Origin of the sequence: Gilliamella sp. Nev6-6 (assembly GCF_001690605.1) — a bacterium.
Taxonomy (GTDB): Bacteria; Pseudomonadota; Gammaproteobacteria; order Enterobacterales; family Orbaceae; genus Gilliamella; species Gilliamella apicola_C.
In genome coordinates this window covers 1-44,068 of record NZ_LZHP01000078.1, presented here as the reverse complement: position 1 = coordinate 44,068, position 44,068 = coordinate 1, and the positions used below count along the sequence as shown (strand labels likewise).

At 35.0% G+C, this 44,068-nt stretch carries 48 protein-coding genes and 1 other annotated feature; of the genes, 32 read left to right on the top strand and 16 right to left on the bottom strand.

Annotated elements, in window-relative coordinates; translation table 11 throughout:
* Positions 1–128: 128 nt before the first annotated feature.
* Positions 129–749, top strand: a complete 621-nt coding sequence (lipB, locus tag A9G42_RS09370; RefSeq protein ID WP_065653277.1) for a lipoyl(octanoyl) transferase LipB — start codon at positions 129–131, stop codon at positions 747–749.
* Positions 750–759: 10 nt separating this feature from the next.
* Complete coding sequence (lipA, locus tag A9G42_RS09365) at positions 760–1,719, top strand: lipoyl synthase (RefSeq protein ID WP_065653276.1); 960 nt, start codon at positions 760–762, stop codon at positions 1,717–1,719.
* A gap of 38 nt (positions 1,720–1,757) precedes the next feature.
* Here the strand turns inward: lipA and A9G42_RS09360 are convergent, their stop codons facing one another.
* The gene (locus tag A9G42_RS09360) at positions 1,758–3,530 is read right to left on the bottom strand and encodes a DUF3413 domain-containing protein (RefSeq protein WP_065653275.1); all 1,773 of its coding nucleotides are present in this window, start codon (positions 3,528–3,530) and stop codon (positions 1,758–1,760) included.
* 189 nt (positions 3,531–3,719) lie between these two features.
* Between A9G42_RS09360 and A9G42_RS09355 the strand changes: the two genes are divergently transcribed.
* From A9G42_RS09355 to A9G42_RS09345, 3 genes are all read left to right on the top strand, one after another.
* The gene (locus A9G42_RS09355; protein ID WP_143426143.1) at positions 3,720–5,492 is read left to right on the top strand and encodes an AAA family ATPase; all 1,773 of its coding nucleotides are present in this window, start codon (positions 3,720–3,722) and stop codon (positions 5,490–5,492) included.
* A gap of 116 nt (positions 5,493–5,608) precedes the next feature.
* Positions 5,609–6,130 carry a bifunctional 3-hydroxydecanoyl-ACP dehydratase/trans-2-decenoyl-ACP isomerase gene (gene fabA / locus A9G42_RS09350; protein WP_065653274.1) on the top strand — a complete coding sequence of 174 codons (522 nt, stop codon included), beginning with the start codon at positions 5,609–5,611 and terminating at the stop codon, positions 6,128–6,130.
* A 201-nt stretch (positions 6,131–6,331) separates the two neighbouring features.
* Entirely contained in the window at positions 6,332–6,856 is a 525-nt protein-coding gene (locus A9G42_RS09345; protein ID WP_257006406.1) for a thermonuclease family protein, read from the top strand.
* A 6-nt stretch (positions 6,857–6,862) separates the two neighbouring features.
* Here the strand turns inward: A9G42_RS09345 and A9G42_RS09340 are convergent, their stop codons facing one another.
* The 6 genes from A9G42_RS09340 to A9G42_RS09315 form a co-directional block, all read right to left on the bottom strand.
* Positions 6,863–7,123: a DUF5339 family protein gene (locus tag A9G42_RS09340; RefSeq protein ID WP_065641853.1), complete on the bottom strand. Its 261-nt coding sequence runs from the start codon at positions 7,121–7,123 to the stop codon at positions 6,863–6,865.
* 169 nt (positions 7,124–7,292) lie between these two features.
* Positions 7,293–7,502, bottom strand: a complete 210-nt coding sequence (gene cspE / locus A9G42_RS09335; RefSeq protein ID WP_034909833.1) for a transcription antiterminator/RNA stability regulator CspE — start codon at positions 7,500–7,502, stop codon at positions 7,293–7,295.
* A gap of 302 nt (positions 7,503–7,804) precedes the next feature.
* Positions 7,805–8,614: a pyrroline-5-carboxylate reductase gene (gene proC / locus A9G42_RS09330; RefSeq protein WP_065641852.1), complete on the bottom strand. Its 810-nt coding sequence runs from the start codon at positions 8,612–8,614 to the stop codon at positions 7,805–7,807.
* 580 nt (positions 8,615–9,194) lie between these two features.
* Entirely contained in the window at positions 9,195–9,554 is a 360-nt protein-coding gene (locus A9G42_RS09325) for a hypothetical protein (RefSeq protein ID WP_143426142.1), read from the bottom strand.
* A 31-nt stretch (positions 9,555–9,585) separates the two neighbouring features.
* Positions 9,586–10,704: a hypothetical protein gene (locus A9G42_RS09320; RefSeq protein ID WP_143426141.1), complete on the bottom strand. Its 1,119-nt coding sequence runs from the start codon at positions 10,702–10,704 to the stop codon at positions 9,586–9,588.
* A 249-nt stretch (positions 10,705–10,953) separates the two neighbouring features.
* Entirely contained in the window at positions 10,954–11,898 is a 945-nt protein-coding gene (locus tag A9G42_RS09315) for a type IV pilus twitching motility protein PilT (protein WP_065653271.1), read from the bottom strand.
* Positions 11,899–11,934: 36 nt separating this feature from the next.
* Between A9G42_RS09315 and A9G42_RS09310 the strand changes: the two genes are divergently transcribed.
* Together A9G42_RS09310 and A9G42_RS09305 are read left to right on the top strand one after the other, a co-directional pair.
* Positions 11,935–12,636 carry a YggS family pyridoxal phosphate-dependent enzyme gene (locus A9G42_RS09310; protein WP_065567475.1) on the top strand — a complete coding sequence of 234 codons (702 nt, stop codon included), beginning with the start codon at positions 11,935–11,937 and terminating at the stop codon, positions 12,634–12,636.
* Positions 12,637–12,672: 36 nt separating this feature from the next.
* Positions 12,673–13,230 (top strand): YggT family protein, encoded by a 558-nt coding sequence (locus tag A9G42_RS09305; RefSeq protein WP_065567476.1) that lies wholly within the window; start codon positions 12,673–12,675, stop codon positions 13,228–13,230.
* A gap of 82 nt (positions 13,231–13,312) precedes the next feature.
* Here the strand turns inward: A9G42_RS09305 and A9G42_RS09300 are convergent, their stop codons facing one another.
* Positions 13,313–13,567, bottom strand: coding sequence for a helix-turn-helix domain-containing protein (locus tag A9G42_RS09300; protein ID WP_065567477.1), 255 nt, complete (start codon positions 13,565–13,567; stop codon positions 13,313–13,315).
* Between the two features lie 151 nt (positions 13,568–13,718).
* Here A9G42_RS09300 and A9G42_RS09295 point away from each other — a divergent pair, with 151 nt between their 5' ends.
* The 8 genes from A9G42_RS09295 (at position 13,719) to A9G42_RS09260 (ending at position 22,280) form a co-directional block, all read left to right on the top strand.
* The gene (locus A9G42_RS09295) at positions 13,719–14,408 is read left to right on the top strand and encodes a LexA family transcriptional regulator (protein WP_065653270.1); all 690 of its coding nucleotides are present in this window, start codon (positions 13,719–13,721) and stop codon (positions 14,406–14,408) included.
* A 257-nt stretch (positions 14,409–14,665) separates the two neighbouring features.
* Complete coding sequence (gene mnmA / locus A9G42_RS09290; RefSeq protein WP_065653269.1) at positions 14,666–15,778, top strand: tRNA 2-thiouridine(34) synthase MnmA; 1,113 nt, start codon at positions 14,666–14,668, stop codon at positions 15,776–15,778.
* A gap of 13 nt (positions 15,779–15,791) precedes the next feature.
* Complete coding sequence (gene hflD / locus A9G42_RS09285) at positions 15,792–16,430, top strand: high frequency lysogenization protein HflD (RefSeq protein WP_065653268.1); 639 nt, start codon at positions 15,792–15,794, stop codon at positions 16,428–16,430.
* A gap of 56 nt (positions 16,431–16,486) precedes the next feature.
* Positions 16,487–17,854: an adenylosuccinate lyase gene (gene purB, locus A9G42_RS09280; RefSeq protein WP_065641845.1), complete on the top strand. Its 1,368-nt coding sequence runs from the start codon at positions 16,487–16,489 to the stop codon at positions 17,852–17,854.
* 123 nt (positions 17,855–17,977) lie between these two features.
* Positions 17,978–18,898 carry a hydroxymethylbilane synthase gene (hemC, locus tag A9G42_RS09275; RefSeq protein WP_065567482.1) on the top strand — a complete coding sequence of 307 codons (921 nt, stop codon included), beginning with the start codon at positions 17,978–17,980 and terminating at the stop codon, positions 18,896–18,898.
* On the top strand, positions 18,895–19,623 hold the full coding sequence (locus A9G42_RS09270; protein WP_065567483.1) for a uroporphyrinogen-III synthase: 729 nt from the start codon (positions 18,895–18,897) through the stop codon (positions 19,621–19,623). The genes hemC and A9G42_RS09270 overlap by 4 nt, the downstream gene beginning before the upstream one ends.
* A gap of 274 nt (positions 19,624–19,897) precedes the next feature.
* Complete coding sequence (locus tag A9G42_RS09265; protein WP_065653267.1) at positions 19,898–21,370, top strand: uroporphyrinogen-III C-methyltransferase; 1,473 nt, start codon at positions 19,898–19,900, stop codon at positions 21,368–21,370.
* A 10-nt stretch (positions 21,371–21,380) separates the two neighbouring features.
* Positions 21,381–22,280, top strand: coding sequence for a heme biosynthesis HemY N-terminal domain-containing protein (locus A9G42_RS09260; RefSeq protein ID WP_065653266.1), 900 nt, complete (start codon positions 21,381–21,383; stop codon positions 22,278–22,280).
* A gap of 102 nt (positions 22,281–22,382) precedes the next feature.
* Here the strand turns inward: A9G42_RS09260 and A9G42_RS09255 are convergent, their stop codons facing one another.
* Together A9G42_RS09255 and A9G42_RS09250 are read right to left on the bottom strand one after the other, a co-directional pair.
* Positions 22,383–22,706: an AzlD domain-containing protein gene (locus A9G42_RS09255; protein ID WP_065588828.1), complete on the bottom strand. Its 324-nt coding sequence runs from the start codon at positions 22,704–22,706 to the stop codon at positions 22,383–22,385.
* Positions 22,703–23,398: an AzlC family ABC transporter permease gene (locus tag A9G42_RS09250; RefSeq protein ID WP_065653265.1), complete on the bottom strand. Its 696-nt coding sequence runs from the start codon at positions 23,396–23,398 to the stop codon at positions 22,703–22,705. The genes A9G42_RS09255 and A9G42_RS09250 overlap by 4 nt, the downstream gene beginning before the upstream one ends.
* Positions 23,399–23,980: 582 nt before the next feature.
* Between A9G42_RS09250 and gmk the strand changes: the two genes are divergently transcribed.
* The gene (gene gmk / locus A9G42_RS09240; RefSeq protein WP_065582569.1) at positions 23,981–24,613 is read left to right on the top strand and encodes a guanylate kinase; all 633 of its coding nucleotides are present in this window, start codon (positions 23,981–23,983) and stop codon (positions 24,611–24,613) included.
* 51 nt (positions 24,614–24,664) lie between these two features.
* Here the strand turns inward: gmk and gloA are convergent, their stop codons facing one another.
* Both gloA and A9G42_RS09230 read right to left on the bottom strand, forming a co-directional pair.
* Positions 24,665–25,072, bottom strand: coding sequence for a lactoylglutathione lyase (gloA, locus tag A9G42_RS09235; protein ID WP_065588830.1), 408 nt, complete (start codon positions 25,070–25,072; stop codon positions 24,665–24,667).
* A gap of 199 nt (positions 25,073–25,271) precedes the next feature.
* The gene (locus tag A9G42_RS09230; protein WP_065566277.1) at positions 25,272–25,772 is read right to left on the bottom strand and encodes a glycine zipper 2TM domain-containing protein; all 501 of its coding nucleotides are present in this window, start codon (positions 25,770–25,772) and stop codon (positions 25,272–25,274) included.
* Between the two features lie 166 nt (positions 25,773–25,938).
* Between A9G42_RS09230 and A9G42_RS09225 the strand changes: the two genes are divergently transcribed.
* The 3 genes from A9G42_RS09225 to pgm all read left to right on the top strand — a co-directional run bounded on the left by A9G42_RS09225 (position 25,939) and on the right by pgm (position 28,391).
* On the top strand, positions 25,939–26,124 hold the full coding sequence (locus A9G42_RS09225) for a hypothetical protein (protein WP_065582571.1): 186 nt from the start codon (positions 25,939–25,941) through the stop codon (positions 26,122–26,124).
* Positions 26,125–26,146: 22 nt separating this feature from the next.
* Positions 26,147–26,692, top strand: a complete 546-nt coding sequence (locus tag A9G42_RS09220; protein ID WP_065588831.1) for a hypothetical protein — start codon at positions 26,147–26,149, stop codon at positions 26,690–26,692.
* A 61-nt stretch (positions 26,693–26,753) separates the two neighbouring features.
* A complete protein-coding gene (pgm, locus tag A9G42_RS09215; RefSeq protein WP_065566269.1) occupies positions 26,754–28,391 on the top strand; it encodes a phosphoglucomutase (alpha-D-glucose-1,6-bisphosphate-dependent) in 1,638 nt (545 codons plus the stop codon).
* Between the two features lie 217 nt (positions 28,392–28,608).
* Here pgm and A9G42_RS09210 read toward each other — a convergent pair whose 3' ends face one another.
* Complete coding sequence (locus tag A9G42_RS09210; RefSeq protein ID WP_065653263.1) at positions 28,609–29,160, bottom strand: cysteine hydrolase family protein; 552 nt, start codon at positions 29,158–29,160, stop codon at positions 28,609–28,611.
* Positions 29,161–29,266: 106 nt separating this feature from the next.
* Here A9G42_RS09210 and A9G42_RS09205 point away from each other — a divergent pair, with 106 nt between their 5' ends.
* The 9 genes from A9G42_RS09205 to hisIE all read left to right on the top strand — a co-directional run bounded on the left by A9G42_RS09205 (position 29,267) and on the right by hisIE (position 37,147).
* A complete protein-coding gene (locus A9G42_RS09205) occupies positions 29,267–29,659 on the top strand; it encodes an Lrp/AsnC family transcriptional regulator (protein WP_065653262.1) in 393 nt (130 codons plus the stop codon).
* Between the two features lie 256 nt (positions 29,660–29,915).
* Positions 29,916–30,040 (top strand) — a sequence feature (His leader region).
* Between the two features lie 38 nt (positions 30,041–30,078).
* Positions 30,079–30,978 (top strand): ATP phosphoribosyltransferase, encoded by a 900-nt coding sequence (hisG, locus tag A9G42_RS09200; RefSeq protein ID WP_065566266.1) that lies wholly within the window; start codon positions 30,079–30,081, stop codon positions 30,976–30,978.
* A 4-nt stretch (positions 30,979–30,982) separates the two neighbouring features.
* Positions 30,983–32,281 carry a histidinol dehydrogenase gene (gene hisD / locus A9G42_RS09195; RefSeq protein WP_065653261.1) on the top strand — a complete coding sequence of 433 codons (1,299 nt, stop codon included), beginning with the start codon at positions 30,983–30,985 and terminating at the stop codon, positions 32,279–32,281.
* Positions 32,282–32,291: 10 nt separating this feature from the next.
* Positions 32,292–33,350 carry a histidinol-phosphate transaminase gene (gene hisC, locus A9G42_RS09190; RefSeq protein ID WP_065653260.1) on the top strand — a complete coding sequence of 353 codons (1,059 nt, stop codon included), beginning with the start codon at positions 32,292–32,294 and terminating at the stop codon, positions 33,348–33,350.
* An 8-nt stretch (positions 33,351–33,358) separates the two neighbouring features.
* Entirely contained in the window at positions 33,359–34,426 is a 1,068-nt protein-coding gene (gene hisB, locus A9G42_RS09185; protein WP_065580801.1) for a bifunctional histidinol-phosphatase/imidazoleglycerol-phosphate dehydratase HisB, read from the top strand.
* Complete coding sequence (gene hisH / locus A9G42_RS09180; RefSeq protein ID WP_065653259.1) at positions 34,427–35,014, top strand: imidazole glycerol phosphate synthase subunit HisH; 588 nt, start codon at positions 34,427–34,429, stop codon at positions 35,012–35,014. It abuts the gene before it with no gap.
* A gap of 2 nt (positions 35,015–35,016) precedes the next feature.
* Entirely contained in the window at positions 35,017–35,769 is a 753-nt protein-coding gene (gene hisA, locus A9G42_RS09175) for a 1-(5-phosphoribosyl)-5-[(5-phosphoribosylamino)methylideneamino]imidazole-4-carboxamide isomerase (protein WP_065653258.1), read from the top strand.
* Entirely contained in the window at positions 35,751–36,527 is a 777-nt protein-coding gene (hisF, locus tag A9G42_RS09170) for an imidazole glycerol phosphate synthase subunit HisF (RefSeq protein WP_065653257.1), read from the top strand. The genes hisA and hisF overlap by 19 nt, the downstream gene beginning before the upstream one ends.
* Entirely contained in the window at positions 36,521–37,147 is a 627-nt protein-coding gene (hisIE, locus tag A9G42_RS09165; protein ID WP_065653256.1) for a bifunctional phosphoribosyl-AMP cyclohydrolase/phosphoribosyl-ATP diphosphatase HisIE, read from the top strand. The genes hisF and hisIE overlap by 7 nt, the downstream gene beginning before the upstream one ends.
* A 72-nt stretch (positions 37,148–37,219) precedes the next feature.
* On the opposite strand, the gene cysB is transcribed toward hisIE, so the two are convergent.
* The 3 genes from cysB to matP form a co-directional block, all read right to left on the bottom strand.
* Positions 37,220–38,191, bottom strand: coding sequence for an HTH-type transcriptional regulator CysB (cysB, locus tag A9G42_RS09160; RefSeq protein WP_065653255.1), 972 nt, complete (start codon positions 38,189–38,191; stop codon positions 37,220–37,222).
* Between the two features lie 165 nt (positions 38,192–38,356).
* Complete coding sequence (topA, locus tag A9G42_RS09155) at positions 38,357–40,966, bottom strand: type I DNA topoisomerase (protein WP_065653254.1); 2,610 nt, start codon at positions 40,964–40,966, stop codon at positions 38,357–38,359.
* A gap of 29 nt (positions 40,967–40,995) precedes the next feature.
* Complete coding sequence (gene matP / locus A9G42_RS09150) at positions 40,996–41,460, bottom strand: macrodomain Ter protein MatP (protein WP_065653253.1); 465 nt, start codon at positions 41,458–41,460, stop codon at positions 40,996–40,998.
* Between the two features lie 148 nt (positions 41,461–41,608).
* On the opposite strand from matP, the gene A9G42_RS09145 reads away from it, so the two are divergent.
* The 4 genes from A9G42_RS09145 to A9G42_RS09135 all read left to right on the top strand — a co-directional run.
* Positions 41,609–43,291, top strand: a complete 1,683-nt coding sequence (locus A9G42_RS09145) for an amidohydrolase (protein ID WP_065653252.1) — start codon at positions 41,609–41,611, stop codon at positions 43,289–43,291.
* Between the two features lie 142 nt (positions 43,292–43,433).
* Positions 43,434–43,550, top strand: coding sequence for a transposase (locus tag A9G42_RS14540; protein ID WP_141674760.1), 117 nt, complete (start codon positions 43,434–43,436; stop codon positions 43,548–43,550).
* A gap of 18 nt (positions 43,551–43,568) precedes the next feature.
* Entirely contained in the window at positions 43,569–43,691 is a 123-nt protein-coding gene (locus A9G42_RS14340; protein WP_255309190.1) for a hypothetical protein, read from the top strand.
* Positions 43,691–44,068, top strand: a 378-nt coding sequence (locus A9G42_RS09135) for an IS3 family transposase (RefSeq protein WP_143426068.1), incomplete at its 3' end; no start/stop codon positions are given. The genes A9G42_RS14340 and A9G42_RS09135, both read left to right, overlap by 1 nt.

Genomic DNA, 44,068 nt, shown 5'->3' with positions numbered 1-44,068 from the left:
AATAATAAATTTAAATATTATTCCTAGCAGCTATACTGAGAATAACTACAAGTTGTCAATTTATTATGAAATCTGTTATATACTTGTAAAAATTTCGATAATATTACTTGAAGACAATAGAAAAAACTATGATCATTAATAATGTCATAATCAAAGACTTAAAAATTAAACCATATGTGTATACCTATCAAGCTATGCATGACTTTACAAAACAACGTAATGAGCATTCTCTTGATGAAATCTGGTTAGTCGAGCATGAACCCGTATTTACCCAAGGTAAAGTTGGTAAAGCAGAACATTTATTAAATCAGACAAATATCCCAGTTATTCAGACCGATCGCGGTGGTCAAATTACTTACCATGCTCCAGGTCAACAAATCATGTATATTTTATTTGATTTAAAAAGACTTAAGATAGGTATCCGAGATATAGTTAGTTATTTAGAAAATAGTGTCATTCAAACATTACTCCATTATGGTATTATAGCTCATGCAAAGTCTAATGCACCGGGAGTATATATTAACGAAAAAAAAATTTGTTCACTTGGTTTGCATATCAGTCGTGGCTGCACTTTACATGGACTTGCATTCAATGTTGATATGGATCTTTCCCCTTTTAATAACATTAACCCTTGTGGCTACGCCGGATTACAAATGACGCAACTAAAAGAATATGTGTCTCAAATTAATCATAAAGAGATAAAACAACTATTAACTAATAATTTTATTAAGCAGTTACCTCAAAAATAAGATACCAATTATGCAAAATAATGAAACAACACTCAGAAGCTCAAAATATCGTGATGCTGACAAAACACGCTTAATCCCAACAATCACATTAGAAGATGCAACGCCACTTAAAAAACCTGAATGGATGCGAATTAAGCTATCTGCTCACTCTGATAATATTGCACATATCAAAAACACCATGCGCAAACATGGATTGCATTCAGTCTGTGAAGAAGCCTCTTGCCCTAACTTAGCTGAATGCTTTAACCATGGTACAGCTACTTTTATGATTTTGGGCGATATTTGTACCCGCCGTTGCCCATTTTGTGATGTAGCTCATGGTAGACCATTACCACCAGACAGTAAAGAACCAATTAAGCTAGCGCAAACCATTCAAGAAATGAAATTACGCTATGTTGTTATTACCTCGGTTGATAGGGATGATTTAAAAGATGGTGGAGCTAGCCATTTTGCTAATTGTACTCGAGAAATTAGAACATTAAACCCAAATATAAAAGTTGAAACACTCACACCTGACTTTCGTGGCTGTATTAATGAAGCAATTGAAGTGTTAAGCAATAACCCACCTGATGTGTTTAATCATAACTTAGAGAATATCCCACGTTTATATAAAAAGATCCGTCCTGGTGCTAACTATGAAGGATCCCTCAAATTACTGGCTAGGTTTAAAGAGCGGCATCCAGAAATTCCAACAAAATCGGGGTTGATGGTTGGACTAGGTGAAACAAACGAAGAGTTAATTCAAGTATTAAAGGATTTACGTAGTCATGGTGTGACTATGTTAACGCTGGGTCAATATTTACAACCGAGTAAATATCATTTACCAGTTGAACGTTATGTGTCACCACAAGAATTTGAAGAATTGAAGCAAACAGCATTAAATATGGGATTTACCCATGCCGCTTGTGGGCCTTTTGTCCGCTCATCTTATCATGCAGATCTACAAGCTATGGGTAAAGAGGTGAAGTAATCTTCACCCTCTTTTTTATTTTTAAATCAGTAAATAAATCAATTATCCACCACCATAAAACGGCGATTTTCGGTAACTATCTGTAAGAATATTGGCAAGCTAATTTTTTCACCTTTTTTTAACTTGCCATTTAAATCGTAAATCTTAGAACGTCCAGATGCGTCTAAAACTACTGTTTTATCATCATAAATCGCAGCAATAGTATTCTCATCACCCACAACTAACCATTGCCTTGTTTTAGGGCTAAATAGGCTTTTTCCTTGGCTATACTGCCGTGGTGGTGTAGTGACATAAAACACATCTTGCATTAATGTACACATAATATCGGTTTGCGAGGTCGCTTGTGTTACTTGTGATTTTTCTTTACCTGGCCATGATATAATCAGAGGGACTTTTAATAAGTCACGATTAAAGCCACTACCTGTATTGCGTAAAGCTATTTTTTTTGCTTCATCAATTTTAATATCATTCGAGCCTGTAACAATAACAACTGTATCATCACTGGCATTAGATAATTTTAAATAAGTCATTAATGATGCAATATTCTGATCTAATTTTTTAGCTTCTAATTGAAGGCCAGATATAGCAATTTTTTTGTTTTTATCACCTAACGAATATTGAATTATAGAAAATGAAGGCGCATGATTATCAATATTATTCTGTTCTTTATGCCACGCTATCCAGCTTTCGGTTATTTGTTTATTGGTTTGTTTTTTAGGCTCTGATATTGAAAAATTAGATAACAATGCAGAACGATATAAAGGCTCTGCAAATCCATCAACCGAAAATAAGCCTAAATTATATTGTCGTTTAGTAACAGCCTCAAATAATACCGACGGTTTATGCCCAACAAGGATACTATTATAGTAATTAGGATCTAATCCATAAAACAATGAAAAATTATTCAAATAAGGTTGATTACTTGCAACATAATGATTAGTAAAGGCGATGTTATCTTGAGCAAACTCATTAAGCTTTGGCATATATTTACTTAATAAATCAACATTCCATCCATCAATAGTAATGATTAGAACATTGTTTTTTATTGGTTGTTCATCATAAACAATACGCCCTAAAGGATACTCAATTGCTATTGCAAAAGGGTTCCCCTCTTGAGTCACGCGATCACGATAACCATTTTCTTTCATAAATCCATAGCGTTCAAGAAAATGACGAGCGGTTAAAGGATAAGAAAGCGGCAGGCTTGAGCGCTGCATAGTAATTGGACGATAAAAATTAGCATCAGCCCAAATATGAGTCAAGTGCGAAGTAACAAAGCAAATAATAAAGGCAACCACAACAGGCTTTGCATAGCATTTACGCTTACTTAAACTACGTAATTTTTTCCAGCTCCAAACTGAAAATAGAATCTCAATTAATAAAATAAACGGAATGATAATAAATATTGAACTTAAATAAGTAACTTTTTGTGATGAAAATAATTGCCAAATAGACAAATTTAAATGCATTCTAAAATGCGAAAAAACCTCAATATCAATAAGTAATAATGAAATACCAACAGTTGCAAAAACTGTTGCAATAATCCTTTGCCATCGAGATGAATGAATAAAAAAACTTAAAGGAAAAAGTAGAACTAGGTAAGCAATAAAAGTCAAATAACTAAAATGGCCAATCGCACTAATTATTGCATAAAATCGCCCCATAAAAGTGCGAGGCCAATCTGCAATAATTAGATATTGACTACCAAGTATTATTACGATAAAAATATTAAACAACGTAAACCAATGTCCCCAACTAACAATTTGAGAGGAACGTTCATCTTTGAAATAGGTATTTTTGATTCTGAGCATGTTTAGTCGTTGATAATGATGATAGTGATGCAAAATAAACAATAAATTGTGACTTAGTCTACCTGATTTTGAAAAATCTTTCCGTAATTTTTTTATTTGTTACCATAAAGATTTTGGTAATCTGTTGGCGATACAACGGATACTTGTTATAATTTGCAGATGAAATAAGCTAACAAAAAGACAATAATTTTGGCAATTACACAACTCAACACACAACAGATCCAACCTAATTTATCATATATTTCTGATCTTAAAAACAAAACTAATTTTTCAGCAGCATTAACGCCAGAAAAATCGAAGCATTTACTCAAGTGGCAACCTCGTGTTGCCTCCGCTTTGTCACGATTATGCAACAATAAAAAAGAATGTTATAACCCACGTTTCATGTTGCTTAAAGCGCCTGAAAGTGAGCTTTTTTTTGGTTTACTTCGACAAGCAATTAAATCAGACTTATCTTTCTCATCATTAGGCTACAGCTATTTTTTTAGTGAAAATAAAATTACACTAACTGAGGCAAAAAGCAAACAAGATAATTTTGCAGCTCAAGATAATTGCCTATTTGCATCTTCTATTGATACTGAAAAACTTTTTGGCTGCGTTAGACAGCCTGAAAATAGCCCAATAAAATTACAACCTGGGATTGTTCATCGTGTTAATGGTGGTGTTTTAATTTTAGGACTTCGTTCATTACTTAGCCAACCTTTGTTGTGGACAAAGTTAAAACAAATGGTAATGAAACAAGAATTTGAGTGGGTTTCTACAGATGATTCCCATCCTTTACCTTTATCAATTCCATCTATGCCACTTGATTTGCGGGTTATTTTAGTTGGAGATAGATTGAGTTTAGCAGAATTACAAGATTTCGAGCCAGAATTTTTTTCAACTTCAATTTATGCTGAGTTTGAGAATGAATTGAAAATCACTTCATTTGAGCAATTTGAGTTATGGATTGATTACCTAAACTTTATTGCAAATAAACAAGGCTTGCCGAATATTGATACTTCGGCAATTTCTACAATATACAAAGAAGCCACTCGCTACACTGGTGACCAATATTATCTCCCTCTTTCGGTTGATTGGATTAATTCACTATTAGCTAATGCTTCACACTTTATGCAAAATTGCTCAATTGATGAATCTGCAATCACTACTGCAATCAGGCAAAAATCATGGCATGAAGATTATTTGCAAGAAAGATTATATGATGATATTTTCAACAATCAAATAATGATTAATACTAAAAATCAAATTGTTGGACAAATAAATGGCTTATCAGTCATTGAATATCCTGGGCACCCAAAAGTTATCGGTGAACCTACGCGTTTGAGTTGCCTTCTCCAATTTGGCGATGGCGAGCTAATTGACATTGAACGCAAAACAGAATTAGCAGGCAATATTCACTCAAAAGGGATGATGATAATGCAGGCTTTTATTATGTCTGAATTTGCGATCAATCACCAATTACCTTTTTCAACTTCTTTGGTATTCGAACAGTCCTATAATGAAATTGATGGTGATAGTGCTTCGCTTGCTGGGCTGTGTGCAATAATTAGCGCTTTATCGCAGCAACCTATCGATCAGCAGTTGGCAGTAACCGGGTCAGTAGATCAGTTTGGGCATGTTCAATCAATTGGTGGTGTGAATGAAAAAATTGAAGGTTTTTTTGCTGTTTGTAAGCATCAAGGTTTAACTGGTCAACAAGGCGTGATCATTCCTGCTACCAACCAACGCCATTTAAGTTTAAATGATGAAGTTATTGAAGCAATCAAACAAGAAAAATTTTCAATATGGACTGTTGATCATATTGCTGATGCACTTTATCTACTTACTGGTATCCCCTATAAAGATAAAAATAGCATTAATCTTTACCAATTGATTCATGCTCGTATGCAAACAGCACTATTACAAGACAAAAAACAAGATAGTTGGCTTAGTAAATGGCAAAAATATTGCAAAAAGTAACAATACCCAATAAACTTTAGCCCAAAATTTTATTGATTATGAAGTAGAAATAGAAAGCTCGATAACTTTCAATTTTCAAAACATATTTTAATTTACATTAAATAAAAGGTTTTTTTATGACATTTGAACGTAAATCATCGTACGATAAAACAGATTTAATAAAATCAGGAAATAATGAATTATTTGGTCATGATGGACCTCCATTACCATCTGATTTAATGTTAATGATGGATCGTATTATCGAGATGAATGAAAACGGTGGTAATTTTGGCAAAGGTTTCGTCGAGGCAGAACTGGATATTAATCCTAATTTATGGTTTTTTAAATGTCATTTCAAAAATGATCCTGTTATGCCAGGCTGTTTAGGTCTTGATGCTATGTGGCAACTAGTTGGCTTTTATTTGGGCTGGATAGGCGGCAAAGGCAAAGGACGAGCTTTAGGCGTTGGTGAAGTAAAATTCACGGGACAAGTATTACCAACTAATAAAAAAGTGACCTACAAAATCCATTTCAAACGGGTAATTAACCGCAAATTAATCATGGGAATCGGTGATGGTGAAGTTTTTGTTGATGGTAAGCTTATTTACCAAGCATCTGATTTAAAAGTAGGCCTATTCCAAGATACCAATACTTTTTAATTTAGACACTTGCTTTCGTCAGCCTTATCTAATATGGATAAGGCTGCATAACTAACTTTTCTAATTTAATCAAAAATAACAACACTTAATCTCTGAGCCATATTTTTATTAATACGGCCTAGAGGCTGGGCAATCATTAAATAAGTGCTTAACCATTAATTAAACAAAACACCACCGCAACTTCGTGATTTTTAACAATCAATGTATAATATTAAAAACTTTTATACTATTCTTACTATTCCAATGAACCACTTAGCTCGTTTATTTTTTTGTATTATTTTATTTTGTTTATCAAACACGCTAGCATATGCTGATTTTAGCGGTAAAGTTGTCAAGGTGATTGATGGCGATACTGTGGATATTTTAACTGTCAAAAATCAAAAAGTCCGTGTTCGTTTACTTGATATTGATGCCCCAGAAAGCAAACAAGCCTATGGTAATGCGTCACGAAAATATTTAGCCTCTCTCATTGCTGGTAAAAATGTTTTTGTGAAAGAAAACAAAAAAGACATCTATAGAAGATGCTTAGGGATTATTTTCTTAAACAAAACGAATATTAATGTCAAAATGGTCGAAAGTGGTTATGCTTGGGCATACCGTTATAAAGGCGTTGCAAACAATAAAATCATGGTAAAATTAGAAAGAAGTGCAAAACAAAATAAAAAAGGATTATGGAAAGATAAACATCCAATAGCTCCTTGGGATTTTCGGCATAATATGCGATAAATTATATTATTTTTTAAATAAATTTTCTTCAGCTTGTTGAAGAAAATCCATACCTTGTTTACAAGCTGGAACTTGATTATCTGCAGACAGTGACGAAATTTGTTGTTTAGCCAGTTCTACGCTTTGTTTAATCATATTAGATTGTTGTTTAGGAATTGCTTTCATAAAACTGTCAAGTTTATCAAAATAGGTTTTACATGATTCAGTTAAATCCGCCATAGAAATTGAAGAAAAGCCTAATAACACAATAAATAGTAATCTTTTCATTTTCTTTCCTTATATTATAAGTTTGTTGCTAATATCATGAAAAATGATAATTAATACTAGAAATAGCTAGAATATGGTAAAGAATTTAAGGTGGGAAGTCTATAAGAAAATACCCTATCAGTAACAATTTACCGATAGGGTAGCAAAACTAAAAAATAAAATATGAATCTTAGATGATGGTAACATCCGCTGCTGCAGGTCCACGAGGGCTGTCTTGAATTGAAAATTCTACTTGTTGACCTTCACCTAATGTCTTAAACCCATCGCCAGAAATTGCAGAAAAGTGTACAAATACATCTTTACTGCCATCAGCAGGGGAAATAAAACCAAAACCTTTACTTTCGTTAAACCATTTAACTTGACCAGTTTTCTTAGACATAATAATCTTCCTATATAAATAAATTAATCTTAGCCACTGTAGGCTATATACAAAAACATAAAACTTCGATTACTTACTAACACTAAGAAGATACTGAAGAAAACTAATCTTTAAGACATAGTAAACTACAAACTACATATATCGAAATGTTACAAAATAAATCCGCATGTCATATGCTTGGTACTATTTACTCATAATTAGTTTATTAATGCAAGGAATCTTTTTAAATTTGTCGATTTTATTATTAGTTATAACAATTTATCATGTTATATTAGGTGTATAACATGATAAATTTTATGATATTAATCTTTTCCCATTGCTTGAGATTTTTTTATCGTTGCTTCTACTGCATCAATAATAGCCGATCTAAACCCTTTAGCTTCAAGCATCTGTACACCTTCAATTGTTGTACCTGCAGGAGAACAAACCATATCTTTTAATTCGCCAGGATGTTTGCCTGTTTCTAATAGCATTTTTGCTGAACCAAAAACAGCCTGTGCTGCAAATTTATAGGCTTGCTTTCTTGATAATCCGCCTTTTACGGCTCCATCAGCCAATGCTTCAATAAACATAAAGACAAATGCAGGAGAAGAGCCGCTAGCGCCAACAACAGCATCAATTAAATATTCTGGCACAACTTCAGTTTTGCCGATACAGTTTAGTAACGTTTCTACAATAGTTAGCTCTCCATCAGTTACTTCGGTATTTGGTGTAATGGAACACATTGCTGCATTAACTAAAGCGGGTGTATTTGGCATAACTCTAACTATTTTTTGTTCATAGCCGATACATTTTGCAATTGCTCTAATAGTAACTCCAGCAGCAATTGAAATCACAATTGTATTCTTTTTTAATTCTTTCTGAATATCTGTAAGAACATCTATAATCACATTAGGTTTAACCGCAATAAAAACTATATCGGCCTCACGAGCAACATCTCTTGCTGAATCGAGATCATTTACTGAATAAGTTTGATTAAGAACTTGACCTTTTTCCGGATGATGATCATAAACATAAATTTGTGTTCCTGGCACAATATTACTACCCAAAATACCTTGTAATATGGCATTTCCCATGTTACCTAAACCAATAAAACCAATTTTTTGTTCCATTTATTTATCACCTTTTAATATCAATGCTTTTTCACAATTATAGAATATTTTTTTGATACAAAACTCACTTTTTAACAATATAGTTTATTGTTAACTATATTCATAAGTATTTTTAAATCTAAAACTAATTTCTATTAAAGTGTGTGATCAATAGTTGTTAAACATTTTACTTTTTAAATAAGAAAAGTAGCATTTGCTGGCTTATTGTCTAAAAACTAATTAGCAATCGGGTTAGTTCTTAGTTTACATCTGTATGAACTTTATTGATTATCTAGGCAAAAAATTGAGTTCTTTACTTGCCTAAATAATCATGATTAGATCTGTTTTAGATGATAACTACAAACTAAGGAGTAACGCAGGCTACTCTATCATCTTGATCTGAAAGCCCGCTATTACCAATACTACCAATACTACCAATATTGGCCTCTACAACATAATTATACTTTCAATGATTTTGATCATCTGAAGTCCAATAAGCGGATCTAAAATCTCCCCAAGCAGGATCACTAACACAAAAATATTCCCAATCACTGCCTTTATAATAAAGCTGTGTCATACGCCCCCATTAACTAAGTACTGCCTATCCAATAACCATTCGCTTTATAACTAATTTTCTCAGATAAATCGGTTCAACTATACCTAGTTGCCAGTTGACATTACTAGCTTTCCCATTAGTAAAATCAAGTACTTTTGTTATCCGATACCCACCACCATTAAAGTTATTACAAAATGCTACTGCATTTTGATAACTGTCTGCGCCACCTTTTTTAACCACATACCAACGCTCAAGTTTAAAATTATATAGTGATTCATTGTGGATACCATGTAATGAAAATACCGAGGGCGGGAAAGCACTAGGGTTATTTTCTTTAGGATCAATTAAAGTCATTTTAACTAAACCAGTAGGAGAGGTATTTTCAGCATTTAATTTTAATATCACACCTCCTTTGCTAATTGTATTACCATTTACATTAACAAATTCTTGTGCTTTTATTCCTGCAACACTCAAATAAAAAACAAATTATGAGAGCCTGTAGTTGGAAAATTTGCGTCAGTATTCTTGAATTATAAGCATAAAATCCCCTATGCTTATTCCACTCGTCATTTCCTGCGTTAATAGAAGAAATCGCTCCATCATAAGGGACTTTGCCTGGATGAAAATTAAATTCTAAATTTGGTTTAGCATAACAAAATTTAGGTTTATCAATTTTAGGGTAAATATAATAGGTATGTTTCCCACCTGTAAATTTATCACTTTTTGATGGTATACCATATTGAGCCACTATTTCAATATCATCTAATTCTAAGGTCAGTTTATAAGGCGCATCACACCCATTCAATACGCTATTTGAGTTGTTTTTTACATAACTAGTTATATCTTGACCTTCCAAATTTTGCCAGTTAATAGTTAATTTACTTGTGCTTGTGTGATTAAGCTTATCGCCATCATCATCTTGCCAATAACCATTATTATCAATAACTTCATCGGTTAATATATTTGGATAGTTTTTAAATGGCACCAACGTTTTTATATCAGCAAAAGTAACAGATTTTTTATCTAACATTATCGGACTTTCCATACTTGATTCATCTTCTAATGCATTAATAACTTTATTATCAGGTAGCATAATTGACAATAATGGAGAAACAGAATCAGCATGCGAACGTCCACCATCAAAAGTTAAGTATGGCGCACTACCATAAATCTCTTTTGTTGTTACAGCAGATAAAATTGATGCCACGTTATTAGATATTAGTAAACCGAATAGCGCCATCATAATTTTGAAAACATTATGTCTAATATTTAAAAGAATATGTATTAACTCAAGAATATTACCATATGCTTTAGTTATTTTTATTAAAAATACAGGTTTTATTTGTTGTACAAAATTTAAAAATATTATTAGGTGTGTATTATGATAAGGAAAGCACTGGAAAACCTTAAAAAAGGATGAAATCCATAATGGTAGTGTTAACTTTCGGCATTGTTCAAATGTGTGTACCTGTGTACCTGTGTACCTGTGTACCTGTGTACCTGTGTACCTGTGTACCTGTACTAACAGTATATCATTTTCCTTCCATTTTTTCAAGTTACAGCTTCCTAACAAATTAAATTTATTAAATAAATTTAATTTGTTAGCTAATTTTATAATACCTAGACTAGGTGAATCGCTTTCATAAATAGAATATATAAGAATCGCTCAATTATAACTAAAAAGCACACAGTTAAAAAATAAAAAAAAACTATTTTTTGTAAAGATTTGTAAAGATCTACTTTTATTTATTCGTTGTTATCATTCAAAAATTAGATTGGCATAGAACTGTATAATAGCTAATCCCTAATTATCAGCCATAATTTGCATGCCATACTGTTGCCCGGTCTGCATAATCGAAAAAATTTGTTTAATTTTTCCTTCACTAATCAAATTACTAATAGCTGGTGTATTGATTAGAATTTCAAACAATGCTTTACGTCCTTGTTCGGTAGGCACTAGTTTTTGGCTTATAACAGCTTTTAAACTGTTAGCTAATTGTGTACGGATAAAATCATGTGAGTTGCTTTCAAATACATCAATCATACGATTTATGCTTTGAATAGCAGAATTTGTATGCAAAGTAGCAAAAACTAAATGGCCAGTTTCAGCGACAGTTAATGCTGCTTGAATTGCGTGTTTATTACGTAATTCACCTAATAATATAATATCAGGATCTTGTCTTAAAATACTATCAATAATGGCATGATCAAAATAGGTAAGTTCTCTTTGCTGGACTAATGAATTTTGACTTTGATAGATAAATTCAATAGGATCTTCCAGAGTAATAATGTGCTTAGACTGAGTCAAATTGATGTGCTCAATTAATGATGCAAGTGTAGTTGATTTACCACTTCCAGTCGAACCAGTAACTAATATTATACCTGTTTCGTACTTGATTAGTTTCTTAAAAACCTCTGGTGCGCCTATCTCAGATAGATCGGGAATATAGTTTTTAATTATTCGAAATGTAGCTGAAATGCCCCGTTGTTGATAAAAAATATTGACCCTAAATCGACCTATTCCAACAGCTTGATAGGCAAAATCGATTTGTCTATTTTGTTGTAATTGTTTTTTTTGCACTTCATTTAGTAACTTTAATAATTCAATTTCCAAGTTTAATGGTAACAATTTTTCTTTTGATAAAATCTGTAGTTGCCCATTAATGCGAATCCGTACAGCTTCGCCACTTGAAAGATGCAAATCTGAAGCATTTTGCGTTACACTAAGCGCTAATATGGAGTTTAACATTACAATTAACCTAGTAATTATTAATTGGGAATTAAAATGAATACAATACATGACAATTTATTAGCTATTAGAAATGAAATTGAAACAATCGCATCAAAATGCAAACGAGATCCCAATACAATAGAACTTATTGCAGTTAGTAAAACTAAACCAGTACAACAGATCACAGAAGCAATAAGTGCTGGACAATTTTCTTTTGGTGAAAATTATGTTCAAGAAGGCATAGAAAAGATCCAATATTTCAAAAAAACTATGCCATCCCAACTTTTAACTTGGCATTTTATTGGGCCTTTACAGTCGAATAAAAGTAAATTAGTGGCAGAAAATTTTGACTGGATGCATACCATTGATCGCTTTAAAATTGCTCAACGTTTAAATGATCAGCGTCCTACATCCATGGCTAAATTAAATGTACTAATTCAAGTCAATATTAGCCAAGAAGCCAGTAAGTCAGGAGTTGCTCCTGAAGAAGTTGCGGGTTTAGTAAAACAAATTATTGCGCTACCCAATCTAAATTTACGCGGATTAATGGCCATTCCTGAAATAGAAGATGATTTTGGCAAACAATTAAATGTCTTTACCAAAATGCAGAAACTTTTGCATTCTTTACAAGCTGATTATCCATTTATGGACACATTATCCATGGGTATGAGTAGCGACATGCAAGCTGCGATTGTTGCAGGTAGCACGATGGTTCGTATTGGTACTGCTATCTTTGGGGCAAGGCAGTATTTGTGATATATTGCCAAAATATATTTAGTTAAGGAGTTTTAAATGACATCACTTTATTTTTTAGGGAAATCGGTCTTAACGGCATGTTTATATATTTTAATTTTACGGTTATGGATGCAACGGGTACGTGTGAATTTCTATACCCCTTTTACCCAATTTATTGTTCGCATTACTCAGCCTGTTATTGGCCCATTACGTAAAGCTATTCCTTCAATTGGACGTATAGATACCGCTACTTGGTTGCTATTATACCTATTTGCATTGATTAAAATTATTTTTATTTGCCATTATGGAATAATTAACACGCCAATTTGGTCTAGTGAATACCTTCTCTATGCTCTTGCAGCAATAGCTCATGCGTTTGGATATTTATTATTTTGGTTATTGTTATTTCGAGCAATTTTAAGTTGGATTAGTCGCGGACAATCAAATGCTGATGAGCTTCTTGCTCAGTTAACGGAGCCTTTTATTGCACCTATACGACGTATTGTGCCACCAATTGGTATGATTGATATTTCATTTATGATTTTTGTGTTTATTCTGATGTTTTTAAATAGGTTCGCTGTCGATATTTTTGGCTATTTGTGGTTGTTGCTTTAAAACAAAATAAAAGGGAGCAATAGCTCCCTCAGATTATCTGTAAACATCAATATAATTCACAGTATATTTTGTAAAAAAATAATCACATTTTAGTATTTTTTATATTTATATTATTTTGGCCTTTTGATTGATAACGTGATGGCCAAATTTTTTCAACAGGAACTTGCAAATATTCAGAAATAATTCGCTCATATTTAGGGCAATGCCGATATAATGCATTTCTCAAAGTATCGGCCTGCAATCCGCTAGCTCTCGACAATGCTCTTAAATTCCCCCCTCTTATTTTAATTTCGCCTACAACTCTAGATGGTGTCCAGTCTTGATCTTGTTCTCTCATTATGAGATCCTCTATTAGTTAAACTTTTGCTATTGTAAAGATTATCGGTATTACAATGCTCAAAATATAAGAAATCATCTAGCAAAGAATAACACACAAAAAAACGAATTAAAATAACAAAAACAAAAAAACACATGGAAAGGGACAGAAAATGACCAAAAGCAACGCAAAAAAACAATATGAAAAAGAAAAAACACGAGCACTAACCGATACAGGAGTAATTAATTTTAAGAATAGATTAAATCTAGTATTAGAAGGTATATCAGGTAATGCCTTTGCTAAAAAAGTTGGTATGTCGGAAGCTGTAATACGGGATTACCTGTCAGGAAAAACCTATCCAGCATTAAATAGGCTAGCTATTATTGCCCAAAAATGTGATATTCCGATTGAGTGGCTAGTAACAGGTAAAGGAGAATGTCGTTTATTGCCAGAATCCAAACGTCGCAGTTCTGTGCATATCCCATTCCACCATCTAAACGAAACGAATAATTCTTATTCACAAATTGAATCAATTCCTTTTGATGTTAACTTAATAAAACATCAATGTTGTGACTACGAAGACTTAACTGCGGTATGGGCAAAAGGTGATAGTATGGAGCCTACAATATCAAATCATGATATACTTATTATTAACAAGGCGCATTGCAAACCAATTGATGGCTACTTATATGCAGTGGAATATGAGGATCAAATTAGTATTAAGCGCATTCAAAATCAAGGTGCTAATTTAGCGTTACTTTGTGACAACCCTAAGTACCCTGCTATCATTGGTGATAAATCTGAACCTCAAGATTTTAAAATTATAGGTCTTGTTGTTTACTTATTAAAAGATCTTAATTAATTCTAATTAACCTTTTAAATAATAACAGCTTTATGAATTTGATAGAATAAAGCTGTTTTAATCCATTACCATCTCGTTTTTTTCCGTGCCAAATAAAACATCAAAATTTTTAGAAAATGAGCATTTTAGTATAAAACTAGCGCAAAAACTAAACTAACATGACAATCGCTACTAGCATAACTTTATGCTTTTTTCCCTAATTATGTTAAAATTAGCATCAAATTTTTTGATTAATTTTACCTATTAATATAATCATTATGCCAAATATAAAAACCCAAAAAAAAGTCGTTGTCGGTATGTCTGGTGGCGTTGACTCTTCTGTCTCTGCTTATTTATTACAACAACAAGGATATAATGTTGTTGGATTATTTATGAAAAACTGGGAAGAAGACGACACAGAAGAATATTGCTCAGCTGCTGCTGACTTAGCAGACGCCCAAGCTGTTTGTGATAAATTAAACATTAAACTACATACTATTAATTTTGCTGCCGAGTATTGGGATAATGTTTTTGAACATTTTTTATCTGAATACAAAGCAGGACGCACACCAAACCCTGATATTTTATGTAATAAAGAAATTAAATTTAAAGCATTTCTTGAATACGCAGCTGAAGATCTTGGTGCTGATTACATTGCAACTGGACATTATGTGCGCAAAAGAGAGGTAGATAATAAAGTTAAGTTACTGCGAGGTATCGACAACAACAAAGACCAGAGTTATTTTCTCTATACTCTTAGTGAATCGCAAATCCATCAAAGTTTATTCCCCGTTGGTGAACTTGAAAAACCTGAAGTGCGCAAAATTGCACAGCAACTTGGTCTAGCTACTGCAACTAAAAAAGACTCAACTGGTATCTGTTTTATTGGAGAACGCAAATTTAGTGAGTTTTTAGCACGATATTTACCCGCTAAAGCAGGTAAAATTCGTACTGTCGATGGCGAGGTGATTGGTCAACATCAAGGCCTTATGTATCATACGTTAGGACAACGAAAAGGCTTAGGAATTGGTGGACTAAAACAGGCAGATGACACGCCATGGTATGTTGTTGATAAAGATCTAACCAATAACGAATTGATTGTAGCGCAAGGTCATGATCACCCTGCACTGTTTTCAGACGGGTTAATTGCTCAGCAACTACATTGGGTTGACCGTAAAGAGGTAACTCAACCATTTAGTTGCACCGTAAAAACACGCTATCGCCAACAAGACATAGCCTGCCAAGTTACTCCATTAACTGATGACAAAATCAAAGTTATTTTTGATAGTCCTGTTGCAGCTGTAACGCCAGGTCAATCAGCAGTATTTTATAACGGCGAGGTATGCCTTGGTGGTGGTATTATAGAAGAACGAATAAAAAGCAGTAAGTAAGGAGTTCTAAAAAGTGAATAATAAATACCATCATATTGCTATTGCGCTTGCTGGTGCTGTACAAAGCGCAATATTAGTGCCTCAACTTGCTAACACGGGTGTTTGCAGTACCATAATTTATGAACAAGCAATAAAAAGCGTTTTTAAAATTACGCCAAAGACTACAGACGATGTTTATGATGGCATTGAAAACATCAAAACAGGATTACAAACATTAATACAACTATTATCATCGGGGCAAAAAGAACAAACCCAAATTATTCGTTACCTGTTTGGCACACTTAGCATTACAAGCAAACTACTAAAAAATAATGACGCATTAGATAAGATAGATCAGCGATTAAAACGTATATCATCACTTTATCCCGATATAAGTGATGAAATTGTTAGAGCGCATATTGAGGATCTATCTTATTCTTTAGCGGGAATTTATTCTGATATCATCAGCCCTATATCAACTAAAATTAAAGTGATTGGCAAAGTCGAATTTTTGCAAAACACATTAGTGCAAGCTAAAGTAAGAACAGCGCTTTTGGGTTGTGTTCGATCCGCCATTTTATGGTATCAAGTTGGTGGCAATCGTTTTCAACTTATTTTTAACCGCAAGCGCATTTGTAGCGCTGCACAACAGCTATTAGAGCAAATTAATTGAGCAAACTAGCTTACACTTTATAACTGATATTTCAAAATAGCAACGGAGTTAAACCGATGGAATTATCTGCACTTACAGCCCTTTCACCCATTGATGGGCGTTATGGCGAAAAAACAAGAGAATTACGCACCATTTTTAGCGAATATGGTTTATTAAAATACCGTGTCCAAGTCGAGATTTGTTGGCTACAAAAATTAGCCTCACAAGCAGATATTTTAGAAATTCCAGCCTTAAGCCAATCAGCTATCGATCATCTGAACCAAATTATTGAACAATTTAGTGAACAAGATGCAAATCGCATTAAAGAAATTGAAAAAACAACCAATCATGATGTCAAAGCGGTGGAGTATTATTTAAAAGAAAAAGTCAGCACAAACGAGGAATTACACGCAATCAATGAGTTTATTCATTTTGCCTGCACATCAGAAGACATTAACAACTTATCTTATGCATTAATGCTAAAAACAGCTAAAGAGTCTATCTTAATCCCTTATTGGAATAAGCTAATTGATAACATCAGCGCACAAGCAAAAGCTTATCGGGACTTACCACTACTTTCAAGAACACACGGTCAACCAGCTACCCCCACAACAATCGGTAAAGAATTTGCCAATGTAGCTTACCGCCTAAAACGCCAGTTAAAACAGTTACAAGAGGTTGAAATACTGGGGAAAATTAACGGAGCGACAGGCAACTATAATGCACATATTGTAGCTTATCCACAAGTAAATTGGCATAAATTCAGTGAAGATTTTGTCTACTCGCTAGGACTAAAATGGAATCCTTATACCACACAAATCGAACCTCATGACTATATTGCAGAATTCTTTGATTGTGTAGCACGCTTTAATACCATTCTAACCGACTTTGATCGTGATATTTGGGGCTATATTGCATTAAATCACTTCAAGCAAAAGACTATTGCAGGTGAAATAGGATCTTCTACAATGCCACATAAAGTTAACCCGATTGACTTTGAAAACTCAGAGGGCAACTTAGGGCTTGCCAATGCTATCATAAAGCATTTAGGCAGCAAATTGCCAATTTCTCGCTGGCAACGCGATTTAACTGACTCAACAGTCTTACGTAATCTTGGAGTTGGCATTGGCTATGCCATTATCGCTTACCAATCAACTTTAAAAGGGTTAAATAAACTTGAAGTCAACGAGGCTTATTTACTTGAAGAGCTTAATTGTAATTGGGAAGTGCTTGCCGAGCCTATCCAAACAGTTATGCGTCGTTATGGAATAGAAAAACCCTACGAAAAATTAAAAGAATTAACTAGAGGGAAACGTGTTGATGTACAAGACATTAAACAATTTATCGACTCTTTAGCGTTGCCCGAAGCTGAAAAAATGCGATTAAAACAGCTAACCCCAGCTAACTATATCGGTTACGCAACGAGTTTTGTTGACAAACTATAATAATAACCACTTAAATCTAATAAATAGCCTGAAACGAGCTACTGCAAACCTTTCAGGCTGTAAAATAAACTCATTAATTGAGTCAAATAAAAGTATATAATTTGTAGAGATAGGAAACTGTAATTGAATATCCGCATTGCAACACGAAAAAGCCCTTTAGCTCTATGGCAAGCTAATTTTGTTAAGCAACAGCTATTAGCTGCTCACCCAAATTTAACGGTGGATTTGCTCCCTATGACAACTAAAGGTGATGTATTACTTGATAGCCCACTATCAAAAATTGGAGGAAAAGGTCTTTTTGTTAAACAACTAGAACAAGCAATACTAAATAATGAAGCAGATATTGCTGTCCACTCGATAAAAGATATTCCTGCTGAGTTTCCCGAAGGGCTAGCTCTCACGACAATTTGCAAACGAGATGATGTACGTGATGCGTTTATTTCAAATAAATATTCAAACCTAGATGAACTACCCAATAATGCAGTGGTTGGCACATCAAGCTTACGACGTCAATGTCAATTGCGAGCTAAATATCCACATTTACAAATTAAAGAACTTCGAGGTAATGTCGGCACTCGTTTAGCGAAGCTCGACAATAATGAGTATGACGCAATTATTTTAGCTGCAGTTGGCTTAAAACGGTTGGCATTAGATGGCAGAATCAAACAATATATTGATACCAGCTTAATTTTACCTGCTGTTGGACAGGGTGCGATTGGCATTGAAACAAGAACAAATGACAAGCAAATATTAGATATTCTTTCAGTGCTTGATGATAAAAATAGCCACATTTGTATCCAAGCTGAAAGAGCGATGAATAAAGCCTTACAAGGTGGTTGCCAAGTCCCCATTGCTTGCTATAGTCAATTAAATAATAATACCTTATTATTAGAGGGTCTTGTTGGATGCATTGATGGTTCTAACATAATCAAAGCCTCGTTAACTGGTAGTTTAACCGAAGCAGAAAGGCTAGGACAAGAGCTAGCAAATTGCCTGTTAAAACAAGGTGCAAAAACAATATTACAGGAATTACATCAAAAATGATTTTTGTAACCAGACCCTCTCCAGAGGGTGAAAAGCTTGCCCAACTATTTAATCAAGCAAACTTGCCAGCGCAGCATCTCCCATTTTTTAAAATCTCACAAGGAAATGAGCTTCTAAATTTACAAGAACAATTCAATAATCTTGTACCCAACGATATAGTCATTATTGTTTCACCCCAAGTTACGCATGTTATTAATGCACATTTTTCAAATCTAATATTGCCAACTAACATTCGTTATTACGCAATAGGCAAAAAGTCAGCACAATTATTCAGCCAATTCACTACAGCTAAAATCAACTATCCCGAAAAAGAAAATAGCGAAGGGTTATTGGCAAAACTTCAACAAGAATCTGTACAAAACCATACCATTTTAATTTTATGTGGCAATTCGGGACGACAATTATTAGCACAAACATTAACAAATCGAAAAGCTAAGGTTAAATCTATAGCGTGTTATGATCGCAAGCCAATCAACTATCCATCGAATATATTCTCTAGAAATACTGAAAACCAAATCATCATTATTACCAGCCTAGAACACTTAATCCAACTTGAGTTATATAGCAATCTTAAACATAAAATGCAGGTTAATCTTGTTGTCACAAGCCAACGAATCTTTGCAAAAGCCAAACAACTTAAATGGCAAAAAATTCTACTAGTCAATAGTGCCAATAATCAAAATCTGTTTGAGGCTGTAACGATAAACCATGCTATAACGACATAATAAAAATAGATTAATACGATGTTTATATGCCAAGTAAAACCATTAAAGGTACAAGATGAATGATCAATAAATACTGAGAAAAATGGTACTCGACTTCGAGCCGGCTGTTGTGAATCTAAAAATAAAATCAACTCAATTTAATAATAAACAAGCTACTTAAAAATAGTATATGATCTTTTTTCAATAAAAGAATAATCAAAATTTATTTAAAACGAGATTAACTCTGTGTCATAATGCCAATATAAATTTCTAATAAATCTAAATGAGGTCATTTATGCCACCAAAATACTATGGCGCCAATGCAACACTATCAACAATAAACACAACTTCATTTAGCCAACCCTCAACAACTGCGACTCAAAATGAAGCAAATAAGACTATGAAAGAAGACAAAAGAAATTCAACAGACCCACAACCTTATCCACCTGTAGAATCTAAGGCTCAACCCAAGTCAATTAACAACAACGCCAACAGTAGCTGTACCCCTACTTCAAAGCTATCGATAATTGCTATAGCATTAACCGTTTGCTTAAGTGGTTTTGGTTTTTATTATGGTCATCAGCAAATTAAGCAGCAAAAAAAGGTCATTTCGACATTGCAAACTGAATTGGCAAATTTAAAACAAACAACAAAACAAAGCATCACCAATGATTTACAAGATAGTATTAACGATGCAATCAATAAGCAAAACCAACAATTTAACTCGTTAGAACAGCGTGTTAAGCGTGAGCTTGACGATCAGCAAGAAAAGCAACAGCAATTAAGCAATCAATTTAATGATTCATTAAAACTTACCGAACAAAACTTGCAAAAAATTAATGAACGCTTAGCTGCTATGTCCACCACCGATCACAATGTTTGGTTAATTTCACAAGCAAATTATTTAGTACATTTAGCAGGTCGTAAAATATGGAATGACCAAGATTACACATCAGCACGATTACTACTAAAAAGTGCAGATCAAAGCCTTGTACAAGCTGAAGATCCAAGCTTACTACCTGCAAGGCAAGCTATTGGTAAAGATATCAATTCGCTCGCTCAAGTAAGCTTTATTGATACCGATGGTATTATTATTAACTTAATTGGTCTGTCAGAATCACTTACCGAATTACCTTTAGTTGGCAATTATAAAGATATTGACCTTGGTATGACGCTATATAGCGAAGATACTACAAATGTAAACAACTATAATGGTAAATCCCAAAATGTTGATACCACAAGCAATACTGTACAGGCGAATTCTAATAATGTAGTTGATAACAATAATAATGAGTTATCATCATCAATTAGTGAGTGGTCCAGCAATTTGTTAAGCAGTGCTAAGACCTTTATGGATAAATTCATTACTATTGAAAAACTTGACGATAAAGATAACAATTTTAAAGCATGCTTAGAACAAGCTGGCAAAAATGAAAAACAAATCACAAAATGCCAAATTTTAAAAGCACCACTGAGTTTAGAACAATCACTCTACCTGCGAGAAAATATTCGTTTCCGCCTATTGATTGCAGCACAAGCAGTACCAAGACATCAAGAACTTATTTACCAACGAGCACTTAGCGATGCAGCTATTTGGGTTAATGCCTATTTTGATGGTAATGCGCCAAGCGTGAAAGCATTCATTAATGAACTTGAAAGTTTACAAAATCAGTCTATCAGTAATCAAAATGTCCCAGAAGACCTAGCTAGCATCGGCGAGCTTGAAAAACTGATGCAAACCCGTGTTCGTTCAATGTTAGCAAAATAGGAGAATAATGATGATAAAAATACTAATTATTTTCTTAGTGCTAGTTGGTGGATTGTTTCTTGGACCATTATTACAAGGGCAGCAAGGCTCAGCGGTATTTGAATTTGCTAATTATCGTATTAGCATGTCGTTTAATTCATTTATGATATTTGAATTAATTGGGTTGCTTTTCCTTTACCTAATTTATTGTTTTTTTAGTAAAATATTTAGTTCTAAAACGGTATTAGGCAATTGGCTAAGCTTACATTCACCAAAAAAATCAATAAAACGCATTGAACAAGCACAAACCTTATTGCTTGAGGGCGATTATAAGCAAGCTGCTAAACTTTTTGTAAAAAGCGCTAAAGGGGCAAAAAATATCACTTTATCGTATTTACTTGCAGCCCAAGCTCAAATCAATAATAATGAATTAATTGAAGCAAATCAATCTCTTGAGCAAGCTGCTAAAAGTTGCCAATCAAAAGATTTATTTACCTTTCAATTGGTACAGATTCGCTTACAAATAAAAAACCACGAATACACTGCTGCAAGAATGACATTGAATCAACTATTAAACGAAAAACCACGCAATGGTGAAGTGCTTAGACTAGCTGATCAACTTTATTACGAAATGGGCGATTATCAAGCAATCATAGACCTATTGCCAGCAATGTATAAAGCTAAAGCGTATAGCGAATTGCGATTAGATCAGCTTAAACAAACAGCCTATATTGGCCGAATTAAACAACTTTCAGCTAGCGATGATCCTCAAGCGCTAGTAAAATGGTGGCACTCACAACCCCGAGCCATCTTAAATAATATTACTTATCAAAAAGCGGTAGCCGATAGTTTTAATCAATTAGGCCAAACCAATGAGGCAGAAAAGTTATTAAAGTCGATAAATAAGCTAGAACCAAAAGAAAGAACATAAAAGCGCACAAATAAAAAACAGGGCAAATGCCCTGTTTTTTATTTGTGCTTAAAATAGCCTTTATACATCGTAATTAGAAATTAATTATCGAATAACGTAAAATCAAACAATAAAGTAACGAATTAACGCCATAAAGCATATACCAGCAACCACAATACACATTAAATTTTTGGTTACAAAAGCAATAATGACAGTTGGAATTGTTGCTAAGCAATACTCTATATTAAAAGTAGGAAACTGTCCTTGTTTTGCTAAAAATAAATTTTGCACAAACAGTGCAGTTAAAATACATAAAGGTACATACGACAAAAACTGAATTACACTATTAGGTAGCTGCAATTTCCGAACCAATAAAAATGGAATAATTCTCGGCAACCAAGTCACTAACCCACAACCGAAAATAATTAATAAGCTATACATTGTCATACATCACGCTCCATTACCATCCCCATAAAACAACCGATAAGCGTACTGATTAAAATAGCCATTTCAGGAGATACAAAGCGCATTAACAAAATAAGCGTAATCGCAACCGTTAGCATTGCTAAAATTCGATTTTTAAAATGCTTACTTTTATCACCAATTAATTGCAAATATAACAAACCAATAAACATGGCTACTAGAGCATAATCTAAACCGAACAGAGCAGGATCGGGTAACCATTCACCAATTAAAGCACCCAATAAGCAAGATAAAATCCAAGTAGTATAAGCGGTTAAGTTAAGTCCATGCATCCAAGCTGCGTTAATAGGCTCTTTATTAGCAATAGCATTCATAGCAACAGCAAAACTTTCGTCAGTCAATAAGCTACCAATACCAATATTATTAAATAGCGAAAACTTGCGAAAAATGGGGGCTGTTGCCATGCTCATTAAGAAATGACGTGAATTAATTAAAAAAGTAGTAAAAATAATGGCCGAAATGGGTGTCGCTACCATCATTAATCCAGCAATAATAAATTGTGCTGCACCAGCATAAACGATGATAGCCAGCAACGTAACTTCAAATACTGACAAGTTTGCTGATTTGCCCACAACTCCAGCCGCAATACCAATACCGATGTAACCCAATAATGTTGGAATACAGGCATAAACTCCATCTTTAAATGTTAATGACATAACAACCACCTAAAAATAAACATTGTATTATCGTAAATTATCAATAAGCGCAAAGTATCAGCAGTTTGCTTGAATATAAAAATAAATGCAATGAGTTATTCATTGATTTGCGATATTTTCGATTTTGCAAAAACACACCTATTTAAATTTTTTCAAGGTTAGGTCTGACATAAATCTTATCGCCATAACAATACTTATCTTCAACGACTTTAGGTTTGATATAATAAATAATCCTACCACCATTTTTCCCTGATTAGGCATACCATAAAGAGTTTGTACATAAAGAGCACTCGTTGACACGGTCAATTTATACGGAGCTAAGCAAATAGCTAATGTTAGCATAATCAAATCAATGCAATAATTAATTTGTAACAAAACTTGGTTAACTACCGTGTGTTAAACGATGTTTGTAAAATAATTTTACCTAAATCGCAAAAAGTAATGATAAGTAATAAAAATTGCACGATCCAATATCAAAAATAGATATAGAACTCTATCTATTTTTTTATTTTGCTATAATATTTACAAAAGCATCTTTGACAATTAAAAAGCATTTATTTATTAAAAGTGATAAACCAATCTATGTATACAGGAACTCTATTTATTGTTTCAGCGCCAAGTGGTGCTGGTAAATCAAGTTTAATTCAAGCTTACCTTTCCCAAAGTAATTTGCACCCAGCCAAAGTATCAATTTCGCATACAACACGCACACCTCGCCCCGGTGAAGCACATGGCGAGCATTATTATTTTGTGGATCATGAGCACTTTGAATCATTAATTGCCAAGCAGGCATTTGTTGAATATGCTAACGTTTTTGACCATTATTATGGCACATCTAAAGCCGAAATCGAGCAAAGCCTATCGCAAGGGACTAATGTTTTTTTAGATATTGATTGGCAAGGTGCTAGGCAAGTACGCAAAAAAATGCCTGATGCAAAAAGTATATTTATATTACCACCCTCACTAAAAGAGCTTGAAAATCGGCTAGTAAAGCGTGGGCAAGATGACAATAATATCATTGCCAAACGAATGAAAAAAGCACAGGCTGAAATTTCGCATTATAACGAGTATGACTATGTCATTATCAATGACGATTTTAATATATCGTTAAATGCCTTAAGCGCAATAATTACCACAGCTAGTTTAGAGCAATCAAAACAAACTGTTATCAATAAACAATTATTAGCAGATTTATTGGCAAACCATTCAAATTAAAACATATATGATATCGCCTAAATATCAGTGCGATATCATTGATAGAATAAATTAATGACCTAATCCTCTATCGGCCTGATCGTTTTGAATTAACTCTAACTTATAGCCATCAGGATCTTCAACAAAAGCAATAATAGTTGTGCCCCCTTTTACAGGTCCGGCTTCACGAATAACTTTACCGCCTGCTTGTTTCACGTCATGGCACATTTTAGCTACATCATCAACACCAATTGCAATATGACCAAATGCCGAACCATGTTCATATTGATCCGTACCCCAGTTATAAGTTAACTCAATAACTGAACTGGTAGTTTCATCACCATAGCCAACAAAAGCTAATGAATATTGGTATTCAGTATTTTCACTGGTTCTTAACACACGCATTCCCATTATACGAGTATAAAAATCAATGGAACGTTGTAGATCGCCAACGCGGATCATGGTATGTAATATACGCATTACTTTATTACTCCTTATCACATTAAAATTTGTGGTGAGTTTATACGTTAGCGCTTAGACAGGCAAATATTTGTTGCAGATTAGGAATGCATGATAAAAAATAACTACAAAAAACGAGTAAAATTAACATTTTGCTCACCATAAAGATGAGCAAAATTCAATCAAAAATGACATGCAATTTATTAAAAATTAAAAACTCTTATTTTATTGAATTTTTAAAACTACGAGGTGAAGCGCTAATTTGCTTACCGTTAGTCACTAAACGAACAGGTTGACCAACAAAGAAATCGTTAGGAGAACCTTTTTGAACAATAACAATATTTGATCCCTTATTCTGTTTAATTTCTAATTCAACCCCTTCAGCTTGGTTGGCTTTATTTTGAATTGCATCGCCCAAAATTGCACCACCAATAGCACCTGTAGCAGCTGCTAACACACGACCAGTGCCATCACCAATGGTATTGCCTAAAACACCACCTAGAACAGCACCACCTAAAGTACCCGCTACGTTTTCACTCTTACCATTTGACGCATTAGCTTGAATTTTAACTGGTCGTACAGAAACAACTGTACCATAACTCACTTGTTGAACTTGTTTTGCTTGATCAGCCGTATATACATCGCCAGAATGGAGATCACTATTGCTACATCCAGATATAAGTGCAGCTAAAATAGTTAATGTGACGATTTTTTTCATAATTAATTCCTCATGTAATGTTCGTATAAACTCGTTATACATTGTTTAGGATAATATTGTTTTTGAAAAACAACAATAGCATTTTCATTATTTTATCAATAGCCAATACAATTTATGCCTAAGTTAGGTTATACTCAGCGCAATATTTTATTAAGCATATAATGAATATATGAAACGGTTATTTTTTCAAGTAATATTATCAGTTATGATAACTGCCTGTCATGATGTAAATCAAGCGCCACAAAAAACAGATAGCGCTGCTTTTGAGCAACCATCAGGTGGTTGTTTAGATAATAAAACAGCAAATGATTCACACCTTGGCAAAGTTCCTGCTTTAGGATGTTCCGTAAAATAATTTAATAGGCATATGTAACATAATGAAAACTATCGAAATCGACGAAGAATTATACCAATTTATTGCTGGCCAAACTAAACACATTGGTGAAGACGCATCAAGTATATTACGACGTTTGTTAAATATAAACCAATCTGGATTGGCAAAACAACGAACTAGCGTAAAAAAAGAAAATCATTATCCTCTTTTTAATGATTTATTAACTAGCAGCACTTTTACAAACGAAAAATCCATTATTAGTCGTTTTATATTATTACTTAGTGCCTTATATAACTATAATCCAGCACTTTTTGCTATTGCCGCCACTTCATTGCATGGTAGCAAACGACAATATCTTGCAAAAGACAAGTTATCACTCGAAACATCGGGTAAAAATACCAAACCTCGCGAAATTACTGGCACACCTTATTGGGTTATTAGTAATACCAATACTGCCAGAAAAATGTATATTATTGAATCGATAATGAGTGACATGGGCATATCTGAAACAATGATAAACCAAGTTACCAACGCTTTTTTACCTAACAGGTTAAATAAAAACATATATAGCGTTAAAAACACGATATAAACTCAATCAATTCATGTTTTTAGCCATTATAAAATATTAGTTTATGAAAGAGGAGTAAAAAATGGCCAAGCAAAGCCGCGCAGGAATGCTAGCACAAGCATCGGATCTTATTAATGTTGAAGCCTTAAAAAATAACTATTACCAAATCCAACCTGATACGGATAATGCTAGCCAATTAGTCATTTTTGGTACGTCTGGTCATCGTGGCAGTTCCAACAAAGGTACATTTAATGAAGCTCATATATTAGCCGTTGCTCAAGCCATTGCCGAATACCGCAAAGCCAATAACATTACTGGTCCATGCTTTATTGGTCAAGACACCCATGCACTTTCAGAACTTGCATTAAAATCAGTTATTGAAGTTTTTGTTGCTAATGAACAAACTGTGGTTATGGCTCGTGATTGGGGCTATACACCAACGCCAGTGATTTCACATGCTATTTTAACCTATAACCAAGGCAAACATTCCCAGCTTGCCGATGGCATCGTAATTACGCCATCACATAACCCACCTGAAGATGGCGGAATAAAATATAATCCAACTAATGGTGGTCCTGCAGATACTGATATTACAAAGCAAATAGAAAACCGTGCTAATGAATTACTAAAAAATAAACTAAATGGTGTAAAACGCATCAGCGTAGACAAAGCAATACATTCAAATTATATCCATACGAAAGAATACGAAACCGATTATATTAACGATCTTGAAAACATTCTTGATCTATCTCTCATCAAATCATCATCACTAAAAATTGGTGTTGATCCATTGGGTGGTGCTGGTATTACTTATTGGCCTAGAATTGCCGAAAAATATGGTATTAACTTAAATATTGTTAACAACAACATCGATCCAACATTTAGTTTTATGCACCTAGATCATGATGAAGTGATCAGAATGGACTGCTCAAGCCGTTGGGCAATGGCTGGATTATTAAAATTAAAAGACCAATTTGATTTAGCCTTTGGCAACGACACTGATTTTGATCGGCATGGTATAGTGACCCCTACAGGGCTAATGAACCCAAATGCCTATCTTTCTACTTGTGTAAATTACTTGTTCCAAAATCGCCCTCAATGGCATAAAGATATCGCCATTGGTAAAACGCTAGTCACAAGCTCAATGATTGATCGAGTAGCCAATAGCTTAAACAAAAAATACTTAGAATACCCAGTTGGCTTTAAATGGTACGCTGATGGGCTTTACCAAGGTAAACTAGGCTTTGCTGGCGAAGAAAGTGCTGGCGCCTCATTTTTAAGAACCAACGGTAAAGTTTGGACGACCGACAAAGATGGGATTATTTTATGCTTATTAGCGGCCGAAATGACAGCTAAATTGGGTAAAAATCCACAAGAACAATATCAAAAGTTGGAAGAAAAATTTGGTGTTTCTTATTATGGGCGAATTCAAGCGCCAGCCTCGTTTAATGAAAAACAAAAACTAGCGAAACTTGATGCAAGTCAATTAACTACCGACAACCTAGCTGGCGAAAAAATTACTCAATGCCTAACGACTGCACCTGCTAATAATGCACCAATTGGTGGGCTTAAAGTGATTACAGAAAACGGTTGGTTTGCCGCTCGCCCTTCAGGAACCGAAGATGCTTACAAAATTTATGCTGAAAGTTTTATAAGCAACGAACATTTAAGTACGCTTCAACAAGAAGCGCAAGAAATTGTGGCAAAAGCAATTAAATAGTTAGCCGAATTTGCAATGAAAAGCAACTGTTAAAGTTGCTTTTCATTTTTAAAGTACAATTTGAATTCCAACTTAACATTTTGATTTTCTGATAAAAACGATTTTATTAGTTTTTTGTTTCTATCAACACCTAATTTTTCCCAATCGCTTTATACCATTTGATATGGCGTAGCATTTTGTATACATACCTATCAAAAAAGCTAGTTTTACTAATATTTTATTTCATATGAATAAATGCATCAGCACTTATTACTGATGCAAATCCCGTCAATGCCGACATAAAACCATTATGTACCATTTGAGCAGGAAGGATTTGATCATTAAATTCAAGATCTCGCGTTGTGCAAACATTATGAATTAAAATAGGCTGATAACCTAGTTCGCAAGCGTAGCGGGTAGTTGAATCAACACACATGTGACTCATCATGCCGCAAAGAACTAATTGTTCTATGCTTTCTTGCTGTAATTTTTGTTGTAAATTGGTTTGATAAAAGCTATTGGGAAAATTTTTTTCTATAATATATTCATGTAAATCGTTAACAGGTAATAGGCTAGAGTGAATTTCAGCGCCATTACTTCCTTTAACAAAAAAGTTAGCATTAGGATCAGATTTTGTATGTTGAATATAATAGATGGGTAACTGTTTTAATCTAAAATATTGCTGTAATTTTAGAACATTTTTTAATGTAGATTCGGTATTAACTAAGGCAAATTTACCTTCTGGAAAATAGTCATTTTGGACATCAATAATCACTAATGCCTGTTTCATCTTTTTTCTCCTTTGTTATCTTTCTATTTATAATTATGTAATAATTGAGTAACGCATAACATAGTAGACTGAAAGCCTTTGCTATTATTCGCTTTCAAAATGAAAAATGGATAAAAAAGATCGAGCTATTTTAGATGAATTGAAAAAGAACAGCCGTCAATCATGGAAAGAGATTGGCGAAAAAGTATTTTTAACAGGGCAAGCTGTTGGGCAGCGAGTTCAAGAACTGCACGCTAATCACATTATCGAAAAGTTTACTATCAAAGAAAAAATCAGCAACCTGCAATTTATCACCATTTATATGGATTCCAACCAATTTAGAGCATTTGAAAATAGGGTTAAATCGTTTAACGAGATTATCGAGTTTTATAAAATTACAGGCGATGGGTGTTATATGATAAAAAGTTGCTTTATTGATGAAAGATTAACGCTATTTTTAGAAGAAATTGAACAATATTGTCGATACAAAATTAATCATCAACTACAACAAATTATTTAATGTTATACAGTTGTAAAAAATATTCAGGATTATATACCATTTAAGCGTGAAAATAACTGATTATCTCAAATTTAAGTAAACGACTCCCCCCATGTGCTAAGAATGAACACGAATTTTGTTAATAAAGAACAAAAAACAGTTGCGAGTAAACAATTTATGTTATATTTTGTTCAGTAGATTTAATTATTAACTCAATTGAAGGTTATTATTTTATGATTTGTTTTTGCGTTTTTGTTACTAATTTTATCACTAAACATCATCATCACCATCATTCCTGAATAGTCTTCGGGCGATTGGTGCTGGAAGACATTGGTCTTCCGGTAATATCGCAAAAGCAAATAGAAAACCCTCGGAAGATCAAACTTCCGGGGGTTTTTTTTTTGTAATTTATAAATTTTTTGGATAGATGGGAGAATATTATGTTAGATAATTCGCGTTTACGCATTGCGATGCAAAAATCAGGTCGTTTAAGCGATGAGTCAAAAAAGTTACTGGCTCAATGTGGCATTAAAATAAATCTTCAAGAACAACGCTTAATTGCCTTTGCTGAAAATATGCCAATTGATATCTTACGAGTTCGTGATGATGACATACCTGGGCTGGTTATTGATGGTGTTGTCGATATTGGTATTGTTGGCGAAAATGTACTAGAAGAAGAAGTATTAGATAGGCAAGCCGAAGGCGAAAATCCACAATTCAAAAAATTACGCAATTTAGACTTTGGTGGCTGCCGTTTGTCGATTGCAGCGCCTCGTGATTTTGATTATACGGGGCCTGAATGTTTAAATGATTTGCGAATTGCCACAACTTACCCTCACCTACTACGTCGCTATCTTGCTCAATATAATGTGACTTTTAAAACCTGTTTGCTTAATGGTTCGGTCGAAGTTGCGCCACGAGCTGGGCTTGCTGATGTGATTTGTGATTTAGTTTCCAGTGGAGCAACACTTGAAGCAAACGGGCTTAAAGAGATAGAAGTCATTTATCAATCAAAGGCCTGTCTAATTCAACGACAAGGTGAAATGTCTACAATCAAACAAGCATTAATAGATAAAATTATGACTCGAATTCAAGGAGTGATCCAAGCTCGAGAATCAAAGTATATTATGTTACACGCTCCAACTGCGGTTTTAGATGATGTTGTTGCTTTACTCCCTGGTGCTGAAAATCCAACCATTTTACCGTTAACTGGTGAACAAAATCGAGTTGCATTACATATGGTCAGCACTGAATCGCTCTTTTGGGAAACCATGGAAAAACTAAAAGCGTTAGGAGCAAGCTCAATTCTTGTATTACCAATTGAAAAAATGATGGAGTAAAAATATGAAACTCTCTTATTGGCAACAATGTACTAATGAACAACAAGCAACATTATTAACTCGACCGGCAATTAGCTCTTCTGAATCAATTAGCAAAGCAGTGGCTGACATTTTGGCACAAGTTAAACAAAATGGGGATCAAGCATTAAAAGCGCTTAGTAGCAAGTATGATAAAGTTCAAATTAAGCAAATTAAACTAACTCAAGATAAAGTCAAATTGGCAAGCAGTCGAGTTAACCCTGAATTAAAACAAGCTATGCAACTTGCCGTTGCTAATATTAAGAAGTTTCACCAAGCACAAATCCAACAAACCATTACGGTTGAAACAATGCCAGGAATAAAATGCCAACAAGTAACTCGCCCAATTGATTCTGTTGGACTTTATATTCCAGGTGGTTCAGCACCTTTATTATCAACCGTATTAATGCTTGCGACCCCTGCTAAAATTGCGGGTTGCCGTAAAGTGATTTTATGTTCTCCTCCTCCGATTGCTGATGAAATATTATATGCAGCTGAACTTTGTGGAGTGACAGAAATTTATCAACTTGGAGGAGCTCAAGCTATTGCTGCTATGGCATTTGGTACAGAATCGGTACCTAAAGTGGCGAAAATCTTTGGACCTGGTAATGCGTATGTCACCGAAGCGAAACGCCAAGTAAGCCAGTGTTTAGATGGTGCTGCTATTGATATGCCTGCTGGCCCTTCTGAGGTGCTAGTCATTGCTGATAGTTCGGCAAATCCTGCTTTTATTGCCGCCGATCTGTTATCACAAGCGGAACATGGCCCAGATTCGCAAGTCGTTTTGTTAACGCCAGATGAGAAAATAGCTCAAACAGTATCGATCGAAGTTGATAAACAACTAGCCAATCTATCGCGCAAAAACATTGCCGAAAAAGCCTTACAAGAAAGTCGTTTAATTGTGACTAGCAATTTAGATGAATGTGTCAATATCAGTAATTGCTACGGACCAGAACATTTGATTATTCAAACATCTAATGCGGATGAGTTAGTTGAAAAAATCACTAGTGCTGGCTCAGTATTTTTAGGGAATTGGTCACCAGAATCAGCAGGAGATTACGCATCAGGAACCAATCATGTACTACCTACTTATGGCTATACCGCAACATATTCTAGTCTTGGACTTGCTGATTTTCAAAAGCGTATGACCGTGCAAAAATTAACGCCAGAGGGTTTAAAAATGATAGGTAACGCTGTTGAGCTTATGGCCGAAGCTGAACAACTTACTGCACATAAACAAGCCGTAACACTCCGCTTAGCGGCATTACAAGCAGAAAATAAATAAGGTAATTAATATGGATATCAATAAACTTGTTAGAAAAAATGTACAAAAACTGACGCCATACCAATCTGCTCGTCGAATTGGTGGTAATGGCGATGTGTGGTTAAATGCCAATGAATTTCCCGTTGCACCGCATTTTGAGTTAAAGGAACAAAGCCTAAACCGTTATCCTGAACCACAACCAGAAAAGGTTATCAACCGTTACGCTCAATATGTTGGTGTTACGCCAGAACAAGTCATTGTGAGCCGAGGAGCAGATGAAGCCATTGAGTTATTAATGCGTGCTTTTTGTGAGCCTACTCAAGATAGTATTTTATATTGTCCGCCAACTTATGGTATGTATCAAGTTAGTGCTGAAACACTTGGAATAGAAACCAAAACCGTTCCAACAACAGCAGATTGGCAGCTCGATCTTCAAGGAATAAAACAAAATCTTGATAAAGTAAAACTGATCTATGTCTGCTCACCTAATAATCCTACAGGTAATTTAATCAATCCTGATGATATTAAGATGTTACTTGATATAGCTAAAGATCGTGCATTAGTTATCATTGATGAAGCTTATATTGAATTTTCACCCGAATCATCAGTCGTTAGTTGGCTTGCTAATTATCCACATTTAGTGATTTTGCGTACCTTATCTAAAGCGTTTGCGTTAGCAGGATTACGTTGCGGTTTTACTATTGCCAATAAAGCAGTGATTGCTGCACTGCAAAAAGTCATTGCGCCTTATCCACTTGCAACGCCCGTGGCCGATATTGCAACACAAGCGCTGAGTAAAGATGGTATTAATACCATGAAATTACATGTGATCAATTTAAATAAGCAAAAAGAGAAGTTTACCAACCAATTATCTCAACTACCGATTGTTGAAAAAGTTTACCCAAGTCGATCCAACTACTTATGTGTTAAATTTCAAGATAATAAAGAAGTATTTAACACCTTATGGAATCAAGGAATTATTTTACGAGATCAAAGCAAAGTAATTGGACAACAAAATATGATTCGCATTACCATTGGCACTCAAGCTGAATGCGAGGCGGTAATTTCAGCACTCAAAACGATAAAATAGGAGTAATCATGTTACAAAAATACTTATTTATTGATCGAGATGGCACACTAATTACCGAGCCACCTATTGATTTTCAGGTTGATCGTTTTGACAAATTAGCTTTTGAACCCAACGTAATCCCTGCTCTGTTGAAACTACAATCAGCAGGGTATAAATTAGTCATGGTCACCAATCAAGATGGACTAGGTACAAGTAGCTATCCACAAGCAGATTTTGATGGCCCACATAACCTTATGATGCAAATTTTTAAATCACAAGGTGTTAATTTTGAAGATGTTCTAATTTGCCCTCATTTTCCTGAGGATAATTGCGAGTGCCGTAAGCCTAAAATTCAATTAGTTTTACCTTATCTTATCAGTGGTAAGTTAGATACACAAAACAGTTATGTTATTGGTGATAGACTCACCGATATTCAACTTGCTGAAAATATGCAAATAAAAGGATTACGCTATCATCCTGAAAATCTCAATTGGAATGAAATTGCCCAACAGTTAACAGAGGTTAATCGTTATGCTAAAGTTGAGCGTAATACCAAAGAAACCAAGATATTAGTCGAGGTCTGGCTCGATCGCCAAGGTGGTAGCCAAATTAATACAGGAATTGGCTTTTTTGATCATATGCTTGATCAAATTGCTACCCATGGTGGAATTAAACTCAATATCCAAGTCGATGGCGATTTACATATTGATGATCACCATACAATTGAAGATACAGGACTTGCTTTAGGTGAGGCACTAAAAAAAGCACTGAATAATAAGCGAGGTATTACTCGATATGCTTCTGTTATTCCTATGGATGAGTGCCTAGCTAAGTGCGCAATAGATATTTCGGGTAGGCCGTACCTTAAATTTAAAGCAGAATTTACTCACCAAAAAGTCGGCGATATGAGCACACAAATGGTAGAGCATTTCTTTTACTCTCTGAGCTATGCAATGGGTATCACGTTACATATTGAAACAGAAGGCGATAACGATCATCACAAAGTAGAAAGTTTGTTTAAAGCCTTTGCGCGAACCTTAAAACAAGCCATAAAAATTGACGGTGACCGTTTACCAAGCTCAAAAGGGGTATTATAAATGAATATAGTCATTCTCGATACTGGCTGTGCTAATCTTTCATCGGTTAAATATGCTGTGCAACGATTAGGTTATGAGCCAATAATTAGTCTTGAGCCTGATGTGGTACTTAACTCTGATAAACTGTTTTTACCGGGAGTGGGTTCAGCAAAAGCCGCTATGCAAAATTTAAAAGAACGCAATTTAATTGAGTTGATAAAAGTTTGTACCCAACCTGTGTTAGGGATCTGCCTTGGTATGCAACTTTTAGCAAATTATAGTAACGAAGGCCATGTGCATACACTAGGGATTATTCCTGAAAATGTGGTAAAAATTCCTGATTGTGGACTACCTTTACCACATATGGGTTGGAATCAAGTCAAACCAAAAGCCGGACATCATCTATTTCGAGATATTCCTGATGATGCTTATTTTTACTTTGTACATGGATACGCGATGCCATTATGCTCAGCAACAATAGCAGAAACCAGTTACGGCGAAAGCTTTACCGCTGCCGTACAAAAAGACAACTTTTACGGCGTGCAGTTTCATCCCGAGCGTTCTGGCTGGGCCGGCGCCACATTACTCAAAAACTTTTTGGAGATGTAATCATGATTACTTTGCCCACAATAATACCTGCACTTGATTTAATTGATGGATCAGTTGTGCGCTTACATCAAGGTGATTATGAACAAAAACGTGATTACGGAAATGATCCCCTTTTACGATTGCAAGATTATGAAAAACAAGGTGCTAAATTATTACATCTTGTGGACTTAACTGGTGCAAAAGATCCAAAAGCACGTCAGATTTCGTTAATACAAACATTGATTAATGCAGTACAAGTGCCAATCCAAGTTGGTGGAGGGATTCGCATAGAAAAAGATGTACAAGCATTACTATCAGCGGGTGCTGCGCGAGTGGTTATTGGCTCAACCGCCATTAAACAACCCGAATTAGTCAAACAGTGGTTTACAAAATATGGCGAAGAAAGGTTGGTATTAGCACTTGATGTACGCATTAATGCTGATGGAGAAAAACATGTTGCTATTCATGGTTGGCAAGAAGATTCCAACCAAACCTTAGAACAAGTGATTGATGATTACCTACCGTTCGGTTTAAAGCACGTACTGTGCACTGATATCTCTAAGGATGGCACACTTAGCGGATCAAACGTTAAATTGTATCAGCAAATCAGCCAAAAATACCCACAAATTGCCTTTCAGGCTTCAGGTGGCATTGGTCAGTTAAGTGATGTCAAAGCGCTTAAAGACAGTGGTGTTGCTGGTGTGATTGTAGGTCGGGCATTACTTGAAGAAAAATTTACTGTTCAGGAGGCAATTTCATGCTGGCAAAAAGGATAATTCCTTGTTTAGATGTCCGTGATGGTCAAGTAGTTAAAGGCGTGCAGTTTCGCAATCATGAAATTATTGGTGATATTGTACCTTTAGCTAAACGTTATGCACAAGAAGGGGCTGATGAACTGGTTTTTTATGATATTACCGCCTCGTCAGACGTCCGTGTAGTTGATAAAAGTTGGGTGGCAAAAGTCTCCGAAGTCATTGATATTCCCTTTTGTGTTGCTGGTGGGATAAAAACAGTTGAAGATGCGGGGCAAATATTAACCTTTGGTGCCGATAAAATCTCAATTAATTCGCCCGCATTAGCTAACCCTCATTTAATTACTGAACTTGCCGATTGTTATGGTGTGCAGTGTATTGTAGTGGGTATTGATACATGGTATGACCAAGAATCACACAATTATCATGTTTACCAATTCACGGGCGATGAAAAACGTACAGTTGCAACTAAGTGGAACACGCTTGACTGGGTACAAGAGGTACAAAAACGTGGTGCTGGTGAAATTGTGCTTAACATGATGAATCAAGACGGTGTTCGCAATGGGTACGATATTGCTCAACTTAAAGCAGTTCGTGAAGTATGCCGTGTTCCTATAATTGCTTCGGGTGGCGCAGGCACTATGCAACATTTTTTGCAGGCATTTAACGAAGCTGAAGTGGATGGCGCATTGGCAGCATCTGTTTTTCATAAGCAAATTATTAACATTGCTGAACTAAAACACTATTTGGCACAATATGGAGTAGATATTCGATTATGTTAACTCAAAATTGCAATACGAAATTAAATTCACAACAATTAGATTGGCAAAAAGTAGATAATTTGATGCCAGTTATTATTCAGCATTATATTTCTGGCGATGTTTTGATGCTGGGTTATATGAATCAAGAGGCATTAACGCAAACACAAAGTAGTGGTAAAGTAACCTTTTACTCAAGAACTAAACAACGTATTTGGACAAAAGGTGAAACTTCTGGTAACTATCTAAATGTAATCAATATCACTGCCGATTGCGATAATGACACCCTGCTTATTTTAGCCGATCCAATAGGACCAACTTGTCACACAGGTGCTAACAGTTGTTTTGTGGGTGCTAAAACGGAGTGGGGATTTTTATTTGAGTTAGAACAATTACTTGCTGCGCGCAAGAATGCCGATCCGAAATCGTCATACACAGCAAAACTCTATCACGATGGCACTAAACGTATTGCGCAAAAAGTGGGAGAAGAAGGCGTCGAAACGGCTCTTGCAGCAACTGTTCATGACCGTGAAGAGCTAAAAAATGAATCAGCAGATCTCATTTATCACTTATTAGTTTTACTTCAAGATCAGAATCTATCTTTACAAGATGTCATTGGTATTTTAAAAGCAAGGCATAAATAGTAAAAACCAATAAAGTGCGATCCCTATCGCGCTTTATGTTACTTTTCAATTAGCAAAAAAAAATAGGCTTACTTAACAAACTGGCAATTTTATTCCATTAAACATTGCTAATACATCACTATTGTTTTCACTTAGCATAAGTTTATCAACTGTTTGTCGATTCAGATGAGAAGAAAACTGATGAATAAAATCATACATATAGCCACGTAAAAATAATGAGCGAGCAAAAGTAACATAGGTGGTACTGTAAGGAAAAATATGCCCAGCATTCAGTACGACCAAATCATCATCTGACGTATTATTTACAGCCATTTTTGCCACAATGCCAACGCCTACCCCTAATTTAACATAGGTTTTAATTAAATCAGCATCTGTTGTGCTAAAAACGATATTCGGAGTCTGATGTGCTCGTGTAAAAGCTTGATTTAAATCTGAACCATCATTTGAAAAATCATAACTGACTAACGGATATTTTGAGAGTTCTTCAATTGAAATTAGACTACGTTTCGCTAACGGGTGATCTTTCATCACAATAATGGCTTGGTTCCAATGATAACAAGGTAAAGCAATCATATCATCACTTAACGACGAAATCTCAGTTACAATAGCAAATTCTGCCTGCCCTGCTTGCGCTTGTGCAATACATTGTGCTGATGAGCCTTGTTCCATATGCAAAGTAATGCTCGGGTATTGTTGCATAAACTGTTGAATCACAACAGGCAAAGCATAACGAGCCTGAGTATACGTTGTGGTAATAGTTAACGAACCTTGATTTGGCTGACTAAATTCTTTAGCGATAATTTTAATATCGTTGGACTTATTTACAATTTCTCGGGAAAGCGCAACAATTTTTTCACCAACAGGCGTCACATGTGAAAGGTGTTTACCTGTTCGAGTAAATATCTGAACACCAAGTTCATCTTCTAATAGTTTTATTTGTTTGCTAATACCTGGTTGAGAGGTATACAGTTTTTCGGATGTTAACGATACGTTAAGATCATTATTGACGACTTCAACAATATAACGTAGTTGCTGCAATTTCATGACAAAGGCTCCTTCAACTGTATGCGTTTCACCCTGTTGATGAGATCGCAAGGGTGATTTTGTAAGGTAAATCCTTTCACACTCTAGTACAAACAAAAATAACTATTTTCATACTAAAACGTATAATTTCCTGAAATCTTTTAACAAAAATTCAGATGCTATTATCTATTTTTTGGTATTTACCCATTTACCATCCACGTATTGCATCACCCACCCTGTCGATTTGCCATTCACTTCAGAAGTAACATATTGTTGTTTATTTTTACGACTAAAACGAACAATCGATGGATTACCATCAGGATCTTTGTTTGGCGCTTGCGTTAAATAGATAAATTTTTCTGGCAAACGATCTTTAAAACGTTGCAATTCTTCAATCAAAGGCGCTCGGGTTTCTCTTGATTTTGGAAAATTATGTGCTGCTAAAAAGATTCCAGAGGCACCATCGCGTAATACGAAATGCGCATCAGATTTTGTACATTTAAGTTCAGGTAGATCAACCGGATCTTCTTTTGGTGGCGCGACCTCACCATTTTTTAGAATTTTACGGGTATTTTTACAATCTGAATTAGTACAGCCCATATATAAACCGAAACGCCCTGATTTTAGATGCATCTCAGAACCACATTTTTCACATTCAATAATAGGACCTTCGTAACTTTTAACTTTAAAGCTACCTTTTTCAACAATAAAACCATCACAAATTGGATTATTACCACAAATATGTAATTTTCGCTCACTATCAAGCAAATAACTATCCATTGCCGTATGGCATTTAGGACAACGTTTACATGCTCTTAATGCATCGGTTTCCGCTGTTTCTGATTCTTCTAAAAGATTAAGTGTTTCATGCTCAGGAATTAAATTAATCGTTTGCTTACAACGCTCCTTTGGCGGTAATGCATAACCAGAGCATGCTAAAAACACTCCTGTACCCGCCGTTTTAATTCCCATTTCACGCGCACAATTAGGGCATTTAATTTCAGGCGTTAACACTAATGGATTAAGTTGCATTCCACCTTTATCAGGCGCTTGTTCAGCCACTTCAAGATGCTTACTAAAATCGCTAAAAAATTGGTCAAGCACTTCGCGCCATTCTTGCTTTTTGTGAGCAATTTCATCTAATGCATGTTCCATGCGTGCTGTAAAGTCATAGCTCATTAGATCATTGAAGTTTTCACTAAGCCTATCGGTAACAATTTCACCAATTTTTTCAGCATAAAAACGGCGATGATCTAAACGTACATATCCTCGATCTTGAATTGTTGAAATAATCGTTGCATAAGTAGATGGACGACCAATTTCACGTTTTTCCAGTTCTTTGACTAATGATGCTTCATTATAACGAGCAGGTGGTTTAGTAAAGTGTTGATTTGGGGTTAAGCTAATTAAGCCAAGTTGATCATTTACCGATAATTGCGGTAATATCTTGTCTTCATTGTTTTTAGCCAGTTGTGGCTGCACTTTCGTCCAACCATCAAAACGCAATGTACGACCTTTAGCTTTTAACGTAAAATCGCCAGATTTAACGGTAATTGTTGTTGAATTATATTCCGCCGATGTCATTTGACAAGCCACAAATTGACGCCAAATTAGTTGGTATAATTTACAAGCATCTACTTCTACATCACTAATATTATCAGCAAGAATAGTCACATCTGATGGGCGAATAGCCTCATGTGCTTCTTGCGAGTTTTTCTTGCTACTGTACACATTAGGTGAATTAGGTAAATATTTATTACCGAAATTTTTACCAATGTAATCCCGAACCATGGTTAATGCATCTTGACTCAAATTGGTTGAATCAGTACGCATATAAGTGATATAACCAGCCTCATATAAGCGTTGCGCTAGCATCATGGTCTTTTTAACGCCAAATCCTAAACGCGTACTTGCAGCTTGTTGTAATGTTGAAGTAATAAACGGCGCAGTTGGATTACTTTTAGTGGGTTTTTCTTCAATATGGGTAACTTGATATTGGTTTTTATCCAACTGTGCTAAAGCGATATCAATAGCCACTTTATCTTTTGGCTCAAACGCTTCATCTTTGTAATGCGTGACTTGTAATGTTAATTGCTCTTTTTTAGCAGTATTTAAATCAGCATAAAGATCCCAGTACTCTTCAGGAATAAAAGCATGAATTTCACGTTCACGTTCAACAACAAGTCGCACTGCAACCGACTGCACACGACCAGCAGATAAACCTCTTGCCACTTTTTTCCAGAGTAATGGTGATAGCATAAAACCGACGACTCGATCCATAAATCGGCGGGCTTGTTGCGCATTCACCCGATCCATATCAAGCATTGCTGGCTGATTAAAGGCATTTTTGATCGCTGTTTTAGTGATTTCGTTAAAAACAACACGACGATATTTACTATCGTCACCCCCAATAACCTCTTTAAGATGCCAAGCAATAGCTTCCCCTTCTCTATCCAAATCGGTTGCCAGATAGATCATATCAGCATCTTTAGCTAATTTTTTTAATTCTGATACCACCCGTTCTTTACCTGGTAAAATTTGGTAATGAGCTTTCCAACCGCTATAGGGATCAACGCTCATTCGATCAACTAAGATCTGTTTTTCGGAACGTTTGACTTTTTTCTCGGTTTTATCTTTTTTGTCTTTTGTTGATTTTTCAGCTCGTTGGCTGCTACCACTTACAGGCAGATCACGAATATGACCGACACTGGATTTAACCACGAAATCTTTGCCAAGATATTTATTAATCGTTTTTGCTTTGGCTGGTGATTCCACAATAACAAGGGATTTTCCCATAATTAAACCTTTTTATTCTGTTGTTTATATTATTTACTATCAAGCTTTACATCAAGAAGCGATAGTAAATCATCTTTAATTATTGATACTTTCGTTGCATATTGATCTTTTTGCTCAGCATCTTCAAGGAGTTGTGTAATGGTTTGTGACAACGTGCATCCTCGGCGTTTGGCTAAATTAGCCAATCGTTGCCAAACTAAAAACTCCAAATCTATGGACTTTTTTCGGGTATTTTGTTGTTCTGCATTAAAATGCCGTTTTCGCTTTGCCCGAATGGTTTGCTTTAGGCGATTATCTAAATCGGGATTTAAATGCGCTTTTATCCAATCAACAACACCCGTTGGATTATGTTCTAATAACAATAACTCATTGACCGCATGCTGCGCAGCACTTTTTTCAATATAACGTGTTATTAACTCACCTTCTAGGTGCCTTTTTACTAAATAGTGCCACTTCCAACCGCATTCAAGGTTCTCTAATTGCTGATACTTCATTGACTCATCTTGTGACGCTGTAACTAATATAGTTTATTTGTAGCATAATCTCGACACACAATAAAGAAAATTATTACGTTTGACAAATTTTTTATAAATCTGCTATCGTTCACCTTTCATTTTGATCTTTATTTAAGGAACACTCATAATGGCTAAAGCTGATGTTATTTATATTAATGGCTATATTTATACCGCAGACAAACACGATAGTATCTGCGAAGCTATTGCAATCGAAAATGGCTATATTATTGCAACTGGCACAACCCAAGAAATAAATAACAGCCACTATGTTGATAATCATACAACGATTTATGATTTGCAAGGCAAAACGATGATGCCCGGCATTATTGATTCCCATTTACACACTTTTTGGGGCGGGATGCAATTGTCATCTTGCAATTTAAATTATCAAAGTTTAACCATTGATGATACTTTAGCCATTATCCAACAATCTTTAGATCAAGACTCGCTAAATCACAACGATAATTGGTTACAAGTTCGTGGTTGGTTACGACAAGAGGTATTACCAATTGGCACAGATATCACACGCTTTGATCTTGATAAACTCAATACGAAAAGACCCGTAATTTTGTTCTCAAATGATTGCCATACTCTCGTTGCCAATAGCATTGCATTAGAAAAATTTGGTTTAGATAGAAACACGCCAGAACCAACAGATGGAAAGATTGGTCGTACCGACGACGGCGAATTAAATGGTATATTAGAAGATGCACCAGCCATGCGCGCATTTGACAGCATTTCTAAACTGACTGACGAACAAGCAGTTAATATCGCAAAACTGTCACAAGCTGAGCTCAATAAACAAGGGGTTACTTCAGTGATGGATGCGCGCATTACCGAAACCCAAGCTGATGCATTTTTAAGACTACAACAACAAGATACGCTTTCGATTCGTCTATTTGGTGCCCGTGAACTGCCACCAGATGATGTTTCGTCTATAGCGGATATTCCAAATGTCATTGAGAAAGTAAAACAGTTTGCTTCTCGTTACGATGATAAAAACTGGCAACCTAAGCCCGGTATCAAAATATCTCATACTAAATTATTTGTAGATGGCGTTATGCAAGCACCATTAATGACAGCACGCTTGCTTCAGCCATACCAGTTAACTGATGAAAAAGATCGTTATGGTGACCTGTATTACTCAATTGAGATGTTAGATGCTTTAATACTTGAATCAGCAAAAGCGGGATTTCACCCACATATGCATACAGTAGGTGAAGGTGCAATTGAAGTCGTGCTTGATGCTATTGAAAAAATGCGTAAAGCATTACCTGATGCTGATATTCGCCCAAGTACAGCACATAATGAATTAAGCGCATCACATCAGTTTGCTAGATACAAACAATTAAACGCTTGTGTTGTATTTTCATTCCAATGGGCAGGCTGTAGTACGGCAATGATTGAGCAGTATCGAACACTATTTGGTCTTGAACGTTATAACGGCTTAGAGGCGCATGGTCAATATATTGATGCTGGTGTCACTTGTGCTTTTGGGAGTGATTGGCCAATTGATCCATTAAATGAATGGTATGATTTCCAAATTGCCATGACCAGACAAATTGATGCGGAGCATCCTCGATTAGATAATGATCGTAATTTAACCGCTATTGAAGTATTGCGTAGTGCCACTATTAATGCCGCCTATGTATTAAAGCAAGATGAATATATTGGCTCAATTGAAAAAGGTAAATTTGCTGATTTGATTATTTTGGATCGCAACCCATTTACCATTCCAGCAACTGACATGCAAAATGTACAAGTGTTAATAACTATTGTCGGTGGTAAAACGGTTTATCAAAAAAACTAATGTGATAACAAAGATATTCAACATATAAAACAACATTGTAGGTGGACATCCTCCACCTACTAATCAATTTGTAACTATCCCCTAAAATAGTACAGCAAAAAAGTAGAAAATTCTCTATGATAAAAGAAAAGGGGATTTAATTATGAAAAAAATGACTGAACACCAAATCGTAGCTATTTTAAAAGAAGCAGAGGTAGGTGTACCCGTTAAAGAGTTGTGCCGTACATATGGCATGGGTAATTCAACTTTTTATAAATGACGGGAAAAATAGGACGGTATGGAAACGTCGGATATTAAACGCTTAAAGGAGCTTGAGGCCGAAAACCGTAAGCTTAAACAGATGTTTGCTGAGCTAAGTTTAAAATCACAGCATCAGGAACAAATCATAAAAAAGCTTTAGTGCCCACAAAGGCACGTAAAACGTGGGCACAGCAACTACAACAAAATCATTCGGTTACTATTGCTATGAGTTGTGCCATTGTTGGCTTAAGCCGTTGTGCTTACTATTATCAACCTAAGTTGCAGGATGACTCGGTGATTATTTCGGTGTTGAATGCTGTCACAGACCGGCATTTACGCTGGGGCTTTCCTAAATGTTTTAATCGTATCAGAAAGCTCGGCTATAAATGGAATCATAAACGTGTTTATCGAGTGTATTGTGAGTTAAAACTGAATCTTAAAACAAAACGAAAACAACGAATTCCACCTCGGGAGCCAGAAAAGTTATTGGCTCCCAATAAACAAGGTGAATGTTGGTCAATGGATTTTATGAGTGAC

Excerpts from the sequence above, each read along its gene's own strand:
- lipB (WP_065653277.1), top strand. The coding sequence starts at position 129 with ATGATCATTAATAATGTCATAATCAAAGACTTAAAAATTAAACCATAT.
- lipA (WP_065653276.1), top strand. The coding sequence starts at position 760 with ATGCAAAATAATGAAACAACACTCAGAAGCTCAAAATATCGTGATGCT.
- A9G42_RS09360 (WP_065653275.1), bottom strand. The coding sequence starts at position 3,530 with ATGCTCAGAATCAAAAATACCTATTTCAAAGATGAACGTTCCTCTCAA.
- fabA (WP_065653274.1), top strand. The coding sequence starts at position 5,609 with ATGACATTTGAACGTAAATCATCGTACGATAAAACAGATTTAATAAAA.
- A9G42_RS09345 (WP_257006406.1), top strand. The coding sequence starts at position 6,332 with ATGTATAATATTAAAAACTTTTATACTATTCTTACTATTCCAATGAAC.
- A9G42_RS09340 (WP_065641853.1), bottom strand. The coding sequence starts at position 7,123 with ATGAAAAGATTACTATTTATTGTGTTATTAGGCTTTTCTTCAATTTCT.
- cspE (WP_034909833.1), bottom strand. The coding sequence starts at position 7,502 with ATGTCTAAGAAAACTGGTCAAGTTAAATGGTTTAACGAAAGTAAAGGT.
- proC (WP_065641852.1), bottom strand. The coding sequence starts at position 8,614 with ATGGAACAAAAAATTGGTTTTATTGGTTTAGGTAACATGGGAAATGCC.
- A9G42_RS09315 (WP_065653271.1), bottom strand. The coding sequence starts at position 11,898 with ATGTTAAACTCCATATTAGCGCTTAGTGTAACGCAAAATGCTTCAGAT.
- A9G42_RS09310 (WP_065567475.1), top strand. The coding sequence starts at position 11,935 with ATGAATACAATACATGACAATTTATTAGCTATTAGAAATGAAATTGAA.
- A9G42_RS09305 (WP_065567476.1), top strand. The coding sequence starts at position 12,673 with ATGACATCACTTTATTTTTTAGGGAAATCGGTCTTAACGGCATGTTTA.
- A9G42_RS09300 (WP_065567477.1), bottom strand. The coding sequence starts at position 13,567 with ATGAGAGAACAAGATCAAGACTGGACACCATCTAGAGTTGTAGGCGAA.
- A9G42_RS09295 (WP_065653270.1), top strand. The coding sequence starts at position 13,719 with ATGACCAAAAGCAACGCAAAAAAACAATATGAAAAAGAAAAAACACGA.
- mnmA (WP_065653269.1), top strand. The coding sequence starts at position 14,666 with ATGCCAAATATAAAAACCCAAAAAAAAGTCGTTGTCGGTATGTCTGGT.
- purB (WP_065641845.1), top strand. The coding sequence starts at position 16,487 with ATGGAATTATCTGCACTTACAGCCCTTTCACCCATTGATGGGCGTTAT.
- A9G42_RS09270 (WP_065567483.1), top strand. The coding sequence starts at position 18,895 with ATGATTTTTGTAACCAGACCCTCTCCAGAGGGTGAAAAGCTTGCCCAA.
- A9G42_RS09265 (WP_065653267.1), top strand. The coding sequence starts at position 19,898 with ATGCCACCAAAATACTATGGCGCCAATGCAACACTATCAACAATAAAC.
- A9G42_RS09260 (WP_065653266.1), top strand. The coding sequence starts at position 21,381 with ATGATAAAAATACTAATTATTTTCTTAGTGCTAGTTGGTGGATTGTTT.
- A9G42_RS09255 (WP_065588828.1), bottom strand. The coding sequence starts at position 22,706 with ATGACAATGTATAGCTTATTAATTATTTTCGGTTGTGGGTTAGTGACT.
- A9G42_RS09250 (WP_065653265.1), bottom strand. The coding sequence starts at position 23,398 with ATGTCATTAACATTTAAAGATGGAGTTTATGCCTGTATTCCAACATTA.
- gmk (WP_065582569.1), top strand. The coding sequence starts at position 23,981 with ATGTATACAGGAACTCTATTTATTGTTTCAGCGCCAAGTGGTGCTGGT.
- gloA (WP_065588830.1), bottom strand. The coding sequence starts at position 25,072 with ATGCGTATATTACATACCATGATCCGCGTTGGCGATCTACAACGTTCC.
- A9G42_RS09225 (WP_065582571.1), top strand. The coding sequence starts at position 25,939 with ATGAAACGGTTATTTTTTCAAGTAATATTATCAGTTATGATAACTGCC.
- A9G42_RS09220 (WP_065588831.1), top strand. The coding sequence starts at position 26,147 with ATGAAAACTATCGAAATCGACGAAGAATTATACCAATTTATTGCTGGC.
- pgm (WP_065566269.1), top strand. The coding sequence starts at position 26,754 with ATGGCCAAGCAAAGCCGCGCAGGAATGCTAGCACAAGCATCGGATCTT.
- A9G42_RS09210 (WP_065653263.1), bottom strand. The coding sequence starts at position 29,160 with ATGAAACAGGCATTAGTGATTATTGATGTCCAAAATGACTATTTTCCA.
- A9G42_RS09205 (WP_065653262.1), top strand. The coding sequence starts at position 29,267 with ATGGATAAAAAAGATCGAGCTATTTTAGATGAATTGAAAAAGAACAGC.
- hisG (WP_065566266.1), top strand. The coding sequence starts at position 30,079 with ATGTTAGATAATTCGCGTTTACGCATTGCGATGCAAAAATCAGGTCGT.
- hisD (WP_065653261.1), top strand. The coding sequence starts at position 30,983 with ATGAAACTCTCTTATTGGCAACAATGTACTAATGAACAACAAGCAACA.
- hisC (WP_065653260.1), top strand. The coding sequence starts at position 32,292 with ATGGATATCAATAAACTTGTTAGAAAAAATGTACAAAAACTGACGCCA.
- hisB (WP_065580801.1), top strand. The coding sequence starts at position 33,359 with ATGTTACAAAAATACTTATTTATTGATCGAGATGGCACACTAATTACC.
- hisH (WP_065653259.1), top strand. The coding sequence starts at position 34,427 with ATGAATATAGTCATTCTCGATACTGGCTGTGCTAATCTTTCATCGGTT.
- hisA (WP_065653258.1), top strand. The coding sequence starts at position 35,017 with ATGATTACTTTGCCCACAATAATACCTGCACTTGATTTAATTGATGGA.
- hisF (WP_065653257.1), top strand. The coding sequence starts at position 35,751 with ATGCTGGCAAAAAGGATAATTCCTTGTTTAGATGTCCGTGATGGTCAA.
- hisIE (WP_065653256.1), top strand. The coding sequence starts at position 36,521 with ATGTTAACTCAAAATTGCAATACGAAATTAAATTCACAACAATTAGAT.
- cysB (WP_065653255.1), bottom strand. The coding sequence starts at position 38,191 with ATGAAATTGCAGCAACTACGTTATATTGTTGAAGTCGTCAATAATGAT.
- topA (WP_065653254.1), bottom strand. The coding sequence starts at position 40,966 with ATGGGAAAATCCCTTGTTATTGTGGAATCACCAGCCAAAGCAAAAACG.
- matP (WP_065653253.1), bottom strand. The coding sequence starts at position 41,460 with ATGAAGTATCAGCAATTAGAGAACCTTGAATGCGGTTGGAAGTGGCAC.
- A9G42_RS09145 (WP_065653252.1), top strand. The coding sequence starts at position 41,609 with ATGGCTAAAGCTGATGTTATTTATATTAATGGCTATATTTATACCGCA.
- A9G42_RS14540 (WP_141674760.1), top strand. The coding sequence starts at position 43,434 with ATGAAAAAAATGACTGAACACCAAATCGTAGCTATTTTAAAAGAAGCA.
- A9G42_RS14340 (WP_255309190.1), top strand. The coding sequence starts at position 43,569 with ATGGAAACGTCGGATATTAAACGCTTAAAGGAGCTTGAGGCCGAAAAC.